At 59.8% G+C, this 57,671-nt stretch carries 50 protein-coding genes and 1 pseudogene (2 of these 51 cut by a window edge); 21 read left to right on the forward strand and 30 right to left on the reverse strand.

The window, feature by feature from the left end:
- Positions 1-182, forward strand: partial view of a cold shock domain-containing protein CspD gene (cspD, locus tag IEW63_RS12660; protein WP_188636991.1) — the 3' portion only. The gene continues 76 nt to the left of window position 1, outside the view; only the last 182 of its 258 coding nucleotides appear in the window; the start codon falls outside the window, past its left edge; it ends in the stop codon at positions 180-182.
- A gap of 98 nt (positions 183-280) precedes the next feature.
- Here cspD and icd read toward each other — a convergent pair whose 3' ends face one another.
- Positions 281-1,537, reverse strand: coding sequence for an NADP-dependent isocitrate dehydrogenase (icd, locus tag IEW63_RS12665; RefSeq protein ID WP_188636992.1), 1,257 nt, complete (start codon positions 1,535-1,537; stop codon positions 281-283).
- Between the two features lie 324 nt (positions 1,538-1,861).
- On the opposite strand from icd, the gene IEW63_RS12670 reads away from it, so the two are divergent.
- From IEW63_RS12670 to IEW63_RS12710, 9 genes are all read left to right on the forward strand, one after another.
- Positions 1,862-2,296 (forward strand): NUDIX hydrolase, encoded by a 435-nt coding sequence (locus IEW63_RS12670; protein WP_188636993.1) that lies wholly within the window; start codon positions 1,862-1,864, stop codon positions 2,294-2,296.
- Between the two features lies 1 nt (position 2,297).
- On the forward strand, positions 2,298-3,425 hold the full coding sequence (gene mnmA, locus IEW63_RS12675; RefSeq protein WP_188636994.1) for a tRNA 2-thiouridine(34) synthase MnmA: 1,128 nt from the start codon (positions 2,298-2,300) through the stop codon (positions 3,423-3,425).
- Positions 3,422-4,042 carry a high frequency lysogenization protein HflD gene (hflD, locus tag IEW63_RS12680; protein WP_188636995.1) on the forward strand — a complete coding sequence of 207 codons (621 nt, stop codon included), beginning with the start codon at positions 3,422-3,424 and terminating at the stop codon, positions 4,040-4,042. Before mnmA ends, hflD begins: the two co-directional genes overlap by 4 nt.
- A gap of 84 nt (positions 4,043-4,126) precedes the next feature.
- Complete coding sequence (gene purB, locus IEW63_RS12685; RefSeq protein WP_188636996.1) at positions 4,127-5,497, forward strand: adenylosuccinate lyase; 1,371 nt, start codon at positions 4,127-4,129, stop codon at positions 5,495-5,497.
- A gap of 81 nt (positions 5,498-5,578) precedes the next feature.
- Entirely contained in the window at positions 5,579-6,769 is a 1,191-nt protein-coding gene (locus IEW63_RS12690) for a ribosomal protein uL16 3-hydroxylase (RefSeq protein ID WP_188636997.1), read from the forward strand.
- Complete coding sequence (locus IEW63_RS12695; RefSeq protein WP_188636998.1) at positions 6,762-7,190, forward strand: GNAT family N-acetyltransferase; 429 nt, start codon at positions 6,762-6,764, stop codon at positions 7,188-7,190. Before IEW63_RS12690 ends, IEW63_RS12695 begins: the two co-directional genes overlap by 8 nt.
- 44 nt (positions 7,191-7,234) lie before the next feature.
- Positions 7,235-8,056: a secretin N-terminal domain-containing protein gene (locus tag IEW63_RS12700; RefSeq protein WP_188636999.1), complete on the forward strand. Its 822-nt coding sequence runs from the start codon at positions 7,235-7,237 to the stop codon at positions 8,054-8,056.
- 450 nt (positions 8,057-8,506) lie between these two features.
- Positions 8,507-10,105, forward strand: coding sequence for an isocitrate lyase (locus IEW63_RS12705; RefSeq protein ID WP_188637000.1), 1,599 nt, complete (start codon positions 8,507-8,509; stop codon positions 10,103-10,105).
- 181 nt (positions 10,106-10,286) lie between these two features.
- Positions 10,287-10,730 (forward strand): thioesterase family protein, encoded by a 444-nt coding sequence (locus IEW63_RS12710; RefSeq protein ID WP_188637001.1) that lies wholly within the window; start codon positions 10,287-10,289, stop codon positions 10,728-10,730.
- Positions 10,731-10,793: 63 nt separating this feature from the next.
- On the opposite strand, the gene IEW63_RS12715 is transcribed toward IEW63_RS12710, so the two are convergent.
- From IEW63_RS12715 to ppsA, 6 genes are all read right to left on the reverse strand, one after another.
- A complete protein-coding gene (locus IEW63_RS12715) occupies positions 10,794-11,771 on the reverse strand; it encodes an OmpA family protein (protein WP_188637002.1) in 978 nt (325 codons plus the stop codon).
- A 92-nt stretch (positions 11,772-11,863) separates the two neighbouring features.
- A complete protein-coding gene (gene sigX / locus IEW63_RS12720) occupies positions 11,864-12,400 on the reverse strand; it encodes an RNA polymerase sigma factor SigX (RefSeq protein WP_188637003.1) in 537 nt (178 codons plus the stop codon).
- Between the two features lie 85 nt (positions 12,401-12,485).
- Positions 12,486-13,307, reverse strand: a complete 822-nt coding sequence (locus tag IEW63_RS12725) for a mechanosensitive ion channel family protein (RefSeq protein ID WP_188637004.1) — start codon at positions 13,305-13,307, stop codon at positions 12,486-12,488.
- A gap of 7 nt (positions 13,308-13,314) precedes the next feature.
- Positions 13,315-13,572, reverse strand: coding sequence for a hypothetical protein (locus tag IEW63_RS12730; RefSeq protein ID WP_188637005.1), 258 nt, complete (start codon positions 13,570-13,572; stop codon positions 13,315-13,317).
- Positions 13,573-13,662: 90 nt separating this feature from the next.
- Positions 13,663-14,148 carry a ribonuclease E activity regulator RraA gene (gene rraA / locus IEW63_RS12735; protein WP_188637006.1) on the reverse strand — a complete coding sequence of 162 codons (486 nt, stop codon included), beginning with the start codon at positions 14,146-14,148 and terminating at the stop codon, positions 13,663-13,665.
- Between the two features lie 19 nt (positions 14,149-14,167).
- Complete coding sequence (gene ppsA / locus IEW63_RS12740) at positions 14,168-16,537, reverse strand: phosphoenolpyruvate synthase (protein ID WP_188637007.1); 2,370 nt, start codon at positions 16,535-16,537, stop codon at positions 14,168-14,170.
- A 161-nt stretch (positions 16,538-16,698) separates the two neighbouring features.
- Here ppsA and ppsR point away from each other — a divergent pair, with 161 nt between their 5' ends.
- The 8 genes from ppsR to IEW63_RS12780 all read left to right on the forward strand — a co-directional run bounded on the left by ppsR (position 16,699) and on the right by IEW63_RS12780 (position 26,261).
- A complete protein-coding gene (ppsR, locus tag IEW63_RS12745; protein ID WP_188637008.1) occupies positions 16,699-17,517 on the forward strand; it encodes a posphoenolpyruvate synthetase regulatory kinase/phosphorylase PpsR in 819 nt (272 codons plus the stop codon).
- Between the two features lie 270 nt (positions 17,518-17,787).
- A complete protein-coding gene (locus IEW63_RS12750; protein ID WP_188637009.1) occupies positions 17,788-20,052 on the forward strand; it encodes a TonB-dependent receptor domain-containing protein in 2,265 nt (754 codons plus the stop codon).
- A gap of 227 nt (positions 20,053-20,279) precedes the next feature.
- A complete protein-coding gene (locus IEW63_RS12755) occupies positions 20,280-22,637 on the forward strand; it encodes a TonB-dependent receptor domain-containing protein (RefSeq protein WP_188637010.1) in 2,358 nt (785 codons plus the stop codon).
- Between the two features lie 4 nt (positions 22,638-22,641).
- Complete coding sequence (locus IEW63_RS12760; RefSeq protein ID WP_188637011.1) at positions 22,642-23,238, forward strand: PepSY-associated TM helix domain-containing protein; 597 nt, start codon at positions 22,642-22,644, stop codon at positions 23,236-23,238.
- A gap of 19 nt (positions 23,239-23,257) precedes the next feature.
- Positions 23,258-23,767, forward strand: a complete 510-nt coding sequence (locus IEW63_RS12765) for a DUF2271 domain-containing protein (RefSeq protein ID WP_188637012.1) — start codon at positions 23,258-23,260, stop codon at positions 23,765-23,767.
- A gap of 22 nt (positions 23,768-23,789) precedes the next feature.
- Complete coding sequence (locus IEW63_RS12770; protein WP_188637013.1) at positions 23,790-24,674, forward strand: DUF4198 domain-containing protein; 885 nt, start codon at positions 23,790-23,792, stop codon at positions 24,672-24,674.
- 2 nt (positions 24,675-24,676) lie between these two features.
- A complete protein-coding gene (locus tag IEW63_RS12775; RefSeq protein ID WP_188637014.1) occupies positions 24,677-26,014 on the forward strand; it encodes a sulfite reductase subunit alpha in 1,338 nt (445 codons plus the stop codon).
- A gap of 88 nt (positions 26,015-26,102) precedes the next feature.
- The gene (locus tag IEW63_RS12780; RefSeq protein ID WP_188637015.1) at positions 26,103-26,261 is read left to right on the forward strand and encodes a YqaE/Pmp3 family membrane protein; all 159 of its coding nucleotides are present in this window, start codon (positions 26,103-26,105) and stop codon (positions 26,259-26,261) included.
- A 90-nt stretch (positions 26,262-26,351) separates the two neighbouring features.
- On the opposite strand, the pseudogene IEW63_RS14755 reads toward IEW63_RS12780, so the two are convergent.
- The 9 genes and pseudogenes from IEW63_RS14755 to IEW63_RS12820 form a co-directional block, all read right to left on the reverse strand.
- Positions 26,352-27,332, reverse strand: a pseudogene (locus IEW63_RS14755) (GGDEF domain-containing protein); the annotation flags it as partial.
- An 81-nt stretch (positions 27,333-27,413) separates the two neighbouring features.
- A complete protein-coding gene (locus IEW63_RS12785) occupies positions 27,414-27,833 on the reverse strand; it encodes a SufE family protein (protein WP_188637016.1) in 420 nt (139 codons plus the stop codon).
- A gap of 9 nt (positions 27,834-27,842) precedes the next feature.
- A complete protein-coding gene (gene sufT / locus IEW63_RS12790) occupies positions 27,843-28,364 on the reverse strand; it encodes a putative Fe-S cluster assembly protein SufT (RefSeq protein WP_188637017.1) in 522 nt (173 codons plus the stop codon).
- A gap of 13 nt (positions 28,365-28,377) precedes the next feature.
- Positions 28,378-28,734, reverse strand: a complete 357-nt coding sequence (locus tag IEW63_RS12795; RefSeq protein ID WP_188637018.1) for a HesB/IscA family protein — start codon at positions 28,732-28,734, stop codon at positions 28,378-28,380.
- A 3-nt stretch (positions 28,735-28,737) separates the two neighbouring features.
- Complete coding sequence (locus tag IEW63_RS12800; protein WP_188637019.1) at positions 28,738-29,991, reverse strand: aminotransferase class V-fold PLP-dependent enzyme; 1,254 nt, start codon at positions 29,989-29,991, stop codon at positions 28,738-28,740.
- Entirely contained in the window at positions 29,984-31,291 is a 1,308-nt protein-coding gene (gene sufD / locus IEW63_RS12805) for a Fe-S cluster assembly protein SufD (RefSeq protein WP_188637020.1), read from the reverse strand. Before sufD ends, IEW63_RS12800 begins: the two co-directional genes overlap by 8 nt.
- Positions 31,292-31,295: 4 nt before the next feature.
- Complete coding sequence (gene sufC, locus IEW63_RS12810) at positions 31,296-32,045, reverse strand: Fe-S cluster assembly ATPase SufC (RefSeq protein ID WP_188637021.1); 750 nt, start codon at positions 32,043-32,045, stop codon at positions 31,296-31,298.
- Positions 32,046-32,096: 51 nt separating this feature from the next.
- On the reverse strand, positions 32,097-33,533 hold the full coding sequence (sufB, locus tag IEW63_RS12815; protein ID WP_188637022.1) for a Fe-S cluster assembly protein SufB: 1,437 nt from the start codon (positions 33,531-33,533) through the stop codon (positions 32,097-32,099).
- 103 nt (positions 33,534-33,636) lie between these two features.
- A complete protein-coding gene (locus tag IEW63_RS12820) occupies positions 33,637-34,116 on the reverse strand; it encodes a Fe-S cluster assembly transcription factor (protein ID WP_188637023.1) in 480 nt (159 codons plus the stop codon).
- 241 nt (positions 34,117-34,357) lie between these two features.
- On the opposite strand from IEW63_RS12820, the gene IEW63_RS12825 reads away from it, so the two are divergent.
- Together IEW63_RS12825 and IEW63_RS12830 are read left to right on the forward strand one after the other, a co-directional pair.
- Positions 34,358-35,791 (forward strand): aldehyde dehydrogenase family protein, encoded by a 1,434-nt coding sequence (locus IEW63_RS12825; RefSeq protein WP_188637024.1) that lies wholly within the window; start codon positions 34,358-34,360, stop codon positions 35,789-35,791.
- A gap of 161 nt (positions 35,792-35,952) precedes the next feature.
- Positions 35,953-37,992: an AsmA family protein gene (locus IEW63_RS12830; protein ID WP_188637025.1), complete on the forward strand. Its 2,040-nt coding sequence runs from the start codon at positions 35,953-35,955 to the stop codon at positions 37,990-37,992.
- Between the two features lie 1,128 nt (positions 37,993-39,120).
- Here the strand turns inward: IEW63_RS12830 and IEW63_RS12835 are convergent.
- The 13 genes from IEW63_RS12835 to IEW63_RS12895 form a co-directional block, all read right to left on the reverse strand.
- Positions 39,121-40,083, reverse strand: a complete 963-nt coding sequence (locus tag IEW63_RS12835; protein ID WP_188637026.1) for a hypothetical protein — start codon at positions 40,081-40,083, stop codon at positions 39,121-39,123.
- 111 nt (positions 40,084-40,194) lie between these two features.
- Positions 40,195-41,154, reverse strand: a complete 960-nt coding sequence (locus IEW63_RS12840; protein WP_229710510.1) for a hypothetical protein — start codon at positions 41,152-41,154, stop codon at positions 40,195-40,197.
- Positions 41,155-41,295: 141 nt separating this feature from the next.
- Positions 41,296-42,261, reverse strand: coding sequence for a hypothetical protein (locus tag IEW63_RS12845; protein WP_188637027.1), 966 nt, complete (start codon positions 42,259-42,261; stop codon positions 41,296-41,298).
- A gap of 110 nt (positions 42,262-42,371) precedes the next feature.
- Entirely contained in the window at positions 42,372-43,331 is a 960-nt protein-coding gene (locus IEW63_RS12850) for a hypothetical protein (RefSeq protein WP_229710512.1), read from the reverse strand.
- Between the two features lie 144 nt (positions 43,332-43,475).
- On the reverse strand, positions 43,476-44,450 hold the full coding sequence (locus IEW63_RS12855; RefSeq protein ID WP_188637028.1) for a hypothetical protein: 975 nt from the start codon (positions 44,448-44,450) through the stop codon (positions 43,476-43,478).
- Positions 44,451-44,561: 111 nt separating this feature from the next.
- Entirely contained in the window at positions 44,562-45,515 is a 954-nt protein-coding gene (locus IEW63_RS12860) for a hypothetical protein (RefSeq protein ID WP_229710513.1), read from the reverse strand.
- Between the two features lie 2 nt (positions 45,516-45,517).
- Positions 45,518-48,397: a toxin VasX gene (locus IEW63_RS12865; protein ID WP_188637029.1), complete on the reverse strand. Its 2,880-nt coding sequence runs from the start codon at positions 48,395-48,397 to the stop codon at positions 45,518-45,520.
- Positions 48,394-48,954: a DUF4123 domain-containing protein gene (locus tag IEW63_RS12870; protein WP_188637030.1), complete on the reverse strand. Its 561-nt coding sequence runs from the start codon at positions 48,952-48,954 to the stop codon at positions 48,394-48,396. The genes IEW63_RS12865 and IEW63_RS12870 overlap by 4 nt, the downstream gene beginning before the upstream one ends.
- The gene (locus tag IEW63_RS12875) at positions 48,951-51,080 is read right to left on the reverse strand and encodes a type VI secretion system Vgr family protein (RefSeq protein WP_188637031.1); all 2,130 of its coding nucleotides are present in this window, start codon (positions 51,078-51,080) and stop codon (positions 48,951-48,953) included. Before IEW63_RS12875 ends, IEW63_RS12870 begins: the two co-directional genes overlap by 4 nt.
- A gap of 164 nt (positions 51,081-51,244) precedes the next feature.
- Complete coding sequence (locus IEW63_RS12880; protein ID WP_188637032.1) at positions 51,245-52,660, reverse strand: NAD(P)(+) transhydrogenase (Re/Si-specific) subunit beta; 1,416 nt, start codon at positions 52,658-52,660, stop codon at positions 51,245-51,247.
- Between the two features lie 6 nt (positions 52,661-52,666).
- The gene (locus tag IEW63_RS12885) at positions 52,667-52,990 is read right to left on the reverse strand and encodes an NAD(P) transhydrogenase subunit alpha part 2 (protein WP_188637033.1); all 324 of its coding nucleotides are present in this window, start codon (positions 52,988-52,990) and stop codon (positions 52,667-52,669) included.
- A gap of 4 nt (positions 52,991-52,994) precedes the next feature.
- Positions 52,995-54,122 (reverse strand): NAD(P) transhydrogenase subunit alpha, encoded by a 1,128-nt coding sequence (locus IEW63_RS12890; protein WP_188637034.1) that lies wholly within the window; start codon positions 54,120-54,122, stop codon positions 52,995-52,997.
- A gap of 204 nt (positions 54,123-54,326) precedes the next feature.
- On the reverse strand, positions 54,327-55,229 hold the full coding sequence (locus tag IEW63_RS12895; RefSeq protein ID WP_188637035.1) for an AEC family transporter: 903 nt from the start codon (positions 55,227-55,229) through the stop codon (positions 54,327-54,329).
- Between the two features lie 127 nt (positions 55,230-55,356).
- Between IEW63_RS12895 and IEW63_RS12900 the strand changes: the two genes are divergently transcribed.
- Positions 55,357-56,769: an alanine/glycine:cation symporter family protein gene (locus tag IEW63_RS12900; protein ID WP_188637036.1), complete on the forward strand. Its 1,413-nt coding sequence runs from the start codon at positions 55,357-55,359 to the stop codon at positions 56,767-56,769.
- Between the two features lie 54 nt (positions 56,770-56,823).
- On the opposite strand, the gene cysS is transcribed toward IEW63_RS12900, so the two are convergent.
- A protein-coding gene (gene cysS, locus IEW63_RS12905) for a cysteine--tRNA ligase (protein ID WP_188637037.1) crosses the window boundary here: on the reverse strand, positions 56,824-57,671 show its 3' portion. The gene runs 538 nt beyond the window's last position; 848 of the gene's 1,386 nt are visible here — the last part of the coding sequence; its start codon lies off the right edge, out of view; its stop codon occupies positions 56,824-56,826.

A 57,671-nucleotide genomic window follows, 5' to 3' on the forward strand; every position in this document is an offset into this window, starting at 1 on the left:
ACCTTTTTGCTCACTACTCAGCCATCCAGATGGATGGATACCGCACGCTCAAGGCCGGCCAGCCCGTGCAGTTCGAGATCATTCAGGGGCCCAAGGGCCTGCATGCCATCAATATCCAGGCGCTCGGTGAGCCGGTGCGCAAGTCCGCCGAAGCGGCGACGGAGATGACCTCTCCTCTGTAAGGGACTCAGCAAGCCCGCGTTTCTCTGCTGTACCGGGCCTTCGCAAACAAACAAGCCGGCAAAAGCCGGCTTGTTTGTTTTCTGCTGTGCAGCGTGCCTTACATGGCGGCGATCAGGTCGTCACCGAACTCGGAGCACTTGCGCAGGGTTGCACCGTCCATCAGACGCTCGAAATCATAGGTAACGGTCTTGTTGGCGATGGCGCCTTCGGTACCCTTGATGATGAGGTCAGCGGCTTCGACCCAGCCCATGTGGCGCAGCATCATTTCCGCAGACAGGATCAGCGAACCGGGGTTCACCTTGTCCTGACCCGCATACTTCGGAGCAGTACCGTGGGTGGCTTCGAACATCGCAACGGAGTCGGACAGGTTGGCACCCGGAGCGATACCGATACCACCTACTTCGGCCGCCAGGGCGTCGGACAGGTAGTCACCGTTCAGGTTCAGGGTGGCAATGACGTCGTACTCGGCCGGGCGCAGCAGGATCTGCTGCAGCATGGCGTCAGCGATGGCATCCTTGACGATGATGTTCTTGCCGGTGTTCGGGTTCTTGAACTGCATCCAGGGGCCGCCGTCCAGCAGCTCGGCGCCGAACTCGTCGCGGGCCACTTCGTAGCCCCACTCCTTGAAGGCACCTTCGGTGAACTTCATGATGTTGCCCTTGTGAACGATGGTCACAGAGCTGCGATCGTTGTCCACCGCGTACTGCAGCGCCTTGCGCATCAGACGCTTGGTGCCCTGCTCGGACACCGGCTTGATGCCGATACCGCAGCCTTCGGTGAAACGGATCTTGGTCACACCCATTTCTTCGGTCAGGAACTTGATGACCTTCTCGGCTTCAGGGGAGCCTGCTTTCCACTCGACACCGGCGTAGATGTCTTCGGAGTTTTCGCGGAAGATGACCATGTCGACGTCACCCGGGTTCTTGACCGGGCTGGGTACGCCGGTGAACCAGCGCACCGGACGCTGACAGACGTACAGGTCCAGCTGCTGACGCAGGGCAACGTTCAGGGAGCGGATACCGCCACCTACCGGTGTGGTCAGCGGTCCCTTGATGGAAACAACGTAGTCCTTGACGGCATGCAGGGTTTCTTCCGGGAGCCAGGTGTCCTGATCGTAAACCTGGGTAGCCTTCTCGCCTGCATAAACTTCCATCCAGGAAATCTTGCGCTTGCCGTCATAGGCCTTTTCGACAGCGGCATCGACTACCTTCATCATGACGGGGGAAATATCGACGCCGATGCCATCGCCCTCGATAAAGGGAATGATCGGATTGTCGGGAACATTGAGGGAGAAGTCAGCGTTTACGGTAATTTTGTCGCCGTTCGCCGGCACCTGGATCTTTTGGTATCCCATTTGTGACTCCGTTGTCGTTGTCAATGAAGAACCCGGACGGTTGATCCGGATCATATGAATACGGCCTGGTAGGCCATATTGTTGTAGTTTTCCTACATTAAGTCACGCACTTTCAATTGGCCAGCCAGATGATACGTCTATTTGAGCGGATAAGCCATTCGACTCTTGGCGAATATGTAGTGTGACTACATGAGCGCTACAAGGTCTCGCGAAGCAATACTGGCTGGTTTTCCGGGTCAAATCCAGTGGCACCGGGTAATTGAACAAACCATTCACCGGCAGGGCCGTTTACGTTACCCTAACGCCCTGAAATTGGGAGTCGTCATGCGTTTTACACCTCATGTTACCGTCGCCACCATCGTGGAAGACCAGGGGCGGTACCTCATGGTCGAGGAGATCAGCAGCAAGCAGGTCGTCTTCAACCAGCCCGCAGGGCACCTGGAAGCCAGTGAAAGCCTGATCGAGGCAGCCTGCCGCGAGACCCTGGAGGAGACCGGCTGGAGCGTGGAGGTCACTGGCGTCACGGGGCTCTATCTCTTCAGGGGCGCCAATGGCGTCACTTATCAGCGCACCTGTTTCGCCGCCGTGCCGGTGGAACATCACGCCGAGCTGGAGCTGGATGAAGGTGTCCTCAGAGCCCACTGGCTTACGCTGGACGAGATTCGTGCCCGTCAGGCACAGCTGCGCAGCCCTCTGGTATTGCAGTGCCTGCTCGACTATCTGAACAAACCGAGTTACCCACTGGACCTGATTCGCTGATATGAACATCCAAGCCAAGGCGCCCGGCGACACCCGGGTCATTGTCGGCATGTCCGGCGGTGTCGACTCTTCCGTCTCTGCGGCCCTGCTGATCCAGCAGGGCTATCAGGTCGAGGGACTGTTCATGAAGAACTGGGACGAGGACGATGGCACCGAGTACTGTACTGCCCGGGAAGACCTGGCCGACGCCCAGGCCGTCTCCGATCGCCTCGGCATCAAGCTGCACACCGCAAACTTCGCCGCCGAGTACTGGGACAATGTTTTTGAGCACTTTCTCGAGGAGTACCAGGCGGGACGCACGCCGAACCCTGACATCCTGTGCAACCGGGAAATCAAGTTCAAGGCCTTCCTGGATTATGCGCTGATGCTGGGCGCCGACCTGATCGCGACAGGTCATTATGCGCGCAGGGCTGACCGCGACGGACAATCGTTGTTGCTGCGTGGCCTGGACGGCAACAAGGATCAGAGCTATTTCCTGCATGCCGTTGCCGGGGAACAGCTGGCACGGACCCTGTTTCCGGTTGGCGAGCTGGAAAAACCCGAAGTCCGGCGCATTGCCGAGCAGTATGAACTGGCCACGGCACGCAAGAAGGACTCGACCGGTATCTGTTTCATCGGCGAGCGGCGCTTCACCGACTTCCTCAAGCGCTACCTGCCGGCTCAACCCGGCGACATTGAAACCACCGAAGGTGATGTCATCGGTCGTCACCACGGACTCATGTACCACACCATCGGCCAGCGCCAGGGGCTGGGCATCGGTGGGCTGCAGGGTGCCAGTGATGACCCCTGGTATGTGCTGAGCAAGGACCTCGAGCGCAATGTGCTGGTTGTCGGCCAGGGCAACGACCACCCTTGGCTGTTCGCCACAGCGCTGGAGTGCTCCGACATCTACTGGGTCAATCCGTTGCCGTACAGCGGGCCGCTGCGTCTCACCGCCAAGGTACGCTATCGTCAGCCGGACCAGGACTGTACCCTCGAGCGAACCCCGGACGGCTGGCGGGTCTACTTTGACGAGCCGCAGCGGGCAGTGACTCCGGGGCAATCGGTGGTGTTCTATCAGGGCGAGATCTGTCTCGGAGGTGGCGTCATCGAGCGCGCGCTGAGCGCCCCTACGGAGGCCCAGGCATGACGCCCATAGAGGAACAGGCACTCGCCCTCGGCGGCATCTTCGAGGCCGCGTTGCAGGTCGACAAGCTGGCACGCAGTGGTCAGTACGCCGAAGGTCCGGTCAGCTGTCTGCTCCAGAGCATCATCGAACGCTCGCCGGCGAACACCCTGGCTGTCTATGGCGGCTCGCACCATCAGCTGCGCGGCGGCCTGCAGGCCCTGGAAGCCATGCTCGATCGTGACACCGCGGCCCTGCAGCGGGACGCATTGCGCTACAGCATGAACCTGATCGCGCTGGAGCGGCAGCTGTCCAAGCGTGACGACATGCTCAGCGTCCTCGGCCAGCGCCTGGATCAGGCCGAGATCCAGGTCCGCCATTTCGGTCTGCTGCACGATAATGTCGCCGCCTCGCTCGGCGGCACCTATCAGGACACCCTGAGTACCCTGCGCATGCGCATACAGGTGCACGGCGACATGCGCTATCTGCAGCAGCCGGACGTGGCCAACCGTATCCGCGCCCTGCTGCTGGCAGGTATCCGCTCTGCCCTGCTGTGGCGGCAGGTAGGCGGTCATCGCTGGCAGCTGCTGCTGTCGCGGCGCAAGCTGCTGGAGGCAACCCGTTCCATTCTGCAGGGGTGATTGCTCCGGGGCGTCCGGGAGGCACTGACGGCCAGATGGTGTATAATTTGCGCCTTTCAGCCAGCCCTATTGATGAGAATCTCTATGCAACTTTCCTCCCTGACTGCCGTATCACCCGTCGATGGCCGCTACGGCAGCAAGACCGCAAGTCTGCGCAGTATCTTCAGTGAATATGGTCTGATCCGCTTCCGAGTGCAGGTTGAGGTTCGCTGGCTGCAATGTCTGGCGGCGCACCCCGGCATACCGGAGATTCAACCGTTCTCCGACGAAGCCAACGCACTGCTGAACAATCTGGTGGACGACTTCCAGCTCAGCCACGCAGAGCGCATCAAGGAAATCGAACGCACCACCAATCATGACGTAAAGGCTGTCGAATATCTGCTCAAGGAGCAGGCCGGCAAACTGCCGGAGCTGGAAGCGGTCAGCGAGTTCATCCACTTCGCCTGCACCTCCGAGGACATCAACAACCTGTCCCATGCGCTGATGCTGCGCGCCGGTCGCGATGAGGTGGTGCTGCCGCTGATGCGCCGCATCGCTGACGAGATCCGTCAGCTGGCAGTGCAGTTTGCTGACGTGCCCATGCTCTCACGCACCCATGGCCAGCCCGCCTCCCCGACCACGCTGGGCAAGGAGATGGCCAACGTGGTCTACCGCCTGGAGCGCCAGATCCACCAGATCGAGAGCATTCCGCTGCTGGGCAAGATCAACGGCGCGGTGGGCAACTACAACGCGCACCTGTCCGCCTATCCCCAGCTCGACTGGGAAGCCAATGCACGCCACTTCATCGAGGACACCCTGGGGCTGACGTTCAACCCGTATACGACGCAGATCGAGCCGCACGACTATATCGCCGAACTGTTCGATGCAGTGGCGCGCTTCAACACCGTCCTCATCGATTTCGATCGGGACGTCTGGGGTTACATTGCGCTGGGCTATTTCAAGCAGAAGACAGTAGCCGGCGAAATTGGCTCCTCGACGATGCCGCACAAGGTGAACCCGATCGACTTCGAGAACTCCGAAGGTAACCTGGGTATTGCCAACGCCATCCTCCAGCACCTGGCCAGCAAGCTGCCCATCTCCCGCTGGCAGCGCGACCTGACCGACTCCACCGTGTTGCGCAATCTCGGTGTCGGCTTTGCCCACGGCGTGATCGCCTACGAATCCACCCTCAAGGGGATCAGCAAGCTGGAGGTGAATGCTCAGCGCATCGCAGAGGATCTGGACAACAGCTGGGAGGTTCTGGCCGAGCCCGTCCAGACCGTGATGCGTCGCTACGCGGTACCCCAGGCCTACGAAAAGCTCAAGGAACTGACCCGTGGCAAGGGAATCACTCCGGAGGCACTGCGCAGCTTTGTCGATGGGCTGGAGATTCCTGATGAAGCCAAGCTGGAACTCAAGGCGCTGACTCCCGCCAGCTACATCGGCAACGCTGCAGCCCAGGCACGCCGCGTCTGAGCCCCGCCATTGCCCGGCTCCGGCCGGGCAATGATTTTCTGTCCCCACCTTCCCTTTCATATTCATTAGCGAGACTGTCAGATGAACTTTGCCGTGAACACCTTGCCCGGCGGCATGCCTGCCGAGGAGTTTCTCCGCGACTACTGGCAGAAAAAGCCGCTGCTGATCCGCCAGGCCTTTCCGGATTTCGAGAATCCGCTGTCAGCGGACGAGCTGGCAGGCCTGTCACTGGAAGAGGAAGTCGAGTCCCGACTGGTGCTGGAACACGGCGCCACCCCATGGGAACTGCGCCGCGGCCCCTTCGCGGAAGACGATTACCGCAGGTTGCCCGACCGTGATTGGACCTTGCTGGTTCAGGCGGTCGACCAGTTCGTGCCGGAGGTCGCCGAGGTGCTGGCTGCCTTCCGTTTTCTGCCCAGCTGGCGGGTGGATGATCTGATGACCAGCTTTGCCGCACCCGGCGGCAGCGTCGGCCCGCATTTCGATAACTATGACGTCTTCCTTCTGCAGACCCAGGGGCACCGACGCTGGAAGATCGGCCAGATGTGCGATGCGGACAGTCCGTTGCTGGAGCACCCGGATCTGCGCATCCTGAGCGAGTTCGAGCAGCAGCAGGAATGGGTACTGGAGCCCGGCGACATGCTCTACTTGCCGCCGCGGCTGGCCCATTACGGCATCGCTGAAGATGAGTGCATGACCTGGTCGATCGGCTTCCGCGCCCCGAGTCATGCTGAGGTGATTACTCACTTCACCGATTTTCTTGCGCAGTATCTGGGTGACGAGCAACGCTACGGCGACGCCGATCTCGTTTTGCCTGCCGACCCGGCACAGATCGACGAGCAGACAGTGGATCGCCTTCAGCAGCTCGTTCTGTCCCTGGTACAGGACCGCGAGGCGCTGGGCACCTGGTTCGGGCGATTCATGACCGAGCCGCGCTATCCCGAGCTCATCCAGCCCCAGGAGCACCTCGAACCGGACTTGCTGGGGCAGATTCTGGACAATGGTTATGGTCTGATCCGCAACCCCAGCGCCCGGCTCGCCTGGCGGCGGGAGCAGGATAGCTATCTGATGCTGTTCGCCAGTGGCGAGCACTGTGTGTTGCCCATCCACCTGCTGCCACTGGTACAGACGCTCTGCAATCAGGATTACCTGAGCGCAGAGGCGCTGCAGCCGTGGCGCGGAGATGACGAGGCCATGCAGTTGGTCGAGCAATTGCTGATCAAGGGAGACTTCGTGATCGAGCCCGATGAGGAGGACAGCAGCGATGAATGACATCCGGATCCGCACCATCGACTGGCAGACCACTCCGGCACTGCGCACCATCCGACAACAGGTCTTTGTCGAGGAGCAGAAGGTCGCGCCCGAGCTGGAGTGGGACGAGCATGATCTGACGGCCACGCATTTCCTGCTCACGGTCGATGAGCGCCCCCTGGGGACCGCCAGGCTTCTCGCCAGCGGCCGTATCGGCCGGGTGGCGCTGCTCCCGGAAGCCAGGGGCAAGGGATTGGGCAAGATACTGATGCTTGCGGTGATGAGTCATGGGCGGGACGCAGGTATGCGGCAACTGGAGCTGTCGGCCCAGACCCACGCCCTCGGATTCTATGAGCAGCTGGGTTTTGTGGTCTGCTCCGATGTGTATGAGGATGCCGGTATCCCCCACCAGCGGATGCGCTGGACCCCCACCGCCGACTGACACCAGCTGCTAAACTCGGTATGCCCAATCGCCGAGGTAGCAGCATGAAATCTTTCTCCTTCACTGTCGGCATGCTTGTCATGGTCGCCTTGCTGACACCCCTGCACCTGACCGCCGCCCCCCGTACCGAGGTGATCCCGCTGAATTACGGTCTGGCTGAGAATCTGTTGCCCGCCATTCAGCCATTGCTGCGCCCCGATGAGCGCGCTTCGGCCTACGGCAACCAGTTGATCATTCGTGCCGAGCCCGAGCGGTTGCAGGAGATACGTGTCCTGCTCGATGATCTCGACCGGCGCCCTGCCCGGCTGCGCATCAGCGTGGCCAATGCCGGCAGCAGCAGCGGCAGCCAACGCGGGTATCGGCTGGATGGCCGCATCCGGACCGGCGCCGGCGATCTGGAGATCGGGCATCCTGGCCGTGGCAGCCAGGCGCGTATCATTCGGCGGGAAACCACCGGCAGCGACGATGGGGTGCGCACGATCATGGCCAACGAAGGATACCCGGTGCTCATCCAGAGCGGTCAGAGCATTCCGCTGGAATCCGCCACATCGACTATCCATGGCCAGGTGATGCAGCAGACCCAGTACCATGACGTGACGTCCGGGTTCTACGCGACGGTGCGACTCAATGGAGACCGCGCCACCATCACCCTCAGCACCAATCATGACCGGACCCGCGCGGCGGGCAATGACGTGATCGACGTGCAGCGTACCGACACCGTGGTGACTGCACCGCTGGGCGAGTGGGTAACCATCGGCGGTGTCGATGACCTGGCCAGCGGGCAGAGCCGGGATATCGGGCGGCGTATCACCACCGGCAGTGCGATGCAACAGAGTATCCGGGTCATGGTGGAGCGGTTGGATTGAGCTTTGTTATAGATTTGTAGTGTTTTTATTAAATCACTACATCCGCATTGACTTCTGCCTTCCGAACCCGCATTATTGCCCCGCTCCCGCTAGCCAGAGCCCCCGAACGGGGCTCCGGGTGGATTCCGGAACCTAAGGAACCACTCGTGTCTCTACCGCCCACAAGGCAGTTCGACGAGGTTGCGACTGGAACGAAGTTGTCCTGAGGGACGGGGAAGCGAATCAAAACGTAACAGCCTGCATGGCCTGGATAGTCATTGCCCTATCGAGCTACAGCTTGAGCGGTCAGGACATCCGCATCAGGGGACTGTTCGTCACCCTCCTCTCTCCTGTCATTCTTCAATTCCGGTCCCTGTTTCGACGCACTGCGGAGTGCCGCACCCATGCTCTGGCTGATGGGTTCGGGGTCGACCAACGTCAGAACCAATCGCACACTTTGAAGGATTGACCATGTCTGCTTACCAAAACGAAATCAAGGCTGTTGCTGCGCTGAAAGAAGCTGCAGGTAACGGCTGGAGCGCAATCAACCCGGAATACGCAGCTCGCATGCGTGTTCAGAACCGCTTCAAGACCGGTCTGGATATTGCCAAGTACACCGCAGCCATCATGCGCAAGGACATGGCCGAATACGACGCCGACAGCTCCGCCTACACCCAGTCCCTGGGTTGCTGGCACGGCTTCATCGGTCAGCAGAAGCTGATCTCCATCAAGAAGCACCTGAAAACCACCAACAAGCGCTACCTCTACCTGTCCGGCTGGATGGTTGCCGCGCTGCGCTCCGAGTTCGGCCCGCTGCCCGACCAGTCCATGCACGAGAAGACCTCCGTCGCCGCACTGATCGAAGAGCTCTACACCTTCCTGCGTCAGGCTGATACCCGTGAGCTGGACCTGCTGTTCACTGCTCTGGATGATGCCCGCGCCGAAGGCAACAAGGCCCGTGAAGCTGAAATCCAGGCCCAGATCGACAACTTCGAAACCCACGTTGTGCCGATCATCGCCGACATCGATGCCGGCTTCGGCAACGAAGAGGCCACCTACCTGCTGGCCAAGAAGATGATCGAAGCTGGCGCCTGCTGCATCCAGATCGAGAACCAGGTTTCCGACGAGAAGCAGTGCGGCCACCAGGACGGCAAGGTAACTGTTCCCCATGCCGAGTTCCTGGCCAAGATCAACGCCGTACGCTATGCCTTCCTTGAACTGGGCGTTGACGACGGTGTGATTGTTGCCCGTACCGACTCCCTTGGCGCAGGCCTGACCAAGCAGATCGCCGTGACCAACGAGCCGGGCGACCTGGGCGATCAGTACAACAGCTTCATCGATGGTGACTACATCACCAGCGCTGACGACATCGAGAACGGTGACGTCGTCATCAAGGCCAACGGCAAGCTGCTCAAGCCCAAGCGTCTGGCGTCCGGCCTGTTCCAGTTCCGTGAAGGCACTGGTGTTGATCGCGTGGTTCTGGACTGCATCACTTCCCTGCAGAACGGTGCCGACCTGCTGTGGATCGAAACCGAGAAGCCCCACGTCGGCCAGATCGCCGAGATGGTCAACCGCATCCGCGAAGTGGTTCCGAATGCCAAGCTGGTCTACAACAACAGCCCGTCCTTCAACTGGACTCTGAACTTCCGTCAGCAGGTGTACGATGCCTGGGTTGCCGAAGGCAAGGACGTTTCCGCCTACGACCGCGCCAACCTGATGAGCGTCGAGTACGACGGTACCGAGCTGTGCAACGAAGCCGACGAGCGCATCCGCACCTTCCAGGCTGACGCTTCCCGTGAAGCAGGTATCTTCCACCACCTGATCACTCTGCCGACCTACCACACTGCCGCGCTGTCCACCGACAACCTGGCCAAGGGCTACTTCGCCGATGAAGGCATGCTGGCCTACGTCAAGGGCGTTCAGCGTCAGGAAATCCGTCAGGGTATCGCCTGCGTCAAGCACCAGAACATGGCTGGCTCCGACATCGGTGACAACCACAAGGAGTACTTCGCTGGCGAAGCTGCTCTGAAAGCGGGTGGTAAAGACAACACCATGAACCAGTTCGGTTAATTCCGACCATTCAGGGCTTCTGGCCCGGTGTTGAGGAAAGGCCACCTTCGGGTGGCCTTTTCTTTGAGGGGTTGGCAGGTCGCTGTCACCCTCTGCCCCGCTCGCGTACAATACGCCCTTCACCGCCGTCCCGGCTTTGCTTCCGGTCCCCGGCACTCCATGCAGCAGCAGGTTTTTTAGAATGGCACGTTTACATCTGGAATTTCCGGAAGATCAGTTCTATTTCACCACGCAACTGACCGTCCGCATCACCGACATCAACTCCGGCAAGCATCTGGCCAACGATTCCATGGTATCCATGATCTCGGAAGCGCGGGCGCGCTTTCTTTATCAGTTCGGTATTGAAGAAGTCAGCGTCAATGATGTCGGCATCATAGTCACCGACCTGGCCACCACTTATCGCCGTGAAGCCTTCGCCAGAGAAACGCTTGTGTTTGAAGTGGGGCTGATGGATCTCAACAAATACGGTGGTGATATCATCTTCCGCATTACCAAACTGGACACCGGAGAGCTGGTAGCGCTGGCCAAGTCCGGCTTCGTTTTCTACAACTTCCTGGCGGCCAAGGTAACCCCCATGCCGGAAGACTTCCGCCTGCGCTTCCCGGGCGTCAATCATATTGATTGAGCGCACCAGCCGAACATGAAAAAACCCGGTCCTGAGACCGGGTTTTTTATTGCCAGAGTTCGATCAGCGAACTTCGACCTGGGTTTCCACTTCAGCTTCCACGCGACGGTTCATGGCGCGACCGTCATCGGTGGAGTTGTCGGCGATCGGGCGGGATTCGCCATAGCCGACAGCATTGACGCGGGAAGACTCGACACCTTCATCAATCAGAGCCTGACGCACGGAGTTGGCGCGGCGCTCGGACAGATCCTGGTTGTAGGCGTCAGTACCGACGGAGTCGGTGTGGCCTTCAACAGTGGTGGTGACCGAGGGATAGGTCTTCATGAACTCGGCCAGGCTCTGGATGTCCTGACGGAACTCGGGGCGAATGGTGTCGCGGTCAAAGTCGAACTTCACGTCCAGCTCAACGCGTACGGACTGCATCTCGGGAGCGGGTTCCGGTGCGGGCGCCGGAGCCGGTGCCGGCTCAGCCTGAGCAACAACCGGAGCGGGCTTGGAGCCACCGAAGTTCAGACCCAGGCCCACACCGGCCTGCCACTCGGTATTGCCATGGTCAATGCCGTACAGGGCGTCAACACCTGCCTTGACGAAGAAGTTCTCGTTCAGGTAGTTCTTGATACCTACACCCGCCATGGCCATGGTGGTGCGGTCTTCCTGGCTGGTGCCGGGCTGGTCCAGTTCCTGGTGGGCGAAGCCGCCGGAAACGTAGGGACGCAGTGCGCCCTGTCCGAAGTGGTATACGGCTTCCAGATGGGCCATGCGACCGTCCATCTCGTCACCGTCATACGGGCTGCCGGCTTGGTCGACGTCGAGGCTCTTGTAGGTACCCAGGCCGATATTCAACAGTACATCGTCGGTCAGGAAGTAACCGATGCTGCCACCAACCAGGGTGCCATCATCCAGGTTGCGCATACTGTCTGTGAAGTAGCGCTTCGCGAAAGCCTCAACTTCAACCGAGCCAGCGCTCTGAGCCATTACCGGAAGCGCGGAGGCTGCCATGGCGGCGCTTACAACGATACCTACTGTATTTTTTAATTTCATCTGTGAATCCCCGTTAAATCCATTCGGACGTTAGGTTTTGCGCAAAACTCGATACGCAGTATAGCAGAGCTGATAAAACAGCAAGCAAGTGTTCAGAATGGATTGCTGACGTGTTTGCGCAGCTTCTCCAGAGCACGTTTGTAACGCATCTTCGTCGCGCTCAGGCCCATTCTCATGATGTCCGCTATTTCCTGAAACTCCAGCTCGGCCACGAAGCGTAACACCAGTATCTCCCGGTCAACCTGATTGACATGCACCAGCCAGTGGTCAAGGCCCTTGCTGTCCATCGCCGGTTGTTCGGGCTCGTGCGCTTCTTCCTGACCATCCAGACTCAGCGCATCGTACAACCGTCGTTTCCGCTTCTCTTTTCGATACTGAGTAATGCATTCGTTGTAAGTAATGCTATATAGCCATGTCTTGAACTTGGCTTTACCTTCAAACTGCTTCAGGCCATGCAGCACTTTGAGCATTACTTCCTGACATACATCATCAGCATCCCTTTCATTGCCAAGATACCGGGCACACACATTGAAGAGCGTACGCTGGTATCTTCGCATCAGCTCCTCATAGGCAACGGTAGTATGAAAAAGTTCACGCTGAGCCTGAATTACCAACTCTTCATCCGTCATGTCGGAGAGTCGGCTGCGACTGCGTGAGGCAGATGGGTTGCTCAAGACTGCATCATCACTTGGGGAATATTGCCCTGCCCCGCGCTCAGCGCGAGACAGGTCGGTCTATCAGTGCGCGGTTCGGCATGGAGATGATCCGGCCGTCATCGTCCATCAGCGAGGTCTTGACGGTACCGATCTCCTCGATGACCCCCTCGAGCCCATCCACGGTAATGCGGTCACCTACCTCATACAGCTCCCGCAGATAGACGCCGGCGATGATCTGGCTGACCGTATCCCGGCTGCCCAGCCCCATGGCCAGTGCAGCTGCCGCACCGAAGGAGACGAGCACGATGGCGATGACGGTGTTGAGCAGCTGGGTTTCGATCTGCAGCTGACCGATGGCCAGCGACACGGTAATGATGACCAGCAGCCCCTGAACCAGGCGGCTGATACCGCCTGCATAATCCGCGCCGATGCTTTCCACCGTGCCCTTGACCACACCCGCGACCAGGTGGGACAACAGCAGGCCCGCCAACAGGATCAACGCGGCGCCGAACACCTTGGGCAGATAGAGCGCAAAGGCATCCAGGGTAGCGGACACCCGCGCCAGACCCAGGGTCTCGGCGGCGGAAACGACGAAGGTCAGTACGATGAACCAGTAGACGATCTTGCCGATCACTGAAGATACCGGCGAGGCGATGCCGATCCGGCTGAGCATACGGGTGACCCCTGCGCCACGCATCAGTCGATCGAGCCCCAGCTTGGCCAGGCCCTTGCTCAGGATGGCGTCGACGATCCGGGCAACCACGAAGCCCAGCAGGACGATGATCAGCGCCGTGAACAGATCAGGAATGAATGAAGCTATCTTGGCCCACAGAGCCGTCATCGCGTTGATGAAGCTCTGGCCCCAGGTTACATGGTCCATGGCAGGCTCACTGTGAATTCAGGTCGGAAGGAGGAGGTTCTGGTTCGCTGCGACGTACGGGCCTGGCGTGACGAAGCCCGCGGGCACCCCCCTCGCTGATGACCCAGCCCCAGTTGGCAAACAGTTTGAGAAGATCAAACAGGCCGCCGTGAATATGTGCGCGGTGCAGTACGCGTTCCAGTCGCCGGTCATCCTCAAGACTCGAGGTCGAGGGGCTGGAGTTCTGCATCAAGCTGCGCAGGTGATGCTCGAAAGGATCTTCCATGGCAATCTCCGAATGAGTAGGCACAGAGCAAAGACGCGCGCCGAGCGGGTAATGTCACCCGCCCGGCGCCGCTCCGCTCTCAGTCCAACGTCATTCGGGCATTTTCAGGGCAACCGGAGAGACGATGATGCCGTTATTGTCGGCATACACGAACTCGCCCGGGCGGAAGGTGACGCCGCCGAAGGTGACCGGCACGTTCAGATCACCGATGCCGCGCTTGTCGGTCTTCATCGGATGGCTGGCCAGGGCCTGGATACCCAGCGCCGTCTGGATCAGAACATCAACATCACGGACGCAACCGTAGATGATGATCCCCTCCCAACCGTTGCCGGCAGCCTTTTCTGCCAGCATGTCGCCCAGAAGAGCGCGGCGCAGGGAGCCGCCGCCATCCACCACCATGACCTTGCCGGTGCCATCTTTCTCGACCAGCTCCTTGACCACCGAGTTGTCTTCGAAACACTTGACCGTGACGATCTCGCCACCGAAGGAGTCGTGCCCGCCGAAGTTGGCGAACATGGGCTCCACCACTGCCACGTCGGGGTAGGCGTCGCACAGATCCGGAGTTACATATTGCATTGTTCTGCTCCTGGGCCGATCAGCCGTTGTTTTCCGCGAGGAAGAACCAGGTATCCATTACCGAGTCGGGGTTCAGGGATACACTCTCGATACCCTGCTCCATCAGCCAGCGGGCCAGGTCCGGATGATCCGACGGCCCCTGCCCGCAGATGCCGATGTACTTGTCGGCCTTGCGGCAGGCAGCGATGGCGTTGGCCAGCAGCTTCTTGACCGCGGGGTTACGCTCGTCGAACAGGTGGGCAATGATCCCGGAGTCGCGGTCCAGGCCCAGGGTCAGCTGGGTCAGGTCGTTGGAGCCGATCGAGAAGCCGTCGAAGTACTCGAGGAACTCGTCAGCCAGCAGCGCGTTGGCAGGCAGTTCGCACATCATGATCAGGCGCAGACCGTTCTCGCCACGCTTGAGACCATTTTCGGCCAGCAGATCCACCACCTGACTGGCTTCGTCCAGGGTGCGGACGAAGGGCACCATGATCTCGACATTGGTCAGCCCCATCTCGTTGCGCACGTGCTTCATCGCCCGGCACTCGAGCTCGAAGCAGTCGCGGAAGGATTCGCTGATGTAGCGCGAGGCGCCGCGGAAACCCAGCATCGGGTTCTCTTCCTCGGGCTCGTAGAGGCGACCGCCGATGAGGTTGGCGTATTCGTTGGACTTGAAGTCCGACAGGCGCACGATGACCTTCTTCGGCCAGAAGGCCGCAGCCAGGGTGCTCACCCCTTCGACCAGCTTGTCCACATAGAAGCTGACCGGATCGCTGTAGCCGGCGATGCGCTTCTCGACACTGTCCTTCACTTCGGACGGCAGGCTGTCGAAGTTCAGCAGCGCCTTGGGATGTACACCGATCATGCGGTTGATGATGAATTCCAGCCGTGCCAGGCCCACACCTTCGTTCGGCAGGTTGGCGAAATCGAATGCGCGGTCGGGGTTGCCGACGTTCATCATGATCTTGAACGGCAGCTCGGGCATCGCATCCACGCTGTTGGTGCGGATATCGAAGTCCAGACGGCCGGCATAGATCACACCGGTGTCGCCTTCGGCACAGGACACCGTGACTTCCTGTCCGTCCTGCAGCTCGCTGGTGGCGTTGCCACAACCCACCACCGCGGGAATGCCCAGTTCACGGGCGATGATCGCCGCGTGGCAGGTACGGCCGCCGCGGTTGGTGATGATGGCGCTGGCGCGCTTCATCACCGGTTCCCAGTCGGGATCGGTCATGTCGGAAACCAGCACGTCGCCGGGCTGGACCTTGTCCATCTCGGATACGTCCCGGATGATCTTGACCGGCCCTGCCCCGATACGCTGACCGATCGCGCGGCCTTCAACCAGGACGGTGCCCTTGTCCTTCAGCAGGTAACGCTCCATGACGTTGACGTTGCTGCGGCTCTTAACGGTCTCCGGGCGGGCCTGCACGATGTACAGCTGGCCGTCATCACCGTCCTTGGCCCACTCGATGTCCATCGGGCAGCCGTAGTGTTTCTCGATGATCATGGCCTGTTTGGCCAGGCTGACCACTTCGTCGTCACTCAGGCAGAAGCGCGCGCGCTCGGCCACGTCCACATCCACAGTCTTGACCGAGCGCCCGGCAGCAGCTTCCTCGCCGTAGACCATCTTGATGGCCTTGCTGCCGAGGTTGCGGCGCAGGATCGACGGCCGACCGGCTTCAAGAGTGGGCTTGTGGACATAGAACTCGTCCGGGTTGACCGCGCCCTGCACCACGGTCTCACCCAGGCCGTAGGCACCGGTGATGAAAACCACGTCACGGAAACCGGATTCGGTATCCAGGGTGAACATTACGCCGGCAGTACCGGTTTCGGAGCGCACCATGCGCTGGACACCGGCAGACAGCGCGACCAGCTTGTGGTCAAAGCCCTGGTGTACGCGATAGGAGATGGCGCGGTCATTGAACAGCGAGGCGAATACTTCCTTGGTAGCGCGGATGACGTTATCGACGCCGCGAATATTGAGGAAGGTTTCCTGCTGACCGGCAAAAGAGGCATCGGGCAGATCTTCGGCCGTTGCAGAGGAGCGCACGGCCACGGCCAGGTTGTCATTGCCTGCGGAGAGCTCGGCGAAAGCCTGACGGATGGCGCTGTCCAGCGCGGCGGGGAACTCGGCCTCCATGATCCACTGACGGATCTGGCTGCCGGTGCGGGCCAGCGCGTTGACGTCGTCAACGTCCAGTGTATCCAGCGCCGCGTTGATGCGGTCGTTGAGCCCGCTCTGCTCGAGAAACTCGCGATAAGCGTCCGCAGTGGTGGCGAAGCCACCCGGGACGGAAACACCCGCACCGGCCAGATTGCTGATCATTTCGCCAAGCGAGGCGTTCTTGCCGCCCACACGCTCGACGTCCCCAACACCCAGTTGCTCAAAGGACACTACGTACTCTAGCAAGGTGATCTCTCCGTCAATCTAATGAATAAGGTTGGCAGCGCAGGCTTTGCCGTCTGGTCTGCAAGTCACAAATACGCCACAATGCCGCTTTGACGCTTACCGCTCATGTATGGGGCCGACAATTCAGCCCGACAAAGTTCCGTTATTTTAAGGTTTCACCCATGAAACGCACTGCTTTTTTCATTTCCGATGGGACTGGTATCACTGCCGAGACGCTTGGCCAGAGTCTGCTCTCGCAGTTCGAGAACATCCAGTTCCGCAAACTGCTTCGGCCTTATGTCGACACCGTGGAAAAAGCGCGGGACATGGTACAACAAATCAATGCCGCTGCCGAGGCAGATGGTCAGCGTCCGATCATTTTCGAAACCGTGGTCAATCGCGAGATCCATGATGAGCTTGCCCGTTCCCAGGGGCACATCATAGATATCTTTTCCACCTTCCTCGCTCCGCTTGAGCAGGAACTGGGAGCCGGCTCGTCCTATTCGGTGGGCAAATCCCACTCCATACAGCACAACAGCAACTATCAGGACCGCATCGATGCCGTGCACTTCGCCATGGACAACGACGACGGTGCCCGGACCCACCACTACAAGGAGGCGGACATCATTCTGGTCGGTGTCTCGCGCTGCGGGAAAACCCCTTCCTGCCTTTACATGGCACTGCAGTACGGGATCCGCGCGGCCAACTATCCGCTGACTGATGACGACATGGAGCGTCTGCAACTGCCCGCCGCGCTCAAACCCCACAAGCACAAGCTGTTCGGTCTGACCATCGACGCCGACCGGCTGGCGAGCATTCGTAACGAGCGCCGCCCGAACAGCCGCTACGCCAGCTTCGCCCAGTGCGAATTCGAGATCCGGGAGGTGGAAAACCTGTTCCGCCGGGAAAACATCCCGCACATCAACTCGACCCATTTTTCCGTGGAAGAGATTTCCGCCAAGATTCTGGTACATATGGGAATCGAGCGCCGGCTCAAATGATCTCCTGCGCTCGGTGAGCACCTCACCGAGCGTCCTCCTTCCGATCTTTCGCTCTGATCTGCAACCGACTCTCCTAGTTCAATAAATACCTTCCACTCAGCCCGCTTGCATTGCTATCGGGCCTCCCGTTTCTGCCGCCCTGAAAACGCTGAAATATTCTGTTGAACTTCAAGGAACGATATGTATCATTGTTCGCGTTTGATAATGCTTATCAATAGACCCCTATTCAGGCATTTTCCGTCGGCCTACCAAGAAGGAAAGGAGCATTTGATGTCCCGCAACCCCACTGCCCTGCACGCGTCCCAGGTCGCCGCTGGCACCCTGGCCCTGCTGGCCACCAGTATCGCATTGGCAAATCAGGATGCCGTTCGGCTGGCGGATACCGTGGTAACCGCTGCCGGTTTCGAGCAGAAGATAACCGATGCGCCCGCCAGCATCAGCGTGATCAGTCAGGAAGATCTGCGCAGAAACCGTTACAGCAACCTCGCCCAGGCTCTGGATGGGGTGGAAGGGGTGGATATCCGTCAAGGTACCGGCAAGACCGGTGGGCTGAACATCAGCCTGCGCGGGATGCCCAGTGAGTACACCCTCATCCTGATCGATGGCCGGCGCCAGAATCCCGGTGGTGACGTGACGCCCAACGGCTTTGGCGATACCAACACCAGCTTCATGCCGCCGATGTCGGCCATCGAGCGTATCGAGGTGATCCGTGGTCCGATGTCCACCCTCTATGGTTCGGATGCCATCGGTGGTGTGGTCAACATCATCACCAAGAAGGTGTCCAGGGAATGGGGCGCGACTGCCAGCGTCGATCATGTATTTCAGGAGGACAGTGATTACGGTGAAAGCAGCCGGATCAATCTGTACACCAGCGGCCCGCTGGTCGACGATCTTGTCGGTCTGACCCTGCGGGGCAGCTTCTACGATCGCGACGCCTCCGATCTGACCTTCAGCGACGGCAGCAACGTCAGCAAGCGCGGTGCTTCGCCGGTGGAAGGAGAAAACTTCACCGTCGGTACGCGTCTGAACTTCACCCCCGGCGACCAGCATTCCTTCTTCGTTGATCTCGAGCGCGGAGTGCAGACCTATAACAATGACGATTGCCAGCTGGGTACTCTCGATGGCCGCGCCGGCGGAAATGCGGTTGCCGGCTGTGCCACCCTGGATCCGGATACCATCAACGGTTACAAGGATGAGCTGAAGTTCGAGCGCAACCAGGTCGTGCTGGGCCATGAAGCACGTCTCGGTTTCGGCCAGTGGAGCAACACCCTGACCCGCAACGTCACCGAGACTCTGGGCCGCACCATTCCGGGCGAAGGGGTCGGCAGTTCCTACACCGGTTATCCGAGCATCATCGTCGGCAACGACCGGGAGCTGAAATCCACCGATCTGATTTTCGACACCAAGCTTGTCGCCCCCCTTGGCGACAGCCACATCACCACCGTTGGCGGTCAGTGGTGGGATACCGAGACCGAAGATGGTATCGCACCGCAGAAATTCGATCAGAAGAGCTGGGCTCTGTTTGCCGAGAACGAGTGGCGCATGCGCGATGATCTAGCCCTGACGCTGGGTGGTCGTTATGAGGATCACGACGCGTTCGGTGGTCATTTCAGCCCGCGGGCCTATCTGGTATGGAACACCACCGACAACTGGACATTGAAGGGTGGCGTAAGCCGCGGCTACAAGACGCCCAGTGTCAACGCTCTGCACCCGGGCCTGAATGGCATCAGCGGCCAGGGCACCGTGGCCAATGTGGGGAACCCGGACCTCGATCCCGAAATCAGCACCAATACCGAATTCGGCATCTATTACGATAACCTGGCCAACTTCAATGCCAACCTGACAATCTTCCATAACAAGTTCAAGGACAAGATCCAGTCCACGAGCCGCTACAACTGCAACTACAACGGCGAGGGTGACGAGCCGCTGCAAGTGCCGCCACCAGCGGACTGCTACAACCTTATCGGGTTCGATGGCCAAGGAGAAGTAGGCTGGGATGTCAACGTTGACGAGGCGGTAACTCAGGGTGTGGAAGTTTCCGGCAAATGGCAGTTCGCCCCGGCCTGGAACATCCGCGCCAACTACACCTACACCGATAGCGAACAGAAGAGCGGCGAGAACAAGGGCGCCCCGCTCACCAACACACCGGAACACCTGATTACAGCGCGCCTGACCTGGGACGCAACTTCCCAGGCCAGTATCTGGCTGCAGGGTGAATACCGCAGTGACCGGGAGCGCTTCCTGCAGAACTACGACAACCTCAGCGGTGCGAACCAGCGTCTGCTGGACGCGGCGGGCGACCTGAAAGCCTACGAGGTCTTCAGTCTGGGCGGTTCGTTCCGCGCGACCGAAAACCTGAGCTTCAACGCGGCAATCTACAACCTGCTGGACAAGGATTTCACCAAGGGCACCTCCTACACCCTGGCGAACGGCGATCCGGCATGGGTCTCCGACTACATTCAGACCGGCCGCTCTGTAGACGGGACTCTCGAAGAAGGCCGCCGGCTCTGGGTCTCGGCTACCTACGACTTCTGACTCTTGTGCACCGGACACGCCCGCTTATCGCGGGCGTTTTTATTTGCGCCCACCTCCCCCTCCTTCCTTGCGTTTTATCCACCCATAAACGGCACTGGTTCTCATTTGCCGCTGGCCTTTATCGCATTTCTCTATATAATCCGTCCCGCAAACAAAAATGATAATGATTCTGATTAGCGTGGTGATCACATTGGAACTTCCTACCCTGCTCAAGGAGTACTATCAGGATGTCGATCAACACTACTCTTCCTTCCCGTGTCTTTGGGGGCATCGGCCTGCTGACGACGGGCCTGGCACTGGCCAGTGAATCCCCGGTACATCTGCCGGATGTGACCGTCGTGTCCGCCACCGGTTACGAACAGAAGATCACCGATGCGCCTGCCAGTATCAGCGTGATCACTCGCGAACAGCTGCAGCGCAAACCGTACGCCGGGCTGGCTGATGCCCTGCGGGACGTCGAAGGCGTGGACGTGGGCGCCGACCTCGACAAGAATGGCAATATCAGCATCACCATGCGCGGCCTGCCCAAGGATTACACGCTGGTGCTGATAGACGGTCGCCGCCAGAGTGATGTGGGTGATATCGGCCCGAACAATTTCGGCAACAGCCAGTTCATGTACATGCCGCCGCTGGACGCCATCGAACGCATCGAAGTCATACGCGGGCCGATGTCGACCCTCTACGGGGCCGACGCCATGGGTGGAGTGATCAATATCATCACCCGCAAGGTGATGGACAGATGGGGTGGTTCCATCACCCATGGGCTTACCCTTCAGGAAGACTCCCAGTTCGGTGATGACCGCAAGACCGATGTGTATGCCAGCGGCCCGCTGGTGGTCGGTCTGGTCGGCCTGGGACTGCGGGCCGGTCTCTATGATCGGGATCAGAGCGATCCCGGTTACAGTCTTGGCAGTCTGGTCAACGGCGACGGCAGCCTGTTCGAGGATAGAGGCAGTTTCGGTGACAAGAAGATAGTCGCGGCGAAGAACTGGAATGCCGGCCTCACCCTGAACCTCACCCCTCTTGAGGACCATGATTTCCAGTTCGAGTACGACCTGGCGAAACAGCGGTATGACAATACCGAGGGTCAGACCGGCACCCTGGACTCGGTGGAGAGCCTGTGGCGCGCAAGTCGGGAAGGCGTCATCCAGCCTCGGGTGGGTTACGCGGAATATCAGCGCAACGAGCGGGAACAGTACGTGCTGGCGCACACCGGCCGCTGGAATTTCGGCACCAGCACCTCCAGCCTGACCCGCAGCACCAGCAACAACCTCGGTCGCTCCCTGCCCCTCACCGTCCAGGAACGCAGCAACCTGCAAGCCATCTGGGACGAAGCAGCTGCGGATCAGGGTGTGGCCATCCCCGAACTGACCGACGAGTTGCGGGATCAGTTGCAGGCCAGCTTCCTGCCCAGACAGCGGCGCGAGCTGGAAATCCGCAACACCATCTTCGATACCAAGCTGGCCCATACCCTGGGCAGGCATCACTTCACCGTGGGCGGTCAGTACTTCCTCGCTGAAATGGAGGATGGTGTCTTTGGTATGGATGGGGCCAGTTACCGGTCCGGCACCACCCAGGATCACCGGCAATGGGCGCTGTTTGCGGAGGATAACTGGGACCTGACCGATACACTGACCCTGACCGTCGGGGCGCGCTACGACGACCACAACCTGTTTGGCTCGCAGGTCAGCCCGCGCGGTTATCTGACCTGGCGTACGGACGATAACTGGACCTTCAAGGGAGGTGTCAGCACGGGCTACAAGACACCCAAGCCCAATCAGCTGTTCGCCGGCATCACGGGCTTTGGCGGTCAGGGCGTGAGCCCGATGGTCGGCACCCCGGACCTGCAACCGGAAACCAGTACCAACTACGAGGTGGCGGCCTATTACGACAACCTGCTGAACTTCAATGCCAACGTCACGCTGCTCTACAACGACTTCAAGGACAAGATCGCCCGGGCGGATGCCATTCCCAACTGCTACAACGCCGATGGCGTGAGATATCTCAGCTCAGGGTGTGTGGACGTCGGGCCGGGCTGGGCAGAGCTGGGGTATGACAGCTTCAGCCAGAACACCAATGTGGACAAGGCGGAGACCCGGGGCATCGAGCTCGCGGCGCGCTGGGAGATCATTCCGACGCTGGCCCTGAGCGGCAACTACACCTATACCGACAGCGAGCAGAAAAGCGGTGCCAACAAGGGATTGCCGCTGGTGAATACGCCGGAACACATGCTCAACGGCACGCTCAGCTGGGACGTTCTGCCCCGGTTGAATGTATCGCTGATCGCCGAACTGCGTGATGAGCGTTACCGCGGCACCGCCGTCAGCACCGGCCCGCAACCGGTCACCCGCAAGCTGTATTACAAGTCCTATGATCTTTATCACCTGGCGATGCACTTCCAGGCCAGCGAGGCCCTCACCCTGCATGGCCGAATCAACAACCTGCTGGACAAGGACATGGCCGGCCGCAGCTGCGATCCGACCTACGACGATCTGGGGGCGCACGACAGCTGGACCTGCTCCAACGACTACAACGTGACCGAGAAGGCGCGCAGCCTCTGGCTGTCGGCCAATTACCGGTTCTGAGCAGATGAAATATCTGTTTATCGGCACCCTGCGGCAGTGGCACTGGATCAGCTCGGCCCTCTGTCTGGGGGGCATGCTGCTGTTCGCCGTGACGGGTATCACGCTCAACCATGCGAGGGCGATCGAGTCCCAGCCAGTGGTGAGCAGTACCGAAACCCGGCTGCCGGAAGAACTCCTGCAGCTGCTTCCGGACGTTGCACGGAATCAGACCCTCCCCGGCTCGCTGCGCAGTTGGCTGAGAACCGAGCTGGACGTGCGTTTCGATCCGACGCGGGCCGAGTGGTCCGACGATGAACTCTACCTAGGGCTGCCGCGCCCAGGCGGCGACGCCTGGCTGACGATTGATCTGCATACCGGTGAGGTATTCCACGAAAGCACCGATCGTGGCTGGATTGCCTACGCCAATGACCTGCACAAGGGACGTCACGCCGGTACCGCATGGAGCTGGTTCATCGACATCTTCGCCGGTGTATCCGTGCTGTTCTCGCTGACCGGGCTGCTGTTGCTGCACCGGCAGGCACGCAGCCGACCTGCGACCTGGCCGGTCACCGGTCTTGGTTTGCTGATCCCGGTCCTCATAGCCCTGCTGCTTATTCATTAACTCAATAGAAGGATATTCCATGCACAGAAAAGTGCTGCTGCCCCTGCTGGCGGTCATTACCACACAGGCCACCGCCACCGAAATGGAAGTCAAGGTGGAGGTCCCGCGCCTGGCGGTCGCGGAGTACCACCGGCCCTATGTGGCGATATGGATAGAGAACACCGCCGGCCATGTGGCCGACCTGGCGGTGTGGTACGACCTGAAACTGCGTGACCGTGAAGGTGAGAAATGGCTCAAGGACATGCGCCAGTGGTGGCGACGCAGCGGACGCGCACTGACGCTGCCCGTCGACGGCCTGTCCGGTGCCACCCGACCGGCAGGTGAACACAGTCTGCGGTTTGGCGGCGACCACCGGGCCCTGCAGCGGCTGGATGCCGGGGAGTATCAATTGGTCGTTGAAGCAGCACGGGAGGTGGGCGGCCGCGAGCTGGTCAGAGTGCCGTTCCGCTGGCCGGTGGCCGAGCCCGAGTCCCATCAGCAAGGCGGTACCAGCGAGCTGGGCCGCATCAGTCTCAATCTGCAGCCCTGACACCCATCATCGGAGAGATCACATGTTGAAATCACTTGCCCCTGGCCTGGTACTCGCGCTGGTCGCCAGCCTGCCGCTGACTGCCCAGGCCCATCGCGCCTGGCTGTTGCCCTCTGCCACCATCCTTTCCGGAGAGGCGCCCTGGGTGACGGTGGACGCCGCAGTCTCCAACGAGCTGTTTTCATTCGAGCATCATCCACTGGTGCTCCAGGGCATCGGCCAACCACCCCAGCGAGACACTCCGGAGTCTGCTGCCCCGGCCCGACCGAGGCCGGCCAACCAACTGGTGATAACCGCGCCGGACGGCAGCACAATCCTTCCCCGTAATGGCCACATCGGCAAGTACCGCAGTGTCTTCGATGTGGAGCTCGCGCAGAAAGGTACCTACAAGCTGGCAGTGGCAGGAGCGCCCCGCTATATGGCGCGCTTCCAGGAGAACGGCGAAGACCGCCGATGGATGGGCGCGTTGGAAGATCTGCCCGGTACCATTCCGGGTAATGCGACGGATATCGAGGTAAGCCAGATGGAGTCGCGCATGGAGGTTTTCATCACCTCCGGGCAGCCCACCGATACGGTATTGCAGCCCACCGGTCGGGGGCTGGAACTGCACCCCGTCACCCACCCCAATGACCTTTTCGCCGGAGAAAACAGCGAGCTGGTCTTTCTTCTGGATGGCAAGCCCGCCGCCGGCGTCGAGATCAAAGTGATTCCAGGCGGCGTACGCCATCGCGACAAGCTCAATGAGCTGACGTTTACCACCTCATCCGATGGCAAGGTAAGCATAAACTGGCCGAGCGCGGGATTCTGGTGGCTGGAAGCCAGAAAGGTGCAGGACGAAGGGCTTGCAGCGCCTCTGACCCAGCGCCGGGCGAGCTACAGTGCAACCCTGGAAGTCATGGCCCCCTGACGGTGTTCTCCGCATTTCCGGATTGGTTCGATGCTCGGCAGGTCTGGGCCGCGCTGGCGCTGGCTGCGTGGCTGGCGATCTGCTGGGTCTGTCTTGTGCCCGGGCGTGAAAGGCCAGGAAGGCAGCCGGCTGAGGCCGCTGCCTCGCCGGACTGGCTGGTGCTTTATGCCAGCCAGTCCGGCACTGCTCGACGGTTGGCCGGACAGCTCGCCCGCTGCCTTACCTCAGCCGACCACACCGCTGCCCTCATGGCGCTGAATGAGTTGCGACCAGGACAACTGCTGGCGTACCGCAGGGTATTGCTGGTGGTCAGCACCTATGGTGAAGGGGAGGCGCCGGATAATGCCGCTGTGTTCTGGCGCATCGCGCGGCAGACCTCCCCTGACCTGCGTACGCTGGGCTTCGCCGTCCTGGCACTGGGGGACCGCGGCTACGCGGGCTTCTGCGCCTTCGGCCAGCACCTTTCCGAATGGTTCATCAGCGCCGGGGCTCGCCCGCTGCTGCCGCTGCAGAAGGTGGACCGGCTCGACCCGGAAACGCTGCGGCAGTGGCAACAGCGATTCGGCCAGGCCACGGGCCAGAGGATCATGCTCAGTGATGACTTTCGCCCCTGGCGGTTGCTGGATCGGCAGTTACTCAATGCCCAGAGCCCCGGCGCGCCCGTCTGGCTGATACGCCTTCAGCCGCGCGGGAAGATGCCTGCCTGGCAAGCCGGTGATCTCGCCCAGTTGCGCATTGGCAATCTGCTGCGCACATACTCGGTGGCCAGCCTGCCGGAGGATGGCGTGCTCGAACTCATCGTTCGTCAGGTTATCCATGCCGATGGCACGCTCGGCCGCGCTTCAGGCTGGCTGTGCCACGATGTGCGACCCGGTGACACCGTGGAAATCCAGTTGCTGCCCAACCCGCAGTTTCACCTCTGCAGGGCTTCGGCGCCGGTCATCCTGATCGGCGCAGGTACTGGTATTGCCGGGCTTCGGGGCCTGCTCAGGCAGCATCAGCGTCAGGGAATGTCCCCGGCGTGGCTGATCTTCGGCGAGCGCTGCCAGGAGCACGACCGCTGGCTGAGTGAGGAGCTGGAACTGCCGGCGCGGGACGGCCGGATCCGCCTGGATCGCTGTTTCTCCCGCGCTCCCGAGCAACCGGAATATGTGCAGGACCGGCTACGCACCCATGCTGATGAACTGCGGCGCTGGGTCGATCAGGGTGCGAGCATTCATGTATGTGGCAGCCTCCGTGGGATGGGTACGGCTGTACGGCGTGCCCTTGAGGAATTGTTGACCGCGGAGCAATGGAATCGCCTGCAGCGGCTGAGCCGTTATCGGCAGGACCTGTACTAGACCGGAGCGGGTGTCGGAACCTGATTCCTGCGTTGCAGTCACAAGGAGAGCCGGTGTTTCGGCTACCTAACAGATAAGGAGTGATTACATGGACATCATCCGTCTCATAGCTGCCGTCCTGTTACCGCCGCTGGGGGTTTTCCTTCAGGTGGGCTTTGGCGGTGCCTTCTGGCTGAATATTCTGCTCACCCTGCTCGGCTACATTCCCGGCATCATCCATGCAGTGTGGATCATCGCCAGACGCTGACCCCACTCCCAGAGCGCTGGGCTCCTGCAGAGCCCGGTCGCGTCCGCGGGGTATCACCCGCAGATCGGCATGCCCCTCGGCCACCACGCTCCTGTTGCGTCCGCCGTTCTTGGCCTGATACAGACGCACGTCGGCCCGCTTCATCCAGCTATTGCTATCGTCCCCTGGCTGAAGCAAGGCACCGCCTATGGATATGGTTACCGGTTTGCCATGACAGCGCAGCTGCGCGGCCACCGTGCGGACCATGTTGTTGCCCGCGGCTTCCAGCCCTGCTTCCCCGAGGCTGGGCAGCAGTAACACGAACTCCTCCCCGCCGAGTCGGAACAGCCGGTCGGTGCGCCGGGAAATGTTCCAGATCAGCCGGGCCAGTTCCACCAGAACCCGATCTCCCTCGGCATGGCCATGGTTGTCGTTGATCTGCTTGAAGTGGTCGATATCCAGCAGCAACAATCCGCACTGGATGCCGTTGCGCCCGTAGTTGGCAACCGCAATGTCCATCTCGCGCATCAGCATGCGCCGGTTGCCGATACCCGTGAGCGGGTCGAGGCTGGCCAGTTGCTGAAGTTTTCTGCGCTGCTGGGTGGTACGCCAGGCAAACATGAAGGCGAACAGGCTGCATAACAGACTGGTGGTGGTAAACAGCACCAATTGCTGGTTATCCGCAAATACGACGCCGGGCCGCCAGATGCCATAGCTGCATATGGTGGCCAGTGATGCCAGGGTCAGCAGAGTGCTGGGCAGCGGCGGGATGATGAAGAAGTTGAGGAGGATGACGCAGTAGAACCAATAGAGACCGCTGACCGGAAGATAGAGCACAACGAATACGGTTCCTACGGCGTAGGCCGCCGCAAGAAGTTGCCCGGCCAGCCGGGGTCGCCTGTGCACCCACGCCAGGTACAGCACGAAGGCAGCGACCAGCACCATCAGCGAGTCGAGTACCACCATCAGGGTGTCGCCCTGGATCAGGCGATACACCGCAAAGGGCGCCAGGCTGGCAAGCCCCATCAAACCTGCGGCGGTAACGATCGCCAGATAGGGATCATTACGAAGACGACTCCAGATTCTCTGCATCGCTCACCCGCGTTCTTGTTTGCCGGTAGGCTAACGTGAAGCTGGAGCCATTACAATGGCCACTGGCCATAGACTGGCGTATCAGACCGACTCTGCGGTATCCCGGATGCGCTTGACCATGGCCCGCAGTCCATTGCCCCGGGTCACGCTCAGATGCTTGAGCAGGTTCAACCGGGCGAAATAGTCCTCGATATCGAAATCCAGAATGTCCCGGGGTGCCTTGCCATTGTAGGCAGCGAGTACCACAGCCAGCAGACCCTTGACGATGAAGGCGTCGCTGTCGGCATCGAAGTAGAGCTTGCCCCCCTCTTCGCGGCTGGTCAGCCAGACCTGACTCTGGCAACCACGGACGATATTCTCATCGGTGCGATGCTGATCCTCCAGCGGAGGCAGCTCACGGCCGAGGTCGATGATGTACTTGTAACGGTCTTCCCAGCTGTCGAAGAAAGCGAGGGTCTCGAGAATATCGTCGCTGGTGACGTCCGTACCGAATTGGCTCATGCGTGGTCCTTAGAAAAACATGCCGGTTTCGAGCTGTGCTTCCTCGCTCATCATTTCCCGACTCCAGGGCGGGTCGAATACCAGCTCGACATTTACCTGCTCTACGTTCGGCACCAACCGTACCCGATACTCGACGTCACCGACCAGAACAGGTCCCATGCCGCAACCTGGCGCGGTCAGCGTCATGGTGATGTCCACCCGCTTGCTCTGCTGGTCGATATTGACTGCGTAGATCAGCCCCAGATTGACCAGGTCCACCGGGATCTCCGGGTCAAATACCGTCTTCAGCGCGGTCCATACCTGCTCTTCGTGGATCAGGTCGTCCGTCGCCGGCGGGAAGCTCAACAGCTCCGGTTCAAGACCGAGCCTGTCTGCGTCGGTGCCATCGACGCGCACCATCTGACCGTTGTAGGTAACGGTATAGTTGCCGCCCAGGGCCTGGGTAATGGTTACAAAGGTATCCTTGGGAATCGTCAGCGGAGTACCATCGGGAACTCGCCGCGCGGGACAGTCGGCCCGCGCTACCACCATGCGTCTTTCCATCTCAACTCACACTGAAGCTTTCGCCACAACCACACTGGTCTTTGACGTTGGGGTTAGTAAAGCGGATCTGGCGGTTGATACCTTCGGTTACCAGATCGATTTCGGTGCCGGACAGCATATGCAGGCTGTCCGAGTCCACCAGCAGCTGGACCTGGTCATCCAGCTGGTAGCGCAGGTCGTCTTCAGCGCCCTTCTCGACCATGTCGACCACGTACTTGAAGCCGGTGCAGCCGCTTTTTTTCACACTCAGGCGCACGGACTTACCGGGCTCACGGGTAACCTGTCGACGAAAATGCGCCAGCGCGGCGGGGGTAACGGTTACCACCTGGCTGGTCGGATCAAATGCTTGAACGGTCATTTTCTACTCCTCGACAAGAAACTGTTTCGCCTTGATCAGAGCCTCGAACAGACGGTCGATATCGGCTCTGGTGTTGTAGAAGCAGAAGCTCGCGCGCACGGTACCGGGAATACCCAGCTGATCCATGATCGGCTGTGCGCAATGGTTGCCGGTGCGTACAGCGACGCCCTGCTGATCCAGCAGCATGCCCACATCACTCGGGTGGGTGCCCTCCATCAGAAAGCTCAGCACCCCGGTGCGCCTGGCTGCGGTACCCACAAGGGTGATGCCCGGCATCGCTCTCGCCTTTGCTTCAGCGTACTCCAGCAGATCCTGCTCGTGACGCTCGGCCCCTTCCCGGTCGATGCTCTGGAGGTAGTCCACCGCCGCGCCCAGGGCAATCACCCCGGCAATGTCCGGGGTACCCGCCTCGAACTTGTAGGGTAGCTGGTTGTAGGTGGTGCCGCTGAAGCTGACCGTTTCGATCATTTCGCCACCGCCCTGATACGGCGGCATGGCTTCGAGAATCGCTGCCTTGCCGTAGAGCACACCGACCCCGGTGGGGCCGAACATCTTGTGCGCCGAGAACACGTAAAAATCGCAGTCCAGCGCCTGAACATCCACCCGCAGGTGGCTCATGGCCTGGGCGCCATCGATCAGGCACAGGGCGCCGACCGAATGGGCCAGCTGCACGATCTCCTCGACCGGGTTGACGCTGCCAAGCGCGTTGGAAACGTGCCCGCAGGCGATCATTCTCACGCTGTCGTCGAGCATCTCGCGCAGCGCGGACAAGTCCAGCGTGCCGTCACTGCCCACCGGAATGGCCTCGACCCGTGCACCCATCTGTTCGGCAATCATCTGCCACGGCACGATGTTGGAGTGGTGCTCCATCGCCGAGACCAGTATGCGATCGCCGGCCTTGAGCTGGCTGCGACCCCAGCTGGCGGCGACCAGGTTGATGCTTTCCGACGTGCCGCGGGTCCAGATGATTTCCCTGGGCTCCGCTGCGTTGATCAGCTGCGCCACCTTGACCCGGGCGTTCTCGAACTTTTCGGTCGCCCGTTCGGCCAGCGCGTGGGCGCCGCGGTGGACGTTGCTGTTGTCGTTGCGGTAATAGTCGACGATGGCCTGGATCACCGCCTCAGGCTTCTGCGTGGTGGCGGCGTTATCCAGATACACCAGCGGCTTGCCGTGGACCTCCTGATGCAGGATCGGAAAGTCCTTGCGTACCTGTTCCGCGTCGAAGGCGGTGCGGGTGACCAGCGCCGCTTCACTCATAACTCATGTGCCCCAGTTTTTCGTCAGCCTGCCCGAAAAGCGCCGTCAGGCGCGGACGCAGATAGTCCTGGATCGCCTGCTCGGGTACTTCGTTGAGCAGCTCGTTGATGAAGCCGAAGCTCAGCATGCGAATGGCATCGGCGCGGCTGACGCCACGGCTCTGCAGATAGAAGACCGACGTTTCATCCAGCTGGGCGATGGTTGCACCGTGGCCGCAGCGCACGTCATCGGCGTAGATCTCCAGTTCCGGCTTGGTGTACACCTCGGCGGTCGGGGACGTCAGCAGGTTGCGGTTGCTCATCTCGGCAAAGGTCTTCTGGGCATCCTGATGGATATGGATGCGGCCGTTGAACACCGCCTTGGCGGAATCGCCGACGATGCCGCGGAAGACTTCGTCCGTGGTGCAGTTCGGGACCTGATGCTCGACGTTGGTGTGGTAGTCGATCAACTGCCGGTTGCGCGGCAGATATACACCGTTGAGCCCCAGGTGGGCGCCCTGCCCCTTGTGGTTCACGTGATAATCAATGCGCTTCAGGCGGCTGCCCTGCGCCAGGGCGAAGCCGAGGAAGCGTGCGTCGCGGTGCAGGTCCACATGCACACCGCCGACGTGCAGCAGGTCTTCCTGCTCCAGATTGATGCGGTAGTGCTGAATCTGCGCGTTGTTGCCGACCACCACTTCGGTGTGGCTGTTGATAAACAGGTTCTGCTGTTCGACGCCGGACACGTAGTGCTCGATCAGCTCGGCTTCGGCATTGTCTTCCACCACCACGAGTACGCGCTGGCTGCTCATCGCCGGCTGCGCTTCGGGGGTGGCTACGTTGACGATGTACACCGGTTTGGCGAGTTTCTGCCCACGGGGCACATGCACCAGCACACCGTCGCGCAGCAGCGCATCGCTCAGTGCACCGAACAGATACCGTTCACTGTCCATGACCTTGCCCAGATGCTGGGCAAGCAGATCCTGCTGAGCCGCGTCGGCATCGCTGAAACGCACCACACCGGCCGGCAGCGTGCTCGAGTGCTCGGTACTGAAATGACCATTGATGAACACCAGCCGGGTTGCATCCACAGCAATGGGATCAATCGCTTCCTGCCAGGCACAGGTATCGACGCTGGCCCAGCGGGCCGGGTTGTCGTTCTGCAGCGGCAGCAGCGGGGTATATTTCCAGGCTTCGGTCTTGCGGGTCGGCCACTTGGTGCTCGCCCAGCGCTCGGCGCCGGTGGCACGCAGCTCAGCCAGCCAGGCGGGGGCCGACTGCTGTGCTGCCAACTGCAGGGCCTGCTGTTGAAAGTCAGTCATGCCGTCAGCCTTCTCCGTTTTCAAGCCAGCTGTAACCCTTGGCTTCCAGTTCCAGTGCCAGGCTCTTGTCCCCGGTGCGGACGATGCGGCCGTCGGCCAGCACGTGTACATAATCAGGAACGATGTAGTCCAGCAGGCGCTGATAGTGGGTAACAACGATGAAACTGCGGTTGCCGTCGCGCATGGAGTTGACGCCATCGGCAACCACCTGCAGTGCGTCGATATCCAGACCGGAGTCGGTTTCGTCGAGAATGCACAGCTCGGGCTCCAGCAGCATCATCTGCAGGATCTCGTTGCGCTTCTTCTCCCCGCCGGAGAAGCCTTCGTTGACGCCACGCTTGAGGAAGTTCGCATCCAGGTCCACGCGCTTGCTGGTTTCCCGGGCGAGCTTCATGAATTCGACGGCGGAAAGCTCCGGCAGTCCCTTGTGCTTGCGCATGGCGTCGACCGACACCTTGAGGAACTCCATGTTGCTCACGCCGGGAATTTCGACGGGGTACTGGAATGCCAGGAAGATACCCTCGCGGGCGCGCTCCTCGGTATCCAGCTCGAGTACATCCATATCCTTGAACTGCACGCTGCCGGCGGTGGCTTCATAGCCCGGGCGGCCCGCCAGGACGTTGCCCAGGGTGCTCTTGCCCGAGCCGTTGGGCCCCATGATGGCGTGAACTTCGCCCGGCTTGACCTCGATATCCAGTCCCTTGAGGATATCCTTCTCTTCAACTTTAGCGTGCAACCCTTTGATCGATAACATATTTTGCGCCTGATAATCAGTATTGAATTTGGTCTTGCTGTCTGGAGCGGGTTAACCCACCGAACCTTCCAGACTGACTTCCAGCAACTTGCCCGCCTCTACCGCGAACTCCATCGGCAGCTCCTTGAACACCTCACGGCAGAAGCCGTTAACGATCATGGACACCGCCTTTTCCGCGTCCAGGCCGCGCTGCTGGCACAGGAACATCTGGTCGTCACTCACCTTGGAGGTGGTCGCCTCGTGCTCGATCACCGCGCTCGGGTTCTTGCTTTCGATGTACGGGAAGGTGTGAGCTCCGCAGCGATCGCCGATCAGCAGCGAGTCACACTGGGTGAAGTTGCGTGCCCCTTCGGCGCCGGGGTTGATGCGCACCAGGCCCCGGTAGGCCTGGTCACTGCGACCGGCGGAAATACCTTTGGCAACAATGGTCGAGCGTGTGTTCTTGCCAAGATGGATCATCTTGGTCCCGGTGTCGGCCTGCTGGAAGTTGTTGGTCAGGGCCACCGAGTAGAACTCTCCCACGCTGTTGTCACCCTTGAGGATGCAGCTGGGGTATTTCCAGGTAACGGCCGAGCCGGTTTCCACCTGGGTCCAGGAGATCTTCGCGTTGGTATGGGCCACGCCTCGCTTGGTCACGAAGTTGTAGATGCCGCCCTTGCCTTCGGCATCGCCGGGGTACCAGTTCTGCACCGTGGAGTACTTGATCTGCGCGTCGTCCAGCGCAATCAGCTCGACCACCGCTGCGTGGAGCTGGTTCTCGTCACGCATCGGCGCGGTACAACCCTCCAGGTAGCTGACATGGGAGCCTTCATCGGCAATGATCAGCGTGCGCTCGAACTGTCCGGTGTTGAGTTCGTTGATACGGAAATAGGTGGAAAGCTCCATCGGGCAGCGTACGCCCTTGGGGATATAGACGAAGGAGCCATCGGAGAACACCGCGGAGTTCAGCGCCGCATAGTAGTTGTCCTTCTGCGGCACAACGGTACCCAGGTACTTCTGGACCAGTTCCGGGTAATCGCGGATGGCATCGCTGATCGGGCAGAAGATCACCCCTGCCTCCGCCAGTTTCTCGCGGAAGGTGGTGACAACGGAGACGGAGTCGAATACCACGTCCATGGCGACACCGGCCAGCTGCTCCTGCTCATGCAGCGGGATACCGAGCTTCTCGTAGGTGCGAAGCAGCTCGGGATCGACCTCGTCCAGACTCTTGGGACGGTCTGCCATGCTCTTGGGCGCGGAGAAGTAGGAGATATCCTGGAAGTCGATTTCCGGATACTTGACGTGAGCCCAGGTCGGCTCTTCCATCTCGCACCAGGCGCGATAGGCCTTCAGGCGCCACTCAAGCATCCACTCCGGCTCCTCCTTGCGGGCGGAGATGAAGCGGATCACGTCCTCGTTCAGACCGGGCGGCAGGGTGTCGGATTCGATGTCGGTATGGAAGCCGGCAGCGTATTCCGTCTTGATCAGGTTCTCGACTTCTTGAGTCACGGTATCACCTCAATCTTGCAGCACGGCACCATCCCGGCTGCATACTGTGTCAGGCTGCACTACCTCTGCGGGTATTATGCAAATTCGTGCGGCAGCTGCCGCGTCAGATGATGCGCTCCAGTGGAAGCACGGCTCCGGAGGAACAGTTGCTCTTGTCCTGCCGGGCTCGCACCCGCTGGATATCATCACGGGAAACCAGGTCAGCGAGGGTTATCTCGCCGAGAAAGTCGCGCAGGCGCGTGCTCAGATCTGTCCATAGATGGTGGGTCAGGCAGATATCGCCCTGTTGGCAATCGCCCTTGCCCAGACATCGAGTAGCGTCCATCGAGTCGTTCACCGCCTCGACAATCTGTGCCACGCTGATGTTCGCCGGACCGCCCGCCAGACGATAGCCTCCACCCGGACCGCGGACACTCTCCACCAGCTTGCTGCGACGAAGCTTGGCGAACAGCTGCTCGAGATAGGAAACCGAAACACCCTGCCGCGCGGAAATGTCCGCCAGAGTGATGGGTCCCTGATCCTCATGAAGAGCGAGGTCCAGCATTGCTGTCACCGCGTAACGGCCTTTGGTGGTCAATCGCATAACGATCCCCGAGTCCGGTTTTGCCAGACCGCACTATGCAATATCCAACCAAATTAGTCAACTATTAACCCGCCCCGTATCGGCGGCGTGGATCGCATAGTATAGAGGCATCAGGGGGGTGCTTGAAGTCGAATGGCAGGCGTGTTCTGCTTGAACGAATTAAGGCAAAACAGCTGATACAAAACACAATTGCGTGTATCTTTCATCGCACTTTCAGATTCTGTCCCGTCAGGAGCTATCAATGAGCCACGAAAAACAATTCTATATCAACGGCCAATGGGCCGAGCCCAGCACCACCGACACGGTTGACGTGATCAACCCCGCCACCGAGAAAGTGGTCGCCACCATTGCCCTGGGTGGCAAGGCAGACGTCGACGCTGCGGTAGCTGCGGCACGCAAGGCCTTTGAAACCTACTCGCAGACCTCCCGCGAGGAGCGTATTGCCCTGCTCGAGCGGATTCTGGAAGTCTACCAGCGCCGCAGCGCCGAGTTTGCCGAGGCCATCACCCTGGAAATGGGCGCGCCGGCCAAGCTGTCCAAATATGCTCAGGCACCCTCCGGCACCGGCCACTTCGCTGCCGCCCTGAAGGCACTGAAGGAATTCGAATTTGAAGAGCGCATCGGCAACACCCTGGTAGTGAAGGAGCCGATCGGTGTGTGCGGCCTGATCACCCCGTGGAACTGGCCGATCAACCAGCTGGCCTGCAAGATCGCGCCGGCGCTGGCTACCGGCTGCACCATGGTGCTGAAACCCTCCGAAGTGGCTCCGCTGTCCGCGCTGCTGCTGGCCGAAGTACTGGATGAAGCGGGTGTGCCGGCCGGCGTGTTCAACCTGGTTAATGGCGACGGCCCCACTGTGGGTAACGCCATGTCCTCCCATCCGGATATCGATATGATGTCCTTCACCGGGTCGACCGGTGCCGGACGCCAGGTCATGAAGACCGGCGCCGACACCATCAAGCGGGTCGCTCTGGAGCTGGGGGGCAAGTCTGCCAACATCCTGCTGGAGGACGTCGACTTCCAGAAGATGGTTGCCCATGCCGTGATGTCCTGCATGAACAACAGTGGCCAGTCCTGCAATGCCCCTACCCGCCTGCTGGTGCCCAACAGCCGCATGGACGAAGTCGTGGAGATTGCCAAGGCGGTCGCCGCCAAGGTCAAACCCGGCGCGCCGGATGCACCCGACACCACCATCGGACCGGTGGCGTCCAAGGCCCAGTGGAGCAAGATCCAGGATCTGGTCGCCAAGGGGATCGAGGAAGGTGCCAATCTGGTGGTTGGCGGTACCGGCCGCCCCGAAGGTCTGGATCAGGGCTACTACGTCAAACCGACCATCTTCAGCCACGTGACACCTGACATGACCATCGCCCGCGAGGAAATCTTCGGGCCGGTATTGTCGATCATCGGTTATGAGGATGAGGCCGACGCCATCCGCATCGCCAACGACACCCGTTACGGCCTCTCCGGCTATGTATCTTCCGCTGATCTGGATCGCGCGCGCAACGTGGCCCGCAAGATCCGCACCGGCATGGTGCATCTGAACGGCGCACCCCTGGACAACGACGCACCCTTCGGTGGTTACAAGGAATCGGGTAATGGCCGTGAGTGGGGGCATTACGGCTTCGAAGACTTCCTGGAAGTGAAATCCATCTTCGGTTATTACGCCGAGAGCTGATCCTCCCGAGCCGGTGCGGCGTTCGCTGTACCGGCACTTCCTCCTTTCCCTGACTGTCATATCCGTTCGGTTTCATGGTTCCGGACTTCGGGTTCGCGCAGAATTTGCTAGGCTGAAGCTGACGCATCCCTGTCGGGTGCATGATCGGGGGCCGACTGGTTATGACGCGCGTTCGTGGCATTTTCTTCTGGATACTTGGTTCTCTGGCGGTACTGGTCGCTGCGCTGGTGCTGTTTCTGTTGCTGTTCGACTGGAACCTGCTCCGACCGACCATCAATGAGCGGGTATCCGAGGCGCTGGACCGGCCCTTCGCAATAGAAGGAGATCTGTCGGTCAAGTGGCGTCGCGACCCGGACAGCACCAGTTGGCGGGCATGGATGCCGTGGCCGCATATTGCTGCTGAACAGATGCGACTCGGCAACCCCGACTGGGCCGAAGGCGACACCTTCGTCAGCCTCGAGCGTGTCGAGATGCGACTTGCGCCCGTCCCCCTGTTGTGGAAGGTGGTGCGCATTCCCCGTATCGATGTAACCCAGCCGGTCGCCGATCTGCAGCGCCAGGCCGACGGGCGCAACAACTGGACATTCGATCTGGGAAGCGAAGAAGACCGTGCCGAGGAACCATCGCGCTGGGTGCTGGACATCGGCACCATCGGCTTCGATCAGGGGCAGATCAGCATTGACGACGCCATCAGCAAACTGAAGCTCGACCTGCAGATTGACCCGCTGGGCGAACCCATTGCCTTCAGCGACATTGTCGGTGAATCGCCCGAACCGACCTCCACGACGCCGCAGGATTACGCGTTCGCCTGGCGGGCCGAGGGCAGCTACCAGCAACAGGCCGTGGAAGGCGAAGGCAGGATCGGTGGATTGTTGGCTCTGCAGGATGCCGAACAGCCATTCCCCCTGCAGGCAGACGTACGCGCCGGCTCAACCCGCATCCGCCTGGCCGGCACCCTCACTGATCCGCTGAACCTGGGCGGACTGGACCTTCAGCTGCGGCTCTCGGGTACCAGTCTGGGCAATCTGTACCCGCTGACCGGCGTCACCCTGCCCGACAGCCCGCCCTACTCCACCGACGGCAGACTGATTGCCGAGCTGCAGGCCGAGGACGGCGCCACCTACCGCTATCAGGACTTCAACGGCAGCATCGGTGACAGCGATATCCATGGGGACCTTACCTATGTAGCCGGTGAGCCCCGCCCCAGTCTGTCCGGCCATCTTGTCTCCAATCAGTTGCTGTTCAGCGACCTTGCCCCGCTGATCGGCGCTGACTCCAACGAGGAGAAAGAAGCTCGTGGCAGCGAAGTACGCCAGCCGGCAGACAAGGTGTTACCGGTGGAGGAGTTTCGCACTGAGCGCTGGCGGGCAATGGACGCGGACGTCAGCGTGCGCGGTCAACGTATCGTTCACAGTGACGAGCTGCCCATCACCGACCTGGAAGCTCGCGTATTGCTGGAAGACGGACGGCTGCATCTGGCCCCGCTGAAGTTCGGCATGGCCGGCGGCACGCTGGAGGCCGACATCGCGCTGAACGGTGCTGCGACACCCTTGCAGGGCAAGGCCAGCTTGAGCGCCCGCGGCCTCAGACTCAAGGAGCTGGTACCCGGATTCGAGCCCATGCAGACCAGCCTGGGTGAGCTCAACGGCGCTGCCGATCTCAGCGGTCGCGGCAACTCCGTGGCCGCCCTGCTGGGCACGGCTGATGGCTCCATGCAACTGGCCATCAATGATGGCACTGTGAGCCGCAGCCTCATGGAGATTGCCGGACTCAACGTTGGCAACTATCTGGTCACCCGGCTGTTCGGTGATGATGAAGTGCAGATCAACTGCGCGGTAGCGGACCTCAGATTCAACCAGGGCGTGATGAGCACGCCAATCTTCGTCGTGGACACGGAGAACGCCTTGATTGAGGTCGATGGCACGGTGAACTTCGCCACCGAGGAAATGGACCTGGATATCGATCCGGAATCCAAAGGCATGCGGATCTTCTCGCTACGCTCACCACTGTACGTGCGCGGCACCTTCGCCAACCCCAGCCCGGGCGTGCACGCCGGCCCACTGGCGCTGCGCGGCACCGGCATGCTGGCCCTCGGCGCGCTGACGCCGGCGGCAGGCCTGCTGGCCCTGATAGCACCCAGTGGCGAGCAGACCAGCCAGTGTCAGGCGTTGTTGGAGCGGACTCGGAGTAGCCAGCGTTGAGACCTATGACTTTGTTTGCGCCTACTTGAAAGCGTCCGTGTATCGGGGTAGACCCCGCGTCTACGAAAACAGAGGTGATTAATTTACGGCTTGCCGCAAAAGAAGCTTTTGTAAACCACGATAAAAATCACTGTACCCCAATACACCATCAAGCCAAGCGATGTCATATAGACCCATATCCTTACAGGCATGCTCTGAATCTTCGCAACGTCCTTTCTATAAACGCTTATAAAGCTATATCTATGCATCCTGGCGAATCTCTCGAAGGGCGAAATCGGTTCATGTTCAAACCTTTTCTTGTCCGACAGATAACGATCCATGAAGCTGATGCCATAACAACAAATGTACAAGCCGTTCACAAAGGCAGCGAGAAACGCATAAGCCCATAGCAACACCATATCTACCTGCATATTACTGTGACATCCCCCGCTTATAGATTACTTCACCTGCCCATTTACCGAACTCACCCACCTGGCTTCCACTTAAGTGCTCGTCAGACATGGTTCGTGGTCGCCCCCAACCACCGGGAGGATTGCTACCCCCCCTCCTCAATCAACTGAAGATACCAAAGTAATAATCTATAGCTCCGAGGGACAATACTAGCCAGTAAAACGTTAACGAGAAGCAGGTCGCGAATAGCCACACCTTCATGAACTTGCTTACAGGAGGATTGCTTATGCTAAAAACAAACTTAAAACTATATTTATGCATTCTTTCAAAGCAGTCGAAGGGGCTCAAGGATTCCTGCTTATAATCTGGCAGATCCGAGAAATATTTATCCATATACTTGATACCATGAAAACATATGAAAACCCCGTTGGCGAAGGAAATGAGGAATAGTCCGATAAATATGTCAATTATAAGCACTTTGTAAACAGACATCTAATCGTCTCGCCACTCGTATATCTTGAGACCCACATACTCACCGAGATCGCCGCCCATGCTCCCTCCTGAGTAAACGCCTATAGCCGCTCCGGTTACCGCATCAATCGCGACAACCGGAGTACCCAGAGTTACTCTAGCTGAGTAATACGGCTGATCTACTTACTCGAAATACACCTCTCGGGTACGGTGATTGAACACAATGGGCAACGGCATGGGGTGCAGGATCTCCGTTGCACCTATGAATCAACCCGCCTCTGACGAAAGCTTCGAGGTTGCGGCAAACTCCAGTTCTTTCTCCCGTTCGGCAATGGCTTTCTCCAGTTCGGGAGAGCGTTTGGCCCATTGTTCCGGAGGTATAGCCTGTGACCAAGCGATGGACTCCGGGCTGGCCAGGTCGGGGATGACGGCGAATTTCTTCTTGTGCAGCCAGTGGTAGACCATCGGGTTGAAGAGAGCCTGGCCTATACCCACGTCCCATAACAAGGTCAGAAGAAGCCCGTGGTGCTGTCGAGCCTTGTGAAACTCTTCGACAAAGATATCTCGCAGGCTTTTATCCCGGACGTGTGCGGGTTCCGGTACCGCTTCAGGGCCGATCTCCATGAAGCTGCGAATGCATTCCCACTGACGCATGGCCGCGATGCCGGGACCCGGGCTGACCATGATGGCCCAGCCTTCCTTGTTCATATGGAAGGGTTCGTCAATCTGATCCTTGTACGGAAACCACAACAGCAGTCCGCCCATCCTGGTGGCACCGAACTGGCCAATCATGGTCGCGCTGGGAGCGATGGCATGTACCCGCTCCCAGGGCACTGTCCACTCCTCACCTTCCGGCGTAACAATGCGGACTTCCCTGCGCTGGCGATGAAAGCGCAAGGGTGGCATCAGGGGGCGGCGATAAGCTTTGATATAGCCTTTCCAGAGAAAGCCCATCATGGCTAAGGCACCAATAGCAAACAGTATGGCCCCAAGGTAAATTTTATGAACCAACATATACAAGATCGAGCTCCCCCATATCAGGGTGCCCAAATAGCAGACAACCCATCCACCTGCCAAAGAAATGCTACCGACATCCAAATAGACTGCGTTTTTGCGCCAGATCATACCCAGCACATCGGAGGCCGGCTGGCCGGTAGGGATAGGCAGCGGAGAGAGGTGCTCCTGTTTCCATAACAGCCCGGACTTTACCTCACCTGCCTGCGGGGTCATGCTTTTTTCTCCCGCCGCAGCTTTCCCGGGAAATCGGTGCTCCAAAACAGGCTGTCGCTGGGCAGTGGCAATAAAACGATCTGTTTACGTGTGCCGCATTTCATTTATTGCTTATCCAGCCTGGTGCTGCTCCAGATCCACCAGCCGGCTGGTGGGGCCGTCCGCCTCAAGACGCTCGCGGATCAGCTCCGGCCAGCGGCTGCGTGAGCGGCGCTTGGCTATGGCGTACGTGAGGTTCTGTATGGCATTCATCGGCGCCAAAAATATGCCTCCAATCAACAGCACAAGATCATCTGCGCCGAGAAAGTTGCGTCCGTTGTTAGCTCTGTACTGGTTTTTTATATCCCGCCATTGCAAACGCGCCCACTGGCCTCGACGCTTGCGCACTTCTAGCATGCTGTGATTGAAGACTGGCGATTCACAGGTGTTCCCCTCCTCATCGAACCAAGGACCGTTATCCATATAAGCCCGAAGGTATTCCCAGAAGCCCAGTTGCATGCGCAGGCTTTTGCCCAGCGGGGAGCCAAGATTGATCAATACCTGTTCTTCCGGATGAGCGTACCGATGCAGTAGAACCTCCAGCGCAGCATGGCCCATACGTCCGGTGTAAGGACCAACGGTATTCATGCTGTAAGCAGCGGCGGCGATGCCGTCCCAGGGGCTATGGTATAGCTTGCCGTCCTGCTCGAAGTACAACTCGCGGGTACGGCGATTGAACAATATGGGCAAGGGCATGGGGCGGAGAACCTCCCAGAGGAAAGGCAAGACCGCACACGCGATCGCTATGATAAGTGCCTGCAAAGCATTCTGAGGATTACCATGGTAATAAGCCAACATCGCCATTATTAGGAGAAAACCTCCCAACGCGCCTCCCAAGACACCAGTCAACATCCCGCGATGGACGCTGTCTCCATGCTCAATAGAAAGATAATGTTCCGTGTGCTCCTCTACGTCGGGCATGCACATCAGCGTAGCGCCAGTATGTTGATCAGTCTGCAGCGGATAGCCATCCAGAGCTTGGGCCAGGCGCTGGGATAGCGGACGAGCAGAATTATTGGCATGAGTTACCATCGTGATCCTTTCGGAGTGACAGTCGAGCCGTTACGGCGGATGGCGGTGCCGACATTATCTCCTATCGAACCTCACTTCGCCGTGAGCGAGTCGGCATTATCGACTATGCAAGGCTGAACCTCCCGTTGTCGCACCTATAGATCAACCCGCCTCTGACGAAAGCTTCGAGGTTGCGGCAAACTCCAGTTCTTTCTCCCGTTCGGCAATGGCTTTCTCCAGCTCGGGCGAGCGTTTGGCCCATTGCTCCGGAGGTAGAGACTGTGACCAAGCGATGGACTCGGGGCTGGTCAGATCGGGGATGACGGCGAATTTCTTGCGGGTCAGATAATCCAGTACGAAGACATTGAAAAAGAAGCTGAACAGACCAATTTCGATAATAGTACGTAGCCAGCCATTGGCTTTTATGCCTTCACGCATGTCGTGCATGAAGCTTTCCCAGATACCCATATGGCCATTATGCACTGGTGAAGGCTCTGGCACTGCTTCAGGTCCCACTTCCATAAAGCTGCGAATGCACTCCCACTGGCGCATGGCCGCAATACCCGGACCCGGGCTGACCATGATGGCCCAGCCTTCCTTGTTCATATGGAAGGGTTCGTCGATCTGATCCTTGTACGGAAACCACAACAGCAGTCCACCCATCTTGGCGGCACCGAACTGACCGATCATGGTCGCGCTGGGAGCGATGGCATGTACCCGCTCCCAGGGTACTGTCCACTCCTCTCCCTCTGGGGTGACGATGCGGACTTCGCGGCGTTGGCGGTGGAAGCGCAGGGGTGGCATCAGTGGGCGGCGGTAGGCCTTGATGTAGCCCTTCCACAGAAAGCCCATCATTACGCCACTAATTAATCCGATTAGAATCGCTGCTAAAAATATCCCTTGGAATAGTGCAAGCAGGATACCTCCAGCAAAAATCAACGACATTGAGTACAAGGTTACCCAGCCCCCTGATAGCGAGAGGCTGCCAATATCCAGATAAATATCGTTCTTTCGCCAGATCATACCCAGCACATCGGAGGCCGGCTGGCCGGTAGGGATAGGCAGCGGAGAAAGGTGCTCCTGTTTCCATAACAGACCTGTCTTTACATCACCTGCCTGCTGGGTCATGTTTTTTCTCCAGCCGCAGCTTTCCAGGGATATCGGCGCTTCGAAACAGCCTGTCGCTGGGTAGTGGCAATAAAACGATCTGTTTACGTGTACCGCATTTCATTTATTGTTCATCCACCCTGTTGCTGCTCCAGATCCACCAGCCTAGTGGTCGGACCGTCTGGCTCAAGGCGTTCACGGATCAACTCCGGCCAGCGGCTGCGGGAGCGCCGCTTGGCGATGGCGTAGGTGAAGTTCTGTACAGCATGGAATGGGAGGAAGAATATTCCGCCCAGCAACAGAATAACGTGAGCTCCTTTGAGAAAGTTACGTCCATTGTTGGCTTCGTATTCTTTCCTGATCAACCCCCAATACAAGCGCACCATTTGCCCTTTTGTCTGGTGAACGTCCAGCATGCCCAGGTTGAAACTTCTCGAGTCGGTCGGATTACCCTGCTCATCGAACCAGGGACCGTTGTTCATATAGGCTCGAAGATATTCCCAGAAGCCCAGCTGCATGGGCAGGCTCTTGCCCAAGGGGGACCCGAGATTGATCAACACCTGTTCTTCGGGATGGCCATACCGATGCAGGAGGGCTTCCAGTGCAGCGTGGCCCATGCGCCCTGTGTAGGGGCCAACGGTCTCCGCGCTGTAGGCGGCAGCGGCAATGCCGTCCCAAGGGCTGTGGTATAGCTGACCTTCCTGCTCGAAATACACCTCTCGGGTACGGCGATTGAACAGAATGGGCAGCGGCATAGGGCGCAGGATTTCCCAGAGAAACGATGGCACGAAGCAAACCACCGCGATCAAAAAGTACATCAGGGCGGTTCCAAGATCGTTGTCCAGTAAAAATATAACCGCAAAGACCCCAAAAAAAAACGAGCACATCCCACCCAAGGCACCACTCAACATCCCCCGGTGTGCGCTATCTCCATGTTCAATCGCAATATAGTGCTCCGTATGCTGTTCTACTTCGGGCATGCACATTAGCGCCGCACCGGTGGATCGGTCAGCCTGCAGCGGATAACCATCCAATGCCTGAGCCAGGCGCTGGGATAGTGGGTGAGCAGGATTGTTGATGTGGCACACCATTCGTGGATCCTTGATGAGTAACGGAGCGCGCAAAGGCGCAGGACTTGTCTCCTATCGCGCCTCATTTGGCCGTGAGCGAGTTGGCATTATCAACAAATGCCCGGGCTGAATCTCCTACCGCAGTGCCTCGCCTACCCGTTGCACCTATAGATCAACTGGCTCTGATGACGAAGCGAGTTTGGCGGTTGCGGCAGCTTCAAGGTCCTTCTCTCGCTCTGCAATGGCTGCCTCCAGTTCCGGCGAGCGCTTGGCCCATTGCTCCGGAGGTAAAGATTGGGACCAGGCGATGGACTCCGAGCTGGTCAGGTCGGGAATGACGGCGAATTTCTTCTTGTGCAGCCAATGGTAACCCATCGGGTTGAACAGGATCTGGCCTATACCCACGTCCCATAACAAGGTCAGAAGAAGCCCGTGGTGTTGTCGAGCCTTGTGAAACTCTTCGACAAAGATATCTCGCAGGCTTTCATCCCGGACGTGTGTGGGTTCCGGTACCGCTTCAGGACCGATCTCCATAAAACTGCGAATGCACTCCCACTGGCGCATGGCCGCAATACCCGGGCCCGGGCTGACCATGATGGCCCAGCCTTCCTTGTTCATATGGAAGGGTTCGTCAATCTGATCCTTGTACGGAAACCACAACAGCAACCCACCCATCTTGGCGGCACCAAACTGACCGATCATCGTCGCGCTGGGAGCGATGGCATGTACGCGCTCCCAGGGCACTGTCCACTCCTCGCCCTCCGGCGTAACGATACGGACTTCCCGACGCTGGCGGTGAAAGCGCAGGGGTGGCATCAATGGGCGGCGGTAGGCTTTGATATAGCCCTGCCACAGAAAGCCCATCATTACGCCACTAATTAGTCCGATAAGAATCGCTGCCAAAAATATCCCTTGAAATAGTGCAAGCAGGATACCTCCAGCAAAAATCAACGACATTGAGTACAAGGTTACCCAGCCCCCTGATAGCGAGAGGCTGCCAATATCCAAAAAAATATCGTTCTTTCGCCAGATCATACCCAGCACATCGGAGGCCGGCTGGCCGGTAGGGATAGGCAGCGGAGAGAGGTGCTCCTGTTTCCATAACAGACCTGCCTTTACCTCACCTGCCTGCGGGGTCATGTTTTTTTCTCCCGCCGCAGCTTTCCCGGGAAAACGGTGTTCCAAAACAGCCCGTCGCTGGGCAGTGGCAATAAAACAATCTGTTTACGTGTACCGCATTTCATTTATTGTTTATCCAGCCTGGCGCTGCTCCAGATCCACCAGCCGGCTGGTGGGACCGTCCGCCTCAAGACGCTCGCGGATCAGCTCCGGCCAGCGGCTGCGGGAGCGGCGCTTGGCGATGGCGTAGGTGAAGTTTTGTACAGCATGGAATGGGAGGAAGAATATTCCGCCCAGCAACAGAATAACGTGAGCTCCTTTGAGAAAGTTACGTCCATTGTTGGCTTCGTATTCTTTCCTGATCAACCCCCAATACAAGCGCACCATCTGCCCTTTTGTCTGGTGGACGTCCAGCATGCCCAGGTTGAAACTTCTCGAGTCGCTGGGATGACCCTGCTCATCGAACCAGGGACCGTTGTTCATATAGGCTCGAAGATATTCCCAGAAGCCCAGCTGCATGGGCAGGCTCTTGCCCAGCGGGGAGCCAAGGTTGATCAGCACCTGTTCCTCGGGATGGCCATACCGGTGCAAGAGGGCCTCCAGCGCAGCGTGGCCCATGCGCCCTGTGTAGGGGCCGACGGTGTCCACGCTGTAGGCGGCGGCAGCAATTCCGTCCCAAGGGCTGTGGTACAACTGGCCGTCCTGCTCGAAGTAGAGCTCCCGGGTGCGGCGATTGAACAGAATGGGCAACGGCATGGGCCGTAGGATCTCCCAGAGGAAAGCCGGGAGAAAGAATCCTAGAGCGATCAGCAAGGCCATCAATGCAGAATCGAGTCGGCCATCTAAGGCGAATGCAACCGCAAATAACAGAAACCCTCCTCCCAACATTCCACCCAAAGCACCGGTCAACATTCCCCGGTGGGCGCTATCTCCATGTTCAATCGCGAGATAATGCTCCGTATGCTCTTCCACTTCGGGTATACACATCAGCGCCGCGCCGGTGGATCGGTCAGCCTGCAGCGGATAACCATCAAGTGCCTGAGCCAGGCGCTGGGATAGCGGATGAGCAGGATTGTTGATAGTCATTTTCAGCTCAACTCAACGTCTATGGGGGGCAGTATCAAACCCTCAATGGGTTGGTAGGTCAATCGGCCTCGTATGGCAGCAAGACGGGAATAGCCTTCGTCGTGGTACGCCCGACGCAACGTGAGACCTGCCGGTTGCCGTACCACCCTGCCCCCTGTATCTGGGTCGAAAGGTATCGGGTCGCTTTCATCCCAGACCAACGGCACACACCGCCCTGTTGAGCGGAACAGATCCGCTTTCTGCTCCCACTCCTCTTCACCATCGAAGCTGATCATCCCTTGACGGTATTCCTGTTGACCGGGCAGATGCAGGATAAGCCGCACTTCGCGGATCATCCGGCCCGTGCGCGGGTTGATATCCTGCCAGCGCTCCAGGCTGAGCTGAACCGGCAGTACAATCTGATATAAGGCAGTCAAGGTGCCTGGGAGGCTCCGCGACCACTCGGCCGGGCGGGTCCCGAAGCGGGTCTGCTTAAGCCATTGCTCCAGTGGCTTGTCCTCCGTGAAGAACAGAGTTACCAGCCCGGCGACAATCGTGATAGCCAGTCCCACCAGACTTAGACGAAGGGGCAATGACAACACCCGCAATCCGGTGGCTAGGGCTTGTGCCTCGCCTGCTAGTACTGCCGTGCGTGCGATACGTAGGGCGCGCATAGCTTCCAGTGATAGCCGCGCGTAGGTCAGACTTGCTCCAGCCAAACCAGCATGAACAGCAGCACTATCCAGGTCGCCGGTTCGATATGCCGTCAGTGCACGCCAGCCAAAAAAGAAAATATCCATGCCCGCAGTGATGGCCTGAAACAGCATGGTAGCTGCACCAAACCCAAGCGCATTTGCTAATAACCGCCGGGCTTCTGGATTAGTATTGCCTGCGTGGGCTACATGTTGGACCCATTCCGCATCAGCCCAGTGCTGTAAGAGTGCGGAGGAAGCCGCCGCTGTGGTAGTGAACGCACTAGCCAACGCTAATGAGTTCTTTGCCGATAGTTCCCGCCACGCAGCCTCTCCCGCCTGCCCCAAATTCCACACCGACACCATTGCAATCAACGTCTTCAACGGCGCGTCGTTCAGCAGATCCTTGATATTATGCGGCAGCTCCAGACCGGCCTGTTGGCTACTGAGGGGCGGCAATGCCGGAGCCGGAGCCATTGCCGGGCGAGGTTTCAATTCAGGCATCGCGCGGCCGTATCCGGGCTGCGTGAAGTTGCGTACCGGCGGGGCGTCGGGGTTGGGTACTACGCGCAGATGCGGGATTCCGGCCTTGATTTGCGAAGCCAGCGGGCTTCGTGCCGGTTTGCCAGGGCCTCTAGCTCTATCAGCTCTACCCTGTTGGCGTTCGTGCGCCTCAATACGCCGCTCCAGGCTGCGTTTCTGTCCCTTGTTATGTGCCGTGCCGATCTGCGCTGTCATCCAGCGCAGTGCATCAGCGGGTGACAAGCTTTCTGCTTCCATAAGCTGCCTGCTGCGAGCCAGCATGGCTATCATCAGACTGTAAGTCAGACGATGGATTTCTTCTGGTAAGCTGCGCAGGCGTCCGCCTAATACCGGTGCGACGGCAGCAAACAGTGGTTCACCGCCCCCAGCCAAATGAAATTTCCCGAGATTTGCCGCGCCTAAATTGAGGGCGGCGGCGAAGGCTGCCGCTCGGGTTGTTGCGGCACCTACCCGAGCCAGATCGTCGGTGACGGCAGGCAGCGCATCCGGCACCTGTAACAATCGTTGCAGGTGAGCAGTATCAAGACGTTGGGTCAGGCCGAGGACAGACCATAGCAGCCAGGGTTGGCCCTTGACCTGAGCCGGATCTAGGGCATGCTCGATGGCTTTTACACCTGGAGAAGTCGCGGCGGGGCCGGTAAATGCAGCGGCAAAGCTGGCCTCCAGAAGCTCACGGGCGGCGGGCTGGGTGATGTCGAAGTGTTCACAGGCGCTTTCCAGGCTGTGGGGAGCGCTCTCGCCCAGTGTGGCGAACCAGTTGGACCATAAATCAGCCAGACGTAAGTGGTCTGCTTCCAGCGACTGCGTTTCCCGTGTTTGCTCCTCTAGAATGCTCTGCATATGCGGCAGATCAATAATGGATGCGAGCCGCCCGCGTATCTTCTCATCGCTGTTGCCCATGGACCGCACAATGGCGGCGATCGACCAATCTTCCATCCGGTGCCTATGCAGACTCTCAAAGGCCCGGGCGCGGGCGCGCATGAGACCGGCAATATCGAAAAGGACTCCCCAGGGGTCGTCCAGCACAGCGAAATGTTGCTGCTCACAACGTTGCATCTGTTTCAGCGGTGGATCTTGCAACAGCCAGTAGCGCGGCTCTGGCGCGCAACTCCAGCGGAAGTTCTCGGGCCGCATGTCGCCTGACTGGGGATGCAGGCTTTGTACTGGCCCACTGAACGGCGCTACCCCTGGCACGATTTCCCGCATCAGCCGTTGGCGTAAAGCCGGTTGTTGCTCAACCATGCCGAAGATCTCAGCACTCCACTGACAGGGAGACCAACACAAACGTACCGGCGAGCCGGCCGCCAGTATCAGGTAGGCCCGTGAAGTCCCATCTTTCAATCCGCCACCGCGCCCGCTGGATGTCAGCAGTGAACCGCTGACTTCATATTCGCTTAGTTCATTAAGCGCCTCGTCCCATAGATACAGCCATCCATCACGCAACATGCGTGGTACATAGCCCATTGGATGGTCATGCAGTTGCGGATGATCGGGACCGAGTTCGGGAAACAGACCTTTCAGGGCCGGCAGACCGAACTTCGCAGCATCAAGGCTGGCAGGGTTCTGGGGGGCAATGGGGCCAATGGCATAACGCACCGGCAACACTGCAGCCAGCAGAGGGCAGGCGGCAGCTTGTAACCGCCCGGGCATAGCAACTGGTTGATTCATAAAGCTGCCTCCTGCGCTGCTTCATGGTTGCAGGCAAGCGCCTCCAGCAGCGGCCAATCCAGTGTAAATGTTGCGGCCGTGCCATCATCGAGATCTCTACAATCGTTCATCGGCAGCGGGTTCTTCCATATCCTGCAGGCGTTCCCCTTATAGCGCGCCCATATTTCATGAATGCCGTGCCAAAACCCGTCGGGCCAAACGGCGTCAGCGTGCCAAGCGTTCACCAGAGGGCGAGCGTCCGCCAGTCGCAACCAGTATTCACGACCATCCGGTGACTGGATCTTCAGCCGGCGCCGCAATAATTCATATAGTCGGCCCTGCCCCACCTCTGTTTTTAACCAGACGGCGCTTTCCAACATCGTCGAGCCGCGCAACCAATCGGTATGCAAGCGGCTGCCCTCGTCTGCCTCCAGAAGAATCGGACCAACGTCTGCCAGTGCTTCATACGGGGTGCCAGACAGCAATGGACTCAAACTGTGTTCTGAATAGGTATGGCTCAACCAGACAAGGGCATCACGCTGGAGAGCTCCGTCAACCAACAACGCCCCTTTACTCATGTCTCTGCCTCCGCCCGGTCGGCAACTGGCTCACACACTTCACATAGTCCGCTTGTTGCAAGCATGAAAGCCCGTCTCTGTTTAAGTAGTGCCTCCGCAGAGATGGAGTTAGGAAGGGATTGGAGCATCTGTCCTGCCGCCGCCGATTGGGCACGCGAACCCACCAGCGGACCAAGTATCTTGAGCCCACTCCCCTGCCCCGGACTCCCTCCTGCGTTCTGCCGAATGGTCGGCCCCACGACCGTCACCCCAGCCGGCGTGATGCGGATAAAGCTGCCGCCCGCGCTGAGTGTCAGCTCGCTATCCGCTTCGATCACCATTTTCTGTCCGGCCTTCAGGTGTATCTCGCGGCCGGCCTTGGTCAGTTGGGAGCCACCTGCTTTCAGATGCTGACTTCCGGCGACGGTCAGATGGTCGTCGGCCTTGATCTCGGTTTTGCGGTCGGCGTGGGTGGTGTGGTGTTCTTCGGCCAGGTTCTCGGTGTAGCGATTGGCTTCGATGCGTTCGTGGCGTTCGTTGCCGACGCGGATGGTCTGGTCGTGCTGGATGTTCTGGTCCCAGTCGCGCTGGGCGTGGATGAAGATCTGTTCCTCACCGGCCTTGTCTTCGATGCGCAGTTCGTTGAAGCCGTTGCCGCCGGGGCTGCTCAGGCTCTTGAAGACGGTTCGGGTCTTGTGCTCGGGCAGCTCATAGGGCACCGGGTGGGCGCTGTTGTACAAGCAGCCGCTGACCAGTGGCTGGTCCGGGTCGCCTTCGAGGAAGCTGACCAGCACTTCCATGCCGATACGCGGGATGGTGACGCTGCCCCAGTGGTTGCCGGCCCAGTTGCTGGCGACTCTTAGCCAGCAGCTGGTGTTGGCGTCGGCCTGGCCTTCGCGGTCCCAGTGGAACTGGACCTTGATGCGGCCTTGGTTGTCGCAGTGGATTTCTTCGCCTTCGGGGCCGGTGACGGTGGCGGTTTGGGTGCCCAGGACTTTTGGTTTGGGGTGCTCGAGGGCTGGGCGGTGGGGGGTGGCCCAGGGGGTGGCGTGGAAGTGGTTGCGGTAGCCTTGGGTGAAGCTGGGATCCCCCTCTCCCCAGCCCTCTCCCGCGAGGGGAGAGGGAGTAAAATCGGTGCCGGCCGGTAACTCTGAGCTGGTTATAGATTCCTCAAGAACCTGCGGCTGTTTGCCTTCGTGATGTAGCTCGGTGATGAGCCAGAGGTCGTTCCAGTTGGTTCTTGGGTGGCCCTGCAGTTCGAGGAAGTGGCCGCTGCGCAGGGTCGGCTGGTCGCTGTGGGCGGTGGCCTGGTGGTAGTCGCTGCGGTGACGTTCCAGGGTGCGCTGGGCCAGGTGTTTGCCGCGGCTGCGGTCGGTGAAGCGGCCGGGGTAGTCGTAGTCTTCCAGGTCGGGCAGTTGCTCGGTCCGGGCCTGGCTTTCCAGCTGCAGACGGGCTTTGTTGTGGTCGTAGTCGCGGCGGGTGACGCGGCTGGTGCGGGTTTCCAGTCTTACGCCGAAGCGCTTGATCACCGGCTCATCGGCGACCATGCCGTTGCCCTGGTCGAAGCTGACCGGGGCGAGGCGGGGGAATACGGTCTGGTCGTCGCCGAACACCAGCAGGTGGCCGTCCTGGCTGTGACGGAAGTGGTAGTGAATGCCCTCTTCCTCGCACAGGCGCTGGATGAAGTGCAGGTCGCTCTCGTCGTACTGGGTGCAGTAGTCCCGCTCGGGATACTCGCTGCCGAGCTGGAACTGGAAGGCGTCGCTCTGGATACCATGGTCTTCGAGTACCCGGCTGATGATCTGAGGTACGGTCAGATGCTGGAAGATGCGCTGGTTGTGGCGCAGGGACAGGTAGTGCAGGTGCGGTACCAGCTCCAGCCGGTAGCGGGTCATGCGCTTGCCGGATTCGCCGATGGCGGCATGGTGGATCAGTCCGTGCAGGCCGGTGCCGTTGCCCAGATCGAGCCAGGCGTTGTGCTGCAGCAGCGCTTCCAGGTCCAGATCCGGCTGGTCGCTGACCAGCTGCAGTTCGATACGGTAGCACTGGCTGATCGCCTCGCGGGCACGGAAGGCCAGTACCTTGAAGTCGTGGTCGATGCCCGGCAGGGTCAGGGTGAAGTGTGGTTCGTCGGCGGGAGCAAACATCCAGAGGTCCTTGTCTGATAACGGTCCTGCCGTTACAGCGGTTTACGGCCCCTGCATTATTCCCTATCGCGTCACTGCTCGCTGTGAGCGAGTCGGCATTATCGATCATCCATAAAAAAGGGGCTTCGTTTTCACGAAGCCCCCTCTTCTGCAACAGTCCGGAATCAACCCAGCGATTTGACCGCTTCGATCATCTGAACCATCACTTTCTGCGCGTCGCCATAGACCATGGAGGTATTCTCGGCGAAGAACAGTTCGTTCTCCACGCCGGAGTATCCCTTGCCCTGACCACGCTTGACCACGTAGGCCTGACGCGCCATGTCGACGTTGAGAATCGGCATGCCGTAGATCGGGCTGGACTTGCGATGACGGGCGGCCGGGTTGACCACGTCGTTGGCACCCAGAACGATGGCCACGTCGGCCTGCGGGAAGTCCTCGTTGATGTCTTCCAGGTCATAGATGATGTCGTAAGGCACACCCGCTTCGGCCAGCAGCACGTTCATGTGGCCGGGCATGCGACCGGCAACCGGGTGGATGGCGAAGGCCACGTCCACACCCTGCTTCTGCAGCAGCTTCACGAACTCGTACAGCTTGTGCTGGGCCTGGGCCACTGCCAGGCCGTAGCCCGGAACAATGATCACCTTGCTCGCGTAGTACATGGCAATGGCTGCGTCGGAGGCATCAGCCGACTTCATGGTGCCTTCAATCTCGCCACCATCCTCGTCACTGCCGCCAAACTGGCTGAAGATGATGTTGCTGACCGGACGGTTCATCGCCTTGGCCATCATCAGCGTCAGCAGCGTACCCGCGGAACCGACCACCGTACCAGCGATGATCATCGCCGGGTTCTGCAGCACGAAGCCTTCGAAGGCCACGGCCAGACCGGTCAGGGCGTTGTACAGGGAGATCACTACCGGCATGTCGGCGCCGCCGATCGGCGTGGTCAGCAGCACACCCAGTGCCAGAGCGAGCACAAAGAACAGCGCGATCAGCGGGAAGGAAATGCCACCTTCGAGCCCGGTCACTACAATGTAGGCACCCAGAGCCAGCGAGCCGAGGAACAGGACCAGGTTGATGATCTGCTGTGCAGGCAGGCGAAGCACGCCATTCATGCGGCCATCAAGCTTGGCCCAGGCAATCAGCGAGCCGGACAGCGCTACCGCGCCGATCAGACCGCCCAGCACTGCCAGTACCGATACCACAGCCCCATGGGACTGGGCGTTACCGGAGAACAGCTCGGTCGCGGCAATTGCGGCAGCCGCACCGCCGCCCATACCGTTGTACAGGGCGACCATCTGCGGCATGTCGGTCATGGCGACCTTCTTGCCGCTGTACCAGGCCCAGCCCAGGCCCAGGCCCAGTGCGATCAGTACCAGCGCCACGTTCATGGTCAGGTATTCTTCGGCAGCCGGACGAACGTCGAAGCCATACAGGAAGGCAGCCAGTACCGCCAACACCATGCCGACACCGGCAATCAGGATACCCGAGCGCGCAGTGACCGGGCTGGCCATGCGCTTGAGGCCGTAGATGAACAGCAGTGCCGCAAGAAAGTAGGCACCGTGGATTATGTATTCAATCATCTGTTGTTATTCCTTGTCCGCTGTTCCCGGGCGCTTGTCGCTGGGCTTGAACATTTCCAGCATGCGCTCGGTTACTACATAGCCGCCGGCGGCGTTACCCGCGCCGAGCAGCACACCAAAGAAGCCAATCACCTGCTCCAGGGTCGAGCCGGCGTTGAGCAATGCCCACATGGCGCCGACCACCACGATACCGTGGACGAAGTTGGAGCCGGACATCAACGGAGTGTGCAGAATGGACGGCACCTTGCCGATGATTTCATAGCCGGTGAAAGCCGCCAGCATGAAGATGTACAGGGCGACAAAGCCGGTAATGGTTACTACTGGATCCATGAGATTATCCCTCGGCTGATTCGATGGCCTTGCGAGCGGCCTCGTTACGGATTTCACCGGCATGAGTCAGCACCGCACCGGCCAGAATCTCGTCTTCCCAGTCGATGGCCAGCTCGCCATCCTTGACCATCAGGCCGACCAGGTTCTGCAGGTTGCGGGCATACGGCTCGGAGGCGTGCTCGGCCAGGCGGCTGGGCACGTTGAGCGGCGCGACAATGGTCGCCGGCCCGACTTCAACGGTTTCACCCGGTACGGTCAGCGGAGTATTGCCACCGCCCTCGCCTGCCAGATCGATGATCACCGAGCCGGGTTTCATGCCCATGATCTGGGCTTCGCTGATGATCTTCGGGCTCGGACGGCCAGGGATCGCCGCTGTGGTGATCACCGCGTCGGCCTGCTGGATATGACGGGTAATGACCTTCTCGACCTGGGCCTTTTCCTCATCGGTCAGTTCGCGGGCGTAGCCGCCTTCACCGCTGGCGGAGACGCCGGTGTCGACAAACTTGCCGCCCACCGATTCGACCTGTTCCTTCACCTCGGCACGCACGTCGTAGCCTTCGATCATCGCACCCAGACGCTTGGCGGTAGCCAGCGCCTGCAGGCCGGCAACACCGGCGCCCATGACCAGCACCTTGGCCGGACGCAGGGAGCCAACGGCGGTGGTCATCATCGGCAGAATACGGTTGAGGCTGGTCGCCGCCATCAAACCGGCTGAGTAGCCAGTCAAGGCAGCCTGGGAGGACAGCGCGTCCATGGCCTGGGCGCGCGTGATGCGCGGCACCAGCTCCATGGCGAAACAGGTGATCTGACGATCACGCAGCGCCTTGACCACTTCCGGCTCACGGTGCGCGTAGATGAAGCTGCAAAGAACCGTGCCTGGTGCCATCTTCTCGATGTCGGCCACAGTGGGGGGTTGAACGCTGAACACCAGGTCGGAACTGACCGGTGCGGAAGCGATTTTCACGCCTTCCTTTTCATATGCGCTATCGGGAATTCTTGCAGCCTGGCCTGCGCCGGATTGCAGAGAGCATTCGATGCCCATTTTCGCCAGTTTACTGGCGACGGATGGGACCAGGGCGACGCGTTTTTCGTGTTCGCGTGTTTCCCCGGGAACAAACAGACTGACCGGCATGGAGTCTCCTTCACCTATTGTTTGTCTTGTTCAAGCCAAAAAACGCCGGCAAGCATACACCAAATGCCATTGGACTTTCGTAGTTGTTTTGAAACTTTTTTGGATTCGCTTTCGCGTATTTATCCTGAAAGGACTCGCCGATGCGGGGAAATATCAGTTTTTCTGCGTATTTCCAGTGAGTTACGCCGAAAACATGACGTCTTGTCAGAAGCCGAGAATGACCAGCCAGAGCGGCAGGGTCAACGCAGCGAGCAGTGTCGAGAGGAAAATAACCGAGCTGATGATGCGGGTATCAGTGGCTCCCATGGCGAACGCAAGCACGTTCACCCCCGTCGGGCAGGCCGCCATCAGCACCAGCACCGCATGGGCGGTCGGATTCAGACCGGGAAGCAGACTCCCGGCGCCAAGCATCATGGCGGGGAACGCCACCAGCTTGGCCAGGGTGAGCAGCAACATGCTGCCGCTGAGGTGCAGCCGGTAGCCGGACAGGCTCATGCCAAGCATCAGCAGTGCCACCGGCAACGCGGCCGCGGCAAGCAGCTCGATCAGTCGCCACAGCGGATCGGGAATGGTCAGGCCGGAAAGATTCACCAGCGCTCCGAGTGCCAGGCCGATGATCAACGGGTTGGCAAGGCTGGCGAGCAGATTCCGCCAGTTGACCCCCTCGCCGTCTCCCCAGAAGGCGTTGTACAGACTTTGCAGGGTAAACAGGACAAGACTGTGGAACACCAGGATCGCGAACAGGTAGACCAGACTGTCGATGCCCAGCATCACGGTGATGATGGGAATCCCCACCAGCACATTGTTGGAGTAGCTGGCGGCCAGCCCCATTGACGAAGGGCGCCCCAGCCGACGGTGCATGAGCAGGTTGACGCCCACGAACAGGCTGATGGCAGGAAGATAATAGAGCAGCAACAGCTGCGGTGACATGGCCTCCGCGAGATCCGCCCTGGCAAGGCCGGAGAACAGCAGCACCGGCATGAACAACTTGAAGGTGATCACACCGAGGGTCCTGCCGCCATCGGCAGGAATCACACCGCGCGCGCCGAAGAGCCAGCCGAGCAGGATGAGACCGAAGACCGGAATCAGGGCGTTGAGCACTACCATCAAGATCTCCCAGACAGCGCGGAACCCGGGTTCCGGTAAAGCCGACAAGCTTAGCACGCGAGGCTCTGGATGGCAGTTTCCATCGCAGCGGCTACTCTCAGGTTTCCACTGCATACAAGGAACCCCCATGAACGCCGTTATCGACTTTCTCAATAACATCTTCTGGAGCTACATCCTCGTCTACGGCCTGCTGGCGGTGGGCGCGTTCTTCACCCTGCGGCTGGGCTTCATCCAGTTCCGCCATTTCGGGGAAATGGTCCGGGCCATCGTCGGCGCCCGGCAGAGCGACAAGCACGGTATTTCCCCGTTCCAGGCGCTGTGTACCAGCCTCGCCTCGCGGATCGGCACCGGCAATATCGCCGGCGTGGCCGTGGCTCTCTATCTGGGCGGCCCAGGTGCGATCTTCTGGATGTGGGTGGTGGCGCTGGTGGGCATGGCCACGGGTTACGCCGAGAGCACCCTCGCGCAGCTCTACAAGGTCGAGGACCGCCGGGGCCAGTATCGCGGCGGCCCGGCCTTCTATATCGCCAGGGGTTTGAAGGCGCCCTGGGCGGGTGCGATCTTCGCTGTCAGCCTAATCCTGTCCTTCGGTCTCATATTCAACGCCGTACAGGCGAACTCCATTGCCGATGCCATGGAAAATGCTTTCGGATTGCAAAAGGTCTGGGTTGGTGTCGCCCTGGCCTTTCTGGCCGGGTTGGTAATCTTCGGCGGCCTGCGGACCATTGCCCGCTTTGCGGAGTATGTGGTGCCTTTCATGGCGGGCGCCTATGTATTGATGGTGTTCTATGTGCTGGCGGTTAACATCGCGGATGTCCCAGGGGCCTTCATGTCGATTCTCCGCGGGGCCTTCGGTCTGGAGGAGGCTGCTGGAGGCGCCGCCGGCTCCATGACAGCGGCCATGCTGAATGGTATCAAGCGTGGGCTATTCTCCAACGAGGCCGGCATGGGGTCGGCACCCAACGTGGCGGCAACAGCCACACCGGCGCCCCATCACCCCTCCTCCCAGGGTCTGGTCCAGGCGGCTGGGGTCTTTCTCGACACCATCGTCATCTGCACCGCAACGGCGATCATGATCCTGCTATCGGGCGTTCTCGAGTCGGGCAACGGTGTTACCGGCATCCAGTTGACCCAGCAAGCGCTGGCGGTACATGTCCGAGAGGCCGGCAATGTCTTCGTCGCCATCGCTATCCTGTTCTTCGCATTTACTTCCATCGTGGCGAACTACACCTATGCGGAAAATGCGCTGATTTACCTCGGGGCCGGAAACACGCTGGGGCTTACGCTGTTGCGCATCGTTGCGCTGGCGATGGTGGTCTGGGGCGCAAGGGAGGCCGTACTCACGGTATTCAACGCCGCCGATGCCTCAATGGGGCTGATGGCGACGATCAACCTGATCGCGATAGTGCTGCTGTCGGGGACCGTCAGCAAGCTGACCAGAGATTACTTTGCCCAGCGCAGACAGGGATTGGTACCGCGCTTCAGGTCGGCTGATTTTCCGGAGCTGGATCGGCAGCTGGATAACGACATCTGGCGATAGGGCGATAGAAACGAGGCTGCCTGCTGCGGTAGTGCCCAGCAGGCAGCGTCGAGGTCAGTCCTTCAGGCGCCAGGTAGTGACGCCCTTGCTATCCTCCAGAACCACGCCCATGTCCGCCAACTGGTCACGGATGCGGTCTGATTCGGCCCAGTTCCTGTCAGCCCGAGCCTGCAGGCGGGCCTCGATCAGCGCTTCGACCTGCGCCTCGTCCACCTTGCCCACCACGCCGGCATGCAGGAACTTGTCCGCGTCCAGCTGCAGCAGACCAAGGACGGCGGCCTGCTCGCGCAGACGCGCTCCCAGTCCGGCGGCGGCTGCCGGGTCGGATTCCTTCAGCCGGTTCACCTCCCGTGCCATTTCAAACAGGACGGCGCAGGCCTCCGGGGTGTTGAAGTCATCATCCATTGCCTTGCAGAAGCGGGCGACAAACTCCTCACCTCCTTTGGCAGGAACCTCGGGTAAACCCTTGAGCGCCCGGTAAAAACGCTCCAGCGCGCCGCGGGCTTCACGGAGGTTGTCCTCGGAATAGTTGATGGGGCTGCGATAGTGGCTGGCCACCAGCAGATAGCGCACCACTTCCGGGTGATACTTTTCCAGCACATCACGGATGGTGAAGAAGTTGCCCAGGGACTTGGACATCTTCTCGCCGTCCACCCGCACCGCGCCGGCATGCATCCAGCTCATCGCGTAGGGTTTGCCAGTGGCCGCTTCGCTCTGGGCGATCTCGTTCTCGTGGTGCGGGAACACCAGGTCCGGACCGCCACCGTGGATATCGAAGGTATCCCCCAGGCAGCAAGTGGACATGACCGAGCACTCGATATGCCAGCCGGGACGGCCTTCACCCCAGGGGGAAGACCAGCTCGGCTCGCCGGGCTTGGCACCTTTCCAGAGCACGAAGTCCA

It is taken from the genome of Halopseudomonas pertucinogena, from assembly GCF_014646575.1.
Lineage (GTDB): Bacteria > Pseudomonadota > Gammaproteobacteria > Pseudomonadales > Pseudomonadaceae > Halopseudomonas > Halopseudomonas pertucinogena.

Bases quoted from the DNA above. Each gene is read 5' to 3' on its own strand.
- icd (WP_188636992.1), bottom strand. From the start codon at position 1,537: ATGGGATACCAAAAGATCCAGGTGCCGGCGAACGGCGACAAAATTACC.
- IEW63_RS12670 (WP_188636993.1), top strand. From the start codon at position 1,862: ATGCGTTTTACACCTCATGTTACCGTCGCCACCATCGTGGAAGACCAG.
- mnmA (WP_188636994.1), top strand. From the start codon at position 2,298: ATGAACATCCAAGCCAAGGCGCCCGGCGACACCCGGGTCATTGTCGGC.
- hflD (WP_188636995.1), top strand. From the start codon at position 3,422: ATGACGCCCATAGAGGAACAGGCACTCGCCCTCGGCGGCATCTTCGAG.
- purB (WP_188636996.1), top strand. From the start codon at position 4,127: ATGCAACTTTCCTCCCTGACTGCCGTATCACCCGTCGATGGCCGCTAC.
- IEW63_RS12690 (WP_188636997.1), top strand. From the start codon at position 5,579: ATGAACTTTGCCGTGAACACCTTGCCCGGCGGCATGCCTGCCGAGGAG.
- IEW63_RS12695 (WP_188636998.1), top strand. From the start codon at position 6,762: ATGAATGACATCCGGATCCGCACCATCGACTGGCAGACCACTCCGGCA.
- IEW63_RS12700 (WP_188636999.1), top strand. From the start codon at position 7,235: ATGAAATCTTTCTCCTTCACTGTCGGCATGCTTGTCATGGTCGCCTTG.
- IEW63_RS12705 (WP_188637000.1), top strand. From the start codon at position 8,507: ATGTCTGCTTACCAAAACGAAATCAAGGCTGTTGCTGCGCTGAAAGAA.
- IEW63_RS12710 (WP_188637001.1), top strand. From the start codon at position 10,287: ATGGCACGTTTACATCTGGAATTTCCGGAAGATCAGTTCTATTTCACC.
- IEW63_RS12715 (WP_188637002.1), bottom strand. From the start codon at position 11,771: ATGAAATTAAAAAATACAGTAGGTATCGTTGTAAGCGCCGCCATGGCA.
- sigX (WP_188637003.1), bottom strand. From the start codon at position 12,400: ATGACGGATGAAGAGTTGGTAATTCAGGCTCAGCGTGAACTTTTTCAT.
- IEW63_RS12725 (WP_188637004.1), bottom strand. From the start codon at position 13,307: ATGGACCATGTAACCTGGGGCCAGAGCTTCATCAACGCGATGACGGCT.
- IEW63_RS12730 (WP_188637005.1), bottom strand. From the start codon at position 13,572: ATGGAAGATCCTTTCGAGCATCACCTGCGCAGCTTGATGCAGAACTCC.
- rraA (WP_188637006.1), bottom strand. From the start codon at position 14,148: ATGCAATATGTAACTCCGGATCTGTGCGACGCCTACCCCGACGTGGCA.
- ppsR (WP_188637008.1), top strand. From the start codon at position 16,699: ATGAAACGCACTGCTTTTTTCATTTCCGATGGGACTGGTATCACTGCC.
- IEW63_RS12750 (WP_188637009.1), top strand. From the start codon at position 17,788: ATGTCCCGCAACCCCACTGCCCTGCACGCGTCCCAGGTCGCCGCTGGC.
- IEW63_RS12755 (WP_188637010.1), top strand. From the start codon at position 20,280: ATGTCGATCAACACTACTCTTCCTTCCCGTGTCTTTGGGGGCATCGGC.
- IEW63_RS12760 (WP_188637011.1), top strand. From the start codon at position 22,642: ATGAAATATCTGTTTATCGGCACCCTGCGGCAGTGGCACTGGATCAGC.
- IEW63_RS12765 (WP_188637012.1), top strand. From the start codon at position 23,258: ATGCACAGAAAAGTGCTGCTGCCCCTGCTGGCGGTCATTACCACACAG.
- IEW63_RS12770 (WP_188637013.1), top strand. From the start codon at position 23,790: ATGTTGAAATCACTTGCCCCTGGCCTGGTACTCGCGCTGGTCGCCAGC.
- IEW63_RS12780 (WP_188637015.1), top strand. From the start codon at position 26,103: ATGGACATCATCCGTCTCATAGCTGCCGTCCTGTTACCGCCGCTGGGG.
- IEW63_RS12785 (WP_188637016.1), bottom strand. From the start codon at position 27,833: ATGAGCCAATTCGGTACGGACGTCACCAGCGACGATATTCTCGAGACC.
- sufT (WP_188637017.1), bottom strand. From the start codon at position 28,364: ATGGTGGTAGCGCGGGCCGACTGTCCCGCGCGGCGAGTTCCCGATGGT.
- IEW63_RS12795 (WP_188637018.1), bottom strand. From the start codon at position 28,734: ATGACCGTTCAAGCATTTGATCCGACCAGCCAGGTGGTAACCGTTACC.
- IEW63_RS12800 (WP_188637019.1), bottom strand. From the start codon at position 29,991: ATGAGTGAAGCGGCGCTGGTCACCCGCACCGCCTTCGACGCGGAACAG.
- sufD (WP_188637020.1), bottom strand. From the start codon at position 31,291: ATGACTGACTTTCAACAGCAGGCCCTGCAGTTGGCAGCACAGCAGTCG.
- sufC (WP_188637021.1), bottom strand. From the start codon at position 32,045: ATGTTATCGATCAAAGGGTTGCACGCTAAAGTTGAAGAGAAGGATATC.
- IEW63_RS12820 (WP_188637023.1), bottom strand. From the start codon at position 34,116: ATGCGATTGACCACCAAAGGCCGTTACGCGGTGACAGCAATGCTGGAC.
- IEW63_RS12825 (WP_188637024.1), top strand. From the start codon at position 34,358: ATGAGCCACGAAAAACAATTCTATATCAACGGCCAATGGGCCGAGCCC.
- IEW63_RS12830 (WP_188637025.1), top strand. From the start codon at position 35,953: ATGACGCGCGTTCGTGGCATTTTCTTCTGGATACTTGGTTCTCTGGCG.
- IEW63_RS12835 (WP_188637026.1), bottom strand. From the start codon at position 40,083: ATGACCCCGCAGGCAGGTGAGGTAAAGTCCGGGCTGTTATGGAAACAG.
- IEW63_RS12840 (WP_229710510.1), bottom strand. From the start codon at position 41,154: ATGGTAACTCATGCCAATAATTCTGCTCGTCCGCTATCCCAGCGCCTG.
- IEW63_RS12845 (WP_188637027.1), bottom strand. From the start codon at position 42,261: ATGACCCAGCAGGCAGGTGATGTAAAGACAGGTCTGTTATGGAAACAG.
- IEW63_RS12850 (WP_229710512.1), bottom strand. From the start codon at position 43,331: ATGGTGTGCCACATCAACAATCCTGCTCACCCACTATCCCAGCGCCTG.
- IEW63_RS12855 (WP_188637028.1), bottom strand. From the start codon at position 44,450: ATGACCCCGCAGGCAGGTGAGGTAAAGGCAGGTCTGTTATGGAAACAG.
- IEW63_RS12860 (WP_229710513.1), bottom strand. From the start codon at position 45,515: ATGACTATCAACAATCCTGCTCATCCGCTATCCCAGCGCCTGGCTCAG.
- IEW63_RS12865 (WP_188637029.1), bottom strand. From the start codon at position 48,397: ATGAATCAACCAGTTGCTATGCCCGGGCGGTTACAAGCTGCCGCCTGC.
- IEW63_RS12870 (WP_188637030.1), bottom strand. From the start codon at position 48,954: ATGAGTAAAGGGGCGTTGTTGGTTGACGGAGCTCTCCAGCGTGATGCC.
- IEW63_RS12875 (WP_188637031.1), bottom strand. From the start codon at position 51,080: ATGTTTGCTCCCGCCGACGAACCACACTTCACCCTGACCCTGCCGGGC.
- IEW63_RS12880 (WP_188637032.1), bottom strand. From the start codon at position 52,660: ATGATTGAATACATAATCCACGGTGCCTACTTTCTTGCGGCACTGCTG.
- IEW63_RS12885 (WP_188637033.1), bottom strand. From the start codon at position 52,990: ATGGATCCAGTAGTAACCATTACCGGCTTTGTCGCCCTGTACATCTTC.
- IEW63_RS12890 (WP_188637034.1), bottom strand. From the start codon at position 54,122: ATGCCGGTCAGTCTGTTTGTTCCCGGGGAAACACGCGAACACGAAAAA.
- IEW63_RS12895 (WP_188637035.1), bottom strand. From the start codon at position 55,229: ATGGTAGTGCTCAACGCCCTGATTCCGGTCTTCGGTCTCATCCTGCTC.
- IEW63_RS12900 (WP_188637036.1), top strand. From the start codon at position 55,357: ATGAACGCCGTTATCGACTTTCTCAATAACATCTTCTGGAGCTACATC.